This window comes from Paenibacillus sp. FSL R10-2796, from assembly GCF_037965315.1.
GTDB lineage: Bacteria > Bacillota > Bacilli > Paenibacillales > Paenibacillaceae > Paenibacillus_AQ > Paenibacillus_AQ odorifer.
In genome coordinates this window covers 403701-461371 of the sequence record NZ_CP150178.1, presented here as the reverse complement: position 1 = coordinate 461371, position 57671 = coordinate 403701, and the positions used below count along the sequence as shown (strand labels likewise).

The 57671-nt window shown below is 45.4% G+C and carries 52 protein-coding genes (2 of these 52 cut by a window edge); 12 read left to right on the top strand and 40 right to left on the bottom strand.

The window, feature by feature from the left end; all coding sequences use genetic code 11:
* Positions 1–1454: the 5' portion of a methyl-accepting chemotaxis protein gene (locus NST58_RS02235; protein WP_339246011.1), read on the bottom strand. Its footprint begins 61 nt before the window's first position; the window shows 1454 of its 1515 coding nt (coding positions 1–1454); its start codon is at positions 1452–1454; the stop codon falls past the left edge of the window.
* Positions 1455–1688: 234 nt separating this feature from the next.
* Here NST58_RS02235 and NST58_RS02230 point away from each other — a divergent pair, with 234 nt between their 5' ends.
* Entirely contained in the window at positions 1689–2783 is a 1095-nt protein-coding gene (locus NST58_RS02230; RefSeq protein ID WP_339246009.1) for a GGDEF domain-containing protein, read from the top strand.
* A 117-nt stretch (positions 2784–2900) separates the two neighbouring features.
* On the opposite strand, the gene NST58_RS02225 is transcribed toward NST58_RS02230, so the two are convergent.
* Complete coding sequence (locus NST58_RS02225) at positions 2901–6023, bottom strand: EAL domain-containing protein (protein WP_076219205.1); 3123 nt, start codon at positions 6021–6023, stop codon at positions 2901–2903.
* A 305-nt stretch (positions 6024–6328) separates the two neighbouring features.
* Here NST58_RS02225 and NST58_RS02220 point away from each other — a divergent pair, with 305 nt between their 5' ends.
* Positions 6329–6472, top strand: a complete 144-nt coding sequence (locus tag NST58_RS02220) for a hypothetical protein (protein ID WP_167348483.1) — start codon at positions 6329–6331, stop codon at positions 6470–6472.
* A gap of 175 nt (positions 6473–6647) precedes the next feature.
* Positions 6648–8930: a TPM domain-containing protein gene (locus NST58_RS02215; RefSeq protein ID WP_339246006.1), complete on the top strand. Its 2283-nt coding sequence runs from the start codon at positions 6648–6650 to the stop codon at positions 8928–8930.
* A 93-nt stretch (positions 8931–9023) separates the two neighbouring features.
* Here NST58_RS02215 and NST58_RS02210 read toward each other — a convergent pair whose 3' ends face one another.
* The 20 genes from NST58_RS02210 to NST58_RS02115 form a co-directional block, all read right to left on the bottom strand.
* Positions 9024–10640: an ATP-binding protein gene (locus NST58_RS02210; protein WP_339246004.1), complete on the bottom strand. Its 1617-nt coding sequence runs from the start codon at positions 10638–10640 to the stop codon at positions 9024–9026.
* 191 nt (positions 10641–10831) lie between these two features.
* Positions 10832–11620, bottom strand: a complete 789-nt coding sequence (locus NST58_RS02205; protein WP_339246001.1) for a formate/nitrite transporter family protein — start codon at positions 11618–11620, stop codon at positions 10832–10834.
* Positions 11621–12078: 458 nt separating this feature from the next.
* A complete protein-coding gene (locus tag NST58_RS02200; protein ID WP_036687432.1) occupies positions 12079–13179 on the bottom strand; it encodes a toxic anion resistance protein in 1101 nt (366 codons plus the stop codon).
* Positions 13180–13190: 11 nt separating this feature from the next.
* Positions 13191–13898: a hypothetical protein gene (locus tag NST58_RS02195; RefSeq protein WP_076276054.1), complete on the bottom strand. Its 708-nt coding sequence runs from the start codon at positions 13896–13898 to the stop codon at positions 13191–13193.
* 34 nt (positions 13899–13932) lie between these two features.
* On the bottom strand, positions 13933–14988 hold the full coding sequence (locus tag NST58_RS02190; RefSeq protein WP_076185601.1) for an ATP-grasp domain-containing protein: 1056 nt from the start codon (positions 14986–14988) through the stop codon (positions 13933–13935).
* Entirely contained in the window at positions 14985–15818 is an 834-nt protein-coding gene (locus NST58_RS02185; protein ID WP_036687429.1) for an HAD family hydrolase, read from the bottom strand. The genes NST58_RS02190 and NST58_RS02185 overlap by 4 nt, the downstream gene beginning before the upstream one ends.
* The gene (locus NST58_RS02180; RefSeq protein WP_076304760.1) at positions 15815–16966 is read right to left on the bottom strand and encodes a cysteine protease StiP family protein; all 1152 of its coding nucleotides are present in this window, start codon (positions 16964–16966) and stop codon (positions 15815–15817) included. The genes NST58_RS02185 and NST58_RS02180 overlap by 4 nt, the downstream gene beginning before the upstream one ends.
* Positions 16947–18257, bottom strand: a complete 1311-nt coding sequence (locus tag NST58_RS02175; protein ID WP_076219211.1) for a phosphoribosyltransferase family protein — start codon at positions 18255–18257, stop codon at positions 16947–16949. Before NST58_RS02175 ends, NST58_RS02180 begins: the two co-directional genes overlap by 20 nt.
* 76 nt (positions 18258–18333) lie before the next feature.
* A complete protein-coding gene (locus NST58_RS02170) occupies positions 18334–19542 on the bottom strand; it encodes an HpcH/HpaI aldolase/citrate lyase family protein (protein ID WP_232061116.1) in 1209 nt (402 codons plus the stop codon).
* 225 nt (positions 19543–19767) lie between these two features.
* Positions 19768–20508, bottom strand: coding sequence for a TerC family protein (locus tag NST58_RS02165; RefSeq protein ID WP_036687425.1), 741 nt, complete (start codon positions 20506–20508; stop codon positions 19768–19770).
* 27 nt (positions 20509–20535) lie between these two features.
* A complete protein-coding gene (locus NST58_RS02160) occupies positions 20536–21816 on the bottom strand; it encodes a TerD family protein (RefSeq protein WP_076124694.1) in 1281 nt (426 codons plus the stop codon).
* A gap of 133 nt (positions 21817–21949) precedes the next feature.
* Positions 21950–22531: a TerD family protein gene (locus NST58_RS02155; RefSeq protein ID WP_036687422.1), complete on the bottom strand. Its 582-nt coding sequence runs from the start codon at positions 22529–22531 to the stop codon at positions 21950–21952.
* A gap of 57 nt (positions 22532–22588) precedes the next feature.
* Positions 22589–23164 (bottom strand): TerD family protein, encoded by a 576-nt coding sequence (locus tag NST58_RS02150; protein ID WP_036687420.1) that lies wholly within the window; start codon positions 23162–23164, stop codon positions 22589–22591.
* A gap of 29 nt (positions 23165–23193) precedes the next feature.
* Positions 23194–23790 (bottom strand): TerD family protein, encoded by a 597-nt coding sequence (locus tag NST58_RS02145; protein ID WP_076124695.1) that lies wholly within the window; start codon positions 23788–23790, stop codon positions 23194–23196.
* A 124-nt stretch (positions 23791–23914) separates the two neighbouring features.
* A complete protein-coding gene (locus NST58_RS02140; RefSeq protein ID WP_076124697.1) occupies positions 23915–24361 on the bottom strand; it encodes a tellurite resistance TerB family protein in 447 nt (148 codons plus the stop codon).
* A 155-nt stretch (positions 24362–24516) separates the two neighbouring features.
* Positions 24517–25239 carry an amino acid ABC transporter ATP-binding protein gene (locus tag NST58_RS02135; protein ID WP_076276053.1) on the bottom strand — a complete coding sequence of 241 codons (723 nt, stop codon included), beginning with the start codon at positions 25237–25239 and terminating at the stop codon, positions 24517–24519.
* A 10-nt stretch (positions 25240–25249) separates the two neighbouring features.
* Positions 25250–25900 carry an amino acid ABC transporter permease gene (locus NST58_RS02130; RefSeq protein ID WP_076124698.1) on the bottom strand — a complete coding sequence of 217 codons (651 nt, stop codon included), beginning with the start codon at positions 25898–25900 and terminating at the stop codon, positions 25250–25252.
* Between the two features lie 93 nt (positions 25901–25993).
* Positions 25994–26809: a transporter substrate-binding domain-containing protein gene (locus NST58_RS02125; protein WP_339245993.1), complete on the bottom strand. Its 816-nt coding sequence runs from the start codon at positions 26807–26809 to the stop codon at positions 25994–25996.
* A 226-nt stretch (positions 26810–27035) separates the two neighbouring features.
* A complete protein-coding gene (gene aguB, locus NST58_RS02120) occupies positions 27036–27911 on the bottom strand; it encodes an N-carbamoylputrescine amidase (RefSeq protein ID WP_076124702.1) in 876 nt (291 codons plus the stop codon).
* Between the two features lie 53 nt (positions 27912–27964).
* Positions 27965–28993: an agmatine deiminase family protein gene (locus tag NST58_RS02115; protein ID WP_076185589.1), complete on the bottom strand. Its 1029-nt coding sequence runs from the start codon at positions 28991–28993 to the stop codon at positions 27965–27967.
* A 300-nt stretch (positions 28994–29293) separates the two neighbouring features.
* Between NST58_RS02115 and NST58_RS02110 the strand changes: the two genes are divergently transcribed.
* Both NST58_RS02110 and NST58_RS02105 read left to right on the top strand, forming a co-directional pair.
* Complete coding sequence (locus NST58_RS02110; protein ID WP_076124705.1) at positions 29294–29725, top strand: Lrp/AsnC family transcriptional regulator; 432 nt, start codon at positions 29294–29296, stop codon at positions 29723–29725.
* A 19-nt stretch (positions 29726–29744) separates the two neighbouring features.
* Positions 29745–30383: a LysE family translocator gene (locus tag NST58_RS02105; RefSeq protein WP_339245988.1), complete on the top strand. Its 639-nt coding sequence runs from the start codon at positions 29745–29747 to the stop codon at positions 30381–30383.
* Between the two features lie 13 nt (positions 30384–30396).
* Here NST58_RS02105 and yfcE read toward each other — a convergent pair whose 3' ends face one another.
* The 5 genes from yfcE to NST58_RS02080 form a co-directional block, all read right to left on the bottom strand.
* The gene (yfcE, locus tag NST58_RS02100; protein WP_248549141.1) at positions 30397–30945 is read right to left on the bottom strand and encodes a phosphodiesterase; all 549 of its coding nucleotides are present in this window, start codon (positions 30943–30945) and stop codon (positions 30397–30399) included.
* 125 nt (positions 30946–31070) lie between these two features.
* Positions 31071–32555, bottom strand: coding sequence for a glutamate synthase subunit beta (locus tag NST58_RS02095; RefSeq protein WP_076185581.1), 1485 nt, complete (start codon positions 32553–32555; stop codon positions 31071–31073).
* Positions 32556–32806: 251 nt separating this feature from the next.
* Positions 32807–34762, bottom strand: coding sequence for a type I pullulanase (gene pulA, locus NST58_RS02090; RefSeq protein WP_339245984.1), 1956 nt, complete (start codon positions 34760–34762; stop codon positions 32807–32809).
* Between the two features lie 107 nt (positions 34763–34869).
* Entirely contained in the window at positions 34870–35493 is a 624-nt protein-coding gene (locus NST58_RS02085) for a C39 family peptidase (protein ID WP_076185575.1), read from the bottom strand.
* A complete protein-coding gene (locus NST58_RS02080; RefSeq protein ID WP_076185572.1) occupies positions 35490–37994 on the bottom strand; it encodes a PAS domain-containing hybrid sensor histidine kinase/response regulator in 2505 nt (834 codons plus the stop codon). The genes NST58_RS02085 and NST58_RS02080 overlap by 4 nt, the downstream gene beginning before the upstream one ends.
* A 280-nt stretch (positions 37995–38274) precedes the next feature.
* Between NST58_RS02080 and NST58_RS02075 the strand changes: the two genes are divergently transcribed.
* Complete coding sequence (locus NST58_RS02075) at positions 38275–39090, top strand: hypothetical protein (RefSeq protein ID WP_076220534.1); 816 nt, start codon at positions 38275–38277, stop codon at positions 39088–39090.
* Here the strand turns inward: NST58_RS02075 and NST58_RS02070 are convergent.
* On the bottom strand, positions 39083–39859 hold the full coding sequence (locus NST58_RS02070) for a YheC/YheD family protein (protein ID WP_232061115.1): 777 nt from the start codon (positions 39857–39859) through the stop codon (positions 39083–39085). The two genes, NST58_RS02075 and NST58_RS02070, sit on opposite strands and share 8 nt — an antisense overlap.
* 181 nt (positions 39860–40040) lie before the next feature.
* On the opposite strand from NST58_RS02070, the gene NST58_RS02065 reads away from it, so the two are divergent.
* Positions 40041–41180 (top strand): glycosyltransferase family 4 protein, encoded by a 1140-nt coding sequence (locus tag NST58_RS02065; protein WP_076275954.1) that lies wholly within the window; start codon positions 40041–40043, stop codon positions 41178–41180.
* 439 nt (positions 41181–41619) lie between these two features.
* Here the strand turns inward: NST58_RS02065 and NST58_RS02060 are convergent, their stop codons facing one another.
* Positions 41620–42861: a DUF445 domain-containing protein gene (locus NST58_RS02060; RefSeq protein WP_076304753.1), complete on the bottom strand. Its 1242-nt coding sequence runs from the start codon at positions 42859–42861 to the stop codon at positions 41620–41622.
* Positions 42862–43166: 305 nt separating this feature from the next.
* On the opposite strand from NST58_RS02060, the gene NST58_RS02055 reads away from it, so the two are divergent.
* Positions 43167–44039: a Cof-type HAD-IIB family hydrolase gene (locus tag NST58_RS02055; RefSeq protein WP_339245978.1), complete on the top strand. Its 873-nt coding sequence runs from the start codon at positions 43167–43169 to the stop codon at positions 44037–44039.
* Between the two features lie 468 nt (positions 44040–44507).
* Here the strand turns inward: NST58_RS02055 and NST58_RS02050 are convergent, their stop codons facing one another.
* The 4 genes from NST58_RS02050 to NST58_RS02035 all read right to left on the bottom strand — a co-directional run bounded on the left by NST58_RS02050 (position 44508) and on the right by NST58_RS02035 (position 47550).
* Positions 44508–45887 carry a sugar phosphate nucleotidyltransferase gene (locus NST58_RS02050; RefSeq protein WP_339189193.1) on the bottom strand — a complete coding sequence of 460 codons (1380 nt, stop codon included), beginning with the start codon at positions 45885–45887 and terminating at the stop codon, positions 44508–44510.
* Between the two features lie 2 nt (positions 45888–45889).
* Positions 45890–46726 (bottom strand): DUF6492 family protein, encoded by an 837-nt coding sequence (locus NST58_RS02045; RefSeq protein ID WP_076124729.1) that lies wholly within the window; start codon positions 46724–46726, stop codon positions 45890–45892.
* A gap of 131 nt (positions 46727–46857) precedes the next feature.
* The gene (locus tag NST58_RS02040; RefSeq protein ID WP_339245974.1) at positions 46858–47085 is read right to left on the bottom strand and encodes a hypothetical protein; all 228 of its coding nucleotides are present in this window, start codon (positions 47083–47085) and stop codon (positions 46858–46860) included.
* A gap of 42 nt (positions 47086–47127) precedes the next feature.
* Positions 47128–47550: a hypothetical protein gene (locus NST58_RS02035; protein ID WP_339245971.1), complete on the bottom strand. Its 423-nt coding sequence runs from the start codon at positions 47548–47550 to the stop codon at positions 47128–47130.
* Between the two features lie 175 nt (positions 47551–47725).
* On the opposite strand from NST58_RS02035, the gene NST58_RS02030 reads away from it, so the two are divergent.
* The gene (locus tag NST58_RS02030) at positions 47726–50023 is read left to right on the top strand and encodes a UvrD-helicase domain-containing protein (RefSeq protein WP_339245969.1); all 2298 of its coding nucleotides are present in this window, start codon (positions 47726–47728) and stop codon (positions 50021–50023) included.
* 65 nt (positions 50024–50088) lie between these two features.
* Here the strand turns inward: NST58_RS02030 and NST58_RS02025 are convergent, their stop codons facing one another.
* From NST58_RS02025 to NST58_RS02015, 3 genes are all read right to left on the bottom strand, one after another.
* Complete coding sequence (locus NST58_RS02025; RefSeq protein WP_339245968.1) at positions 50089–50673, bottom strand: 50S ribosomal protein L25; 585 nt, start codon at positions 50671–50673, stop codon at positions 50089–50091.
* A gap of 87 nt (positions 50674–50760) precedes the next feature.
* The gene (locus NST58_RS02020; RefSeq protein WP_139330081.1) at positions 50761–51708 is read right to left on the bottom strand and encodes a DUF1861 family protein; all 948 of its coding nucleotides are present in this window, start codon (positions 51706–51708) and stop codon (positions 50761–50763) included.
* A complete protein-coding gene (locus tag NST58_RS02015; RefSeq protein ID WP_076127054.1) occupies positions 51671–51967 on the bottom strand; it encodes a helix-turn-helix transcriptional regulator in 297 nt (98 codons plus the stop codon). Before NST58_RS02015 ends, NST58_RS02020 begins: the two co-directional genes overlap by 38 nt.
* A 216-nt stretch (positions 51968–52183) precedes the next feature.
* Between NST58_RS02015 and NST58_RS02010 the strand changes: the two genes are divergently transcribed.
* The 3 genes from NST58_RS02010 to NST58_RS02000 are packed head-to-tail and all read left to right on the top strand — an operon-like array spanning position 52184 to position 55543.
* Positions 52184–53365, top strand: coding sequence for a glycosyltransferase family 4 protein (locus NST58_RS02010; RefSeq protein WP_076275948.1), 1182 nt, complete (start codon positions 52184–52186; stop codon positions 53363–53365).
* Positions 53365–54471, top strand: coding sequence for a glycosyltransferase (locus NST58_RS02005; protein ID WP_339245966.1), 1107 nt, complete (start codon positions 53365–53367; stop codon positions 54469–54471). Before NST58_RS02010 ends, NST58_RS02005 begins: the two co-directional genes overlap by 1 nt.
* The gene (locus tag NST58_RS02000; RefSeq protein WP_076127047.1) at positions 54464–55543 is read left to right on the top strand and encodes a mannose-1-phosphate guanylyltransferase; all 1080 of its coding nucleotides are present in this window, start codon (positions 54464–54466) and stop codon (positions 55541–55543) included. Before NST58_RS02005 ends, NST58_RS02000 begins: the two co-directional genes overlap by 8 nt.
* A gap of 104 nt (positions 55544–55647) precedes the next feature.
* On the opposite strand, the gene NST58_RS01995 is transcribed toward NST58_RS02000, so the two are convergent.
* The 4 genes from NST58_RS01995 to NST58_RS01980 all read right to left on the bottom strand — a co-directional run.
* Positions 55648–55884: a hypothetical protein gene (locus NST58_RS01995; protein WP_036687339.1), complete on the bottom strand. Its 237-nt coding sequence runs from the start codon at positions 55882–55884 to the stop codon at positions 55648–55650.
* 110 nt (positions 55885–55994) lie between these two features.
* Entirely contained in the window at positions 55995–56312 is a 318-nt protein-coding gene (locus NST58_RS01990; RefSeq protein WP_036687337.1) for a hypothetical protein, read from the bottom strand.
* 92 nt (positions 56313–56404) lie between these two features.
* The gene (locus tag NST58_RS01985) at positions 56405–57280 is read right to left on the bottom strand and encodes an alkaline phosphatase family protein (protein WP_081387133.1); all 876 of its coding nucleotides are present in this window, start codon (positions 57278–57280) and stop codon (positions 56405–56407) included.
* Between the two features lie 4 nt (positions 57281–57284).
* Positions 57285–57671, bottom strand: the 3' portion of a protein-coding gene (locus NST58_RS01980) for an ABC transporter ATP-binding protein (RefSeq protein ID WP_076307967.1). The gene runs 657 nt beyond the window's last position; 387 of the gene's 1044 nt are visible here — the last part of the coding sequence; its start codon lies off the right edge, out of view; its stop codon occupies positions 57285–57287.

The window sequence follows — 57671 nt, the reverse complement described above, 5'->3', positions numbered from 1 at the left end:
CTAGATAATGTAATACAAGAACGTTTCGTAATCGCGGATACATAAGGTTTAGAGACATATTCACCCTCATTCACGGCCCCATTCCACCAATCACGCCGCTTAGCATTCAACAGGCCAGCCGCTGGCTCGGAGTAGATAAAGGTTCCATCCGTCCGATTGGACCAAATGGCTTGTACATCTGGAATTTTCTTAATGTAAGCTTTCAAAACACCTTGATGAACTTCAGTATCTGGAGCGTAAAGTTCTTCCTTGGCGGAAATCGTCTCCAAGAGACTCTGCATTTCCTGAAGCCGGGCTGCATATTGGCTCATCTCAATTTCCGCTCTGCCCGCAATGCTAGTAACCGATTGCTGCAAGGATTGCGACTCCGCTAACAGATTGGCGCTGACTTCGTTCAGCTGCCCAATTTGGTCCCGCTGCCGTGTCACCTGCTCAAGCGTAAGGTCTACATTGGCAATCGTCTCATTCACGATAGCCACCGCACCGCTCAGCTCCGTTGTCACTTCTACAATCAGCTTGCCCTGCTTCGCGGCAGCATCGATTGTTTCCGTCACGGCGCTGCCTACTTCATCTACTCTCGACGCGATATCATCGAGTCGAAGCTTAACCGTGCCGACCTCGTTCACCCCACGCTCCACTGAGACTTGCTCTTTCGTAACGGATTCCAGCACCTGCTGTACTCCATTATTAATGTCAAGCAAGATGCCTGAGGAGCGGTCTACCGAGCTCTTGCTTTGATCAGCCAGCTGCCGAATCCGGCTGGCCACTACTGCAAATCCGCGGCCCTGTTCACCGGCCCGGGCCGCTTCAATAGAAGCATTCAGCGCGAGCAACGAGGTCTCATTCACTATGGAGTTAATCAATGTATTGATCTCCTCTACCATCGCAATATGATTACTCAGGGTAGTAAACTTAGCTAACATGTCCCCACTCTGTGTTTGCAGATCCTTCATCACCACATCTGCAATGCTCAGGGAATCTACCATTGCTGTCATTCCTTGCCGAGCATATTGCATATTCGAGCCTAGTTTTTCCGTCAATTCTTCGATATGTGCTGTAACTGAGGCTACACCGCCCATCGTCTGATAGGCCCCTTCAATATTGGCTTTAGCTTCGTTGCTGCGAATCCTTAAATCCGTTTCATACGCGTGTGAATAATCTGCTGTCTGCTGCAGCTGCTCTGTATGGCGGCTGATTTCTTCAAGCGCACCATGCAGCCGATCCGAGGTAACTACAATCTCATTGCCAAGAAGCTCCACTTTGTTCTGTGACTCCTTCAGCAGCGCTTCTTTGCGATAACCGTAGCGGGATGTATTCAGCGAGAACCATCCTAGAGAACCCATAAGCAGAATAATCACCAGCTTATGAATCCAGAGCATGTCAATCAATAAGCTGTACACACTGACAAGAAGCAACAGGACGACTACGAAAATCTGGTTTCGACGGATCTGCATCTTTACTTCCACTCCACTCGATTGATGTTATGTATTCTAACATTATATCAGCAGAGTTAATTAAAGGAAATACTTTCTATAGTATTCCTTTTCGATCAATCATTCCCCGGGCCAGGCAATCTCCCCTCATAAAGATGCTTGTTTAACTCCCGCTTCCAAGAAAGCCATCAAGAGGAAACCTGAGCTTATTGTCGAATATATAAGCATATTGCCACTGGAAAAGAGGATCACATTATGCGCGCCACACCTCAAACTCCTCGTCAGACCTATTGGAATCGTGTGCTTCTCAATTCATTCTGGATCATCCTGATTGTGTATTTAAGTATTCAGTTCATTGTTTCTCTATCCTTATGGAGCCAGCGTCCGGAAACCCCAACCAGGAACGATTATATTGAGCACTCGTTGATTTCTGATTCCATCATAGTGAGTTTGATCATTATTCTAGAAGTAATCTATAGATGGAGGCCTCTGTGGGCCCAACTCGCCATTACGGTTGCAAGCCATCTATTTGCGGTTTTGATTATCGTCAATCTCAGCGATGAGTTGCATGTTAAATCATTAATTATGCTGTTCCCGCTACTAGTCTCGATGATCTATCTGAAGAGCAGTTATATGATAGCCACTTCTGCTATTTCTCTACTGTACACGATCATTTTATTCACCAAGACATCCATTCACGAGTACTTCCCGATCACCCAAACAATCATTATCGCTCTTATTTTTGCAGGCACTGCTTTGGCAGGTTTTGCAGTAATCGTTCGTGGACGTGATTTGATGCAATCCCTGCAGAACTCCGTCAAGTCAGAACAGGAATTACGCATTCAGAATATAATCATGGATCGTCTATCTAAGATAGATCCCCTGACTGATCTGTATAATCACAAGACTTTTCACGAATATTTGGGTTGGCTAATCGAGCATCAGCAGAGTAATCCATTCTCCATGCAGCTTGCCGTTATGGATATCGATAATTTCAAAAAAGTAAATGATTGCTATGGACACTCCGTTGGAGATATCGTATTACAAAAAGTCGCAGCGATCCTGCTCGAGTATATCGGTCCTGATGATTTCGCCGCGCGGTACGGGGGCGAGGAATTCATTGTCATTCTGACAACCAAAACCTTTGAACAATCCTATGAAATCATGCAACAAATTCTAGCCAAAGTCGCCGATACCCCTTTTGCCGAAATGGAAGGGAAAAGCATAACCGTCAGTATCGGGATGCATGATTACACAGGTGCAGACTCCAAAAATTCTACTTTTCAGCAGGCTGATAATGCACTTTACGAAGCTAAAAACACCGGGAAGAACAAAATTGTCATCAGCTAATGGCAAGCTCCACAGATGCTGTTTATCTGTCGGAGCTTGTTTTTTTGCAAAGCCTTAATTTCAGAAGCATTTCATACCAAAAACCCCCACCTTGAGATGAGGGCTGTGTATCCACTGCTATATTCCGTAACGCTTCTGCGGTTCCAAAAGCTCCACCACTTCCTGCTTCGGAACAGGTCTGCTAACCAGATATCCCTGTACCTTATCGCAGCCCGATTTTCTGAGGAAATCCAGCTGGCTGATCTCTTCCACTCCCTCCGCAACGACCTCCAGCCCCATATTGTGGCCCAGCTGTATAATGGTCTGCACAAAAGACTGGCTGTAAGCTTTTTCCGAAAGCGAATCGATAAAGGTTTTATCCATTTTAAGCGTAGAAATCGGCAATTGCTGCAAATAACTAAGAGATGAGTATCCCGTTCCGAAATCATCCAGCGCAATACGAATGCCTTGGGATTTGAGGAATTGAAGCTTATTCACGATACTCTCAAACGATTCCATAAAAATAGACTCGGTGATTTCCAGTTCAAGACAACTAGGCTTTAGCCCACTTTCAGCCAGACTTTCCTGCACCATCTCGACGAAATCATCCTGCAATAGTTGAATAATGGAAATGTTAACTGATATCTTGTAAGGAATGCCCATACGATCTTGAATGCCCTTCATAAAGATGCACGATTCCCTAAGCACCCATTCTCCAATATAAATAATCAGCCTGGAATCCTCGGCGATTTTGATAAAGGAAAGTGGAGATACAAAGCCCAGCGTTGGACTATTCCAGCGAATTAAAGCCTCAAAACCAGAGATTAATCCAGACTGGATATCCACCTGCGGTTGATAATATAACTCAAACTCATTATTATTCATGGCACTGCGCAAATGTTTCTCTATATTCATCCGTTCATTAAACGCAGTATGCATAGATTTGTCATATACCACATAAGTCCCCTTACCATCCTCTTTTGCCCGGTACATAGCGACATCCGCATTTTTTAAGATTTGCTCGGTGGTCTCCCCATCTTCCGGATAAAAGGAAATTCCGATGCTTACGGAAACGTACAAATAACTCTCTCCGATTAAAAAGGACTGCCTGAACGCTCTCATGATACGCTCCGCCAGGTCTAGCACATCCTCGTGGTTTTCTATATCCTTAATAAAAATCACGAATTCATCCCCGCCGAGCCGAGAGAGCATATCTCCTTCCCGCACCACCGACTGCAGCCTTTTGCTAGCCTTCTGAATAAGAACATCACCGGATTTATGCCCTAAGGTATCATTGATGTATTTAAAATTATCGGTATCTACGAACAACAGCGCCGCCTTGCCTCCTGAACATTGCAGATATTTCTCCATAGATTCCAGTAGACATACACGGTTGGGTAGATTACTAAGCTCATCCACATAAGCTAGACGATGCATGTGTTTTTGATTCTCCACCAGCATATCGTATTGCTCTACAAGCTCCTGCTGTGTGGCTGTAAGCTGTTCATAGGTTGCCTCAAGCTCCTGATAACTGTTGCTCAGCTTTAGCTCTACCTGCTTCCGCTTACTAATATCAATCAGCGAACCGATAAATAACACAACTTCATTCTTTGGATCAACGATAGCTTTACCACTTACCTCAAACCAGACGAACTGATTATCTTTGGTCCGCATGCGGTATTCCGTCTCGTAGATAGGTGTTAAACCTGCCAGATGATCATGTCTTGCCTTTTGGGATGATGGCTGGTCATCGGGATGAATAATACTAAGCACCCCATTTTCGAAAGAATTGATTTCATCCTCCGTATAGCCCATGAGCTTGTACCAGCGATCCGATAGATTATACAGTCCTGTCTCCCAATCAAGCTCCCACATGTATGCACCAGAACCCTCTGTCGCGAGACTGAACCGTCGTTCACCTACTTGCAGCTTAGCAAATTGCTCCTGTAGCTCGACCTCTGTCGCTGACAGCTCTTCGTAAGTAGCTTCCAGTTCCTCATAACTTTGCTGAAGCCTTAGCTCATTTTGTTTGCGCTCATCGATATCCACTCCTACAAGCACAAAAATATCAGCTGCCTGCTTATCCAATCCTTTCAACAAGGTGGTCCGAAATGAAAAATACCGCGCTGCTGGCGAATTGTCTGGAAGTTTATGCTCGATATTATCAACATAGTCAAGCTGTACGGCCCTTTCCAACAGATTCCGAATAGCCGCCGTACTGCCTGTCAGCCCCTCTATATCCTCAATGTTTTTGCCCACTACTTCATTCTCGCATAGGCCCGTCATTCGCTCAGCGTAATTGTTAAACCGAACTACCTTTTTATCCGCCTGCACAGCCCAAACCACCATACCGCTATGCTCTATTACATCTTCAAAAAATTGCTGTTCCGAATAAACCGCCCGCCGTAAGTGATTAATATACATTTTTAGCAAAACCGCACTAATGATCAGAAGGCCGAGCAGAATAATGGCTCCCACAATAAATCTATTGCGCATCATAACTTTATAATAATCTGAATGAACGAAGAAATAGTGCTGATACAGCTCTTCAAAAGCACCTGAACGATGCAGGCGATCCAATCTCTCGTTAACATAAGTCACTAGCTCCGGAGAGGATTTACTTATTGCAAAAGCGACATCCCTAGGGTAGAGATTGCTCATTTTTTTGATAATACTCCCCTTCAATTTCTGTTCAGCAATCAGATAATCAATCACTTCCTGATTCTCAAATAGAAGGTCGATTTCCCCCTTTTCTAAAGCCTTCAAAGCTTCAGGAGTCGTTGCATATTCTATGTAATTTGTAATCCCCACCTTGCTGTTCAGCACGGTTGCAGAATACTGTCCATTCCCTAACCCAATCTTATAACTTCCCAACGTCTTTAAATCGATCTCATCCTCAAGCTCTCGCCTTGCATAGATGGAAATATAATTCTTAATAACTGGATCTGAAAATAACACCTCTTGGTTACGCGACTCCGTAATTGCCATAAGACCTGCTATTTCAATATCTCCTTGAATCAGCCGACTGTATACTTCATCCCATTGCCCAGTACTGTAGTGAATAAGGTAATCCTGCTTCTCAAAAATCATCGTGCTCAAATTAATATCAAACCCGGTCAAATACCCGTTTTCTACATATTTATAAGGTGGATATTCCAGTTCTACTTGGTACCTTATATCCTCTCTTTCGGCGTGAGCGGCTGTAGGAGGTACGAGCAAAAGCAGAAAAATAATCAGAAGCAACATTGTGCACCGCTTCATTGCCCAATTCCCCTTTTTGCTAAAATTTAGAATTTAAAGCATTATTCTAAAAAGTATTCGACAAAATATGGTAAGATTCCTGCTAATTCTTTCCTAAAACCACACATTATACGCAAATCCCCATCTTTCGATGGACTCTTTTATTTGTAAATGATAAAAGTTACGAAGTCTTGATTTTTATATTGCTTTTTACAGAGAAAATGTGGATAATAGCAATAACGATAAACGTTGATAATGATTATCATTATTATAAGCGTTAATAATTTCAATTTACTATATTTAAGTTAAAAGGAGACTGATCACCCATGAACGTTACCTCTACCCGAACAACATTACAGGTTGACGATTATCTGGATCTGCTCAATCTTGCCGTTAAAGTTGGAGATTTGAAATGGCAAAAAGAAATTAAATCCAGATTGCAATACATTCTCTGTCTGCCGACAAGATAATGCTTCCGATTATACGCCATGTTCCCTTATTTAGGGGCATGGCTTTTTTTGTTGGTATGCAGACATAACTATATAATAATTGGAGTATCTCCAGGTCACCTGATGGTTAATGATATAGTATAATTATCAGCATAATATATTGAATAAAAAGTCCTTCAGATCGGAGCGTGTCAGCTTGAAAAAGTATATAGCTTTATTCTTAATGCTCAGCCTGTTATGGGTACCTGGTGCATACGCCGCTGGAATTCCTGCACAGCAGGGATTTGTTACCGATAACGCTGAAATGTTCAGTTCCGCAGAAGCCGCGTCTATTTCTGCTACCGCCACTGGAGAACTCATGACCATCCATGTACTCACTGTAGATTCCACAGACGGTACTCCAGCTGATAAGTATGCAGACAAGGTTTACGACTCGTGGAAACTGTCCACGCGGGATCTTCTACTGCTGATCTCCGCTGGTGACCAGTCCATTGAGCTAAATTTCTTAAATCCAGGCTTTCAAAGCTCGTTAAATACTTGGTCTAAGAATCAGGGAGGGTCCTCGGGAAGTTCAGCCATCCAAAAACTGCTCGACACCTATTTCATTCCTTATGCCCAAAAAGGGGACTTCGCTGGCGGGACAAAGGCTTTGATTAATGCCATCCATTCCATCGGAGATCGTGCCAGCAATACTGGAGGAACCGCAGGAAGCGGGAGCGCAGCCGGGGTCGGGAATGATGTAAACCGCTCCAGCAGCTCCATGTTTATGATTGCAGCGATTCTTATCGGAGCCCTTCTAATCCTCCTTCTACTCTTTGTAATGGTTACAGGTCTGCGTCGACGCAAGCAGCTTAGCGAGCAACAGAAACAGTTATCTAATTTAATGGTCCAGGCAAATCGGGCACTGGAATCGCTAAACCCTTTTCAAGGGATCGTTCAAGGGAAGACGGGAGAGCTAGTCGAAGGTATTTCCAAGCGGCTGTCCGCCAAGCTCGTTGAAATCTCCGCACTACAAAGCGAAGGTCAAGGCGTTCAGCCAGCATTTTATCGTTTGGCTGCCCTCAAGACAGCCGTGAAACAATTGCAGCAGACCGAAGCTGCCTTCCGCACAGCGCTTGAAGAGGAAGAGAAACACATTGCTGTCATTAGCGAAGCTGACCGCAATGTCAAACAGCGTATTACAGAGCTGAAAGAGGATACGCCAGAGCTTGAAGAACAGCTGCAAGGTGCAGTTAAAGAAACCGGATATGAGCTTCAAGAAATTGTAGAGGAACTTAAGGAGCTTGCGGAGGAAACTGCTAAGGCAGACCAATTGGAGCTTTTTGATCCCATTGCTGCACAAGAGGTTACCGAGGATGCACAAGAACGTCAGGAAAAAATCGAACAGGATCTGAAGGATGTTGATCTCTATGATGATAAGCTAAACAAATTTCCTACGGTATTAGCTGCGGCACGTGCCAAAATCACCGGGATCATTGAACAGAATTTACTGCACAATATGAAGGTTAAGCCATATGACCACCTAGAGCAGGCCCGCGTAGAATCGTTGACTCTTGAAGCGCCGCTGCGTATAGGAGATATGGATGAGGTGCGCAGAATCGGCGCCAGACTAGATCTGCTTCTGGATGAAGCTATTGCTATGACAGAGCAGCAAGCACTGCTGCGGCAGAATAACCGCAGAGATCTAGAGACATTCCGCACCACATGGAGCCACTTGAAGCAGCGGCGAGACGAGCTGCAGGCCCGAATTACAGAAGCACGTGTACATTTCGAAGAACAGCATATAGTTAGCGTAGAGAACATTCTGACAGAGTGGAGCACACGTCTTCGGGAAGGCGCAGGTGAAGTGGCGCAAATTGAGAACTGGACCAGTGATGAACGGGGCGAATATGACAAGGCCCACGATGCGCTGGAGCGCTTGCTGTCCTTGCAGGATGAAGCTGGCCGGCAATATGACGGCGTCTCTGAAAGTCTAAATGTATTAAATGAAAGACTGGATAAAGTACAACGTCTCTTCTCCGAAGGACAAAGTCGGGTAGAGACGACCCAGCGAATGCTGCACAGCAGAGGCTTGTCTTCCAGAATCCGCTTTGAGTTATCCTTACTGCCGGAATATAGCCAGTTGGAGCAACGGTTGTCCTCCCGGCCTTACAACCTGGAGGAACTGGAATCGATTGGCCACGCTTATGACGCTCAGATCACTTCCTTTGTGAATGAAGCGAACCGAATCGTTCGCCAAAAGGAAGAGGAAGAACGGCTTGCCCAGCTAGCCATGATGAGAGAGCAACAGCGGCGTGCGCAAGCCCGTAAACGGATGTCCTCCGGTCCTCCTTCTTCAGGCGGATTCGGTGGGGGACGTTCCTCCGGCGGCTCTTCCTGGGGTGGTGGCGGCAGTGGCGGCAAATCCTCCGGCGGCTCTTCTTGGGGCGGTGGCGGCGGCAAATCCGGTGGAAATTCATCGGGTGGCTCTAAGTGGTAATTCCTCACCATTAGATGCAAATGGATATACAAAAAGACTCTTTCGCTTATATGGGCGGAAGAGTCTTTTTAATTATGAATTATTATTGCTGTTTCATTTGTGGTATGAATGTGCCATCGGAAGATAAATTGTAACGGCCGTGCCTACTCCCTCTTCACTAGCTATTGCCACATATCCTCTGTGGGCAGTCACGATTTTTTTGACAATCATGAAGCCAAGTCCATTTCCATCGCCTCTGGTCGTGTGAAAAGGCTCTCCTAATTTCTCCAGAACTTCCTTATTCATACCCTCTCCATTATCGGTGAAGGTAATCACCTGGAATTCATCCTTCACATCAAGAGTCACTGTAATGCTCCCGCCAAAAGGCAAAGCTTCCATTGAATTTCTTAGGATATTGAGGAAAATCTGCTTAATCTGATTGCGGTCACATTCGATCTCAGCATCATAATGGATCTTTGTATTTAACACTATATTATTCATTTCCACCTGAATCGCGAAGATATTCAATACTTCCAGCAGGATCGTGCTACATTGTTCAGTCATATAATGCGCAGCCTGCGGTTTACCCAGAATAAGAAACTCGCTCACAATGAGATTCATTCTTTCCACTTCAGACATAATGAGATCATAATGCAGCAGTCGTGAATCTTTATTAGCCAGTTGAAGCATCCCTTTCACCGTAGTCAGGGGATTGCGGATCTCATGTGCAATGCTCATAGCCAGTTGTCCTGCGACCACTAGCTTTTCTGTATTGCGCAGCACTTCTTCCGTTCTTTTCATCTCCGTGATGTTGCGCAAACTTCCAATCACACGCGCTAAGTAACCATTCGCATCGTAAACGGGTAGTACATCTAACATATAATGCTCGAACAACCCGTTTTTCTCCTGAATCACTTCTAACCCGGCACATGCGACATGATGTATGATGACATGTTGAAAGTATGCGCCCACATTCCTAATTTCAAAGACACTAGTTCCAACAACAGACTCTTGATGCTCACCACCCAAATGAAGCATAGCTAAACCGTTCTCATTTATATTCACGACTGTTCCGAATTGATCTGTTATGATTACCCCTAAGTAATTGGTCTCTAGCAAAATCCGATTTAATAATTGCAGCTGAGAATTCCCTCTCCGCAACAAAATCTCACGTTCAATCGAGTCAGCCATCGTACAGAGCAGAGGCAGCAAATGGGGATGGGCTACATCTATATCTGCCATAAATGAAATTGTACCTAAAATTTCTTGCCCATTTTCTTTATAAAATGGAGCTGTACAGCATACTAAATGATGCAAAATATGATGGAAATGGTCTCGTCCTGTCAGCTGGAATGGCCTCTGATATTCAAGGGCTAAAGCGATTGAATTGGTACCCACTTCTTTGTTCATCTGCACGCCTTCTTTGATGCCTACCTGTCCTACGAGATCAATAATCGTCGCATCTCCTTGGAACGCCAATAGATAACCTGCATCATCCGAAATCGTAACTAGGATCGGGTTCCCTTTGACTGAGGAAAGAAATTTTTTGACAAAAAATTCGATAACCTCAATCACTTCACTATATGCGCTAAGCTGTGCCCCCAATTCATCAGTAGAATATCCCTTTGCAAAGACAGGCGGTTGCTCAGGATCAATTCCTTGGTCAATACAATGCTGATTGGAAGCCTTAATAATGGTCTCATCCGTCAGTATCCCTGTTGTCTCATCCAAAGCCCTTACCCCATTCTGTATGAATCTTCAATTTTGCATTGCATAATTATGTATTCTACCTCTCTCCCTCTAATCCTTTTCAATCCTTAAAAATCAAATAATCCCAATGTTAAAAAATAACTTTCTGCACAAAAAAACTCCACCCTATAAAAGAGCGAAGTTTTGGAGGATTATTATTTTCTATTTTTCTGTTAATGCTTAGTGCCATCCAAAAAAGGTTTATTCACATAATAATACATTACCCCCATCAGTACGCCACCGCCAATTAAATTGCCGATCGTAACGGGGACAAGGTTATGCACCACGCCATACCACGATACCGTTCCGGGATGATCAAGTACAAGCGCAATCGCAAAGGTACACATATTGGCAATACTATGTTCATAACCGGAGATGAAAAAACAGAATACGAATAAGACCATGGCGAACATTTTGGCCCCATCGCCTTTCATATTCATCGGTATAAAAAAAGCCATACAAACGAGCCAGTTACAAAGAATAGCCCGAAAGAAAAGCTGACCTGCCGGGGCTTCCATCTTATGCTCCACTACATATAGCAAAAAACCGTTTACATCTGAGCTATAGAACAGTCCTGTCAAAAAAATCAGCAAGGCAAAAACGGCAGCCCCAAGAATATTACCGATATAACTCATGATCCACATGCGGACAACCTCAGACCATTTCATTTTCCGTCTTAGTGCCGTGTATGTGTAATAAAAAGTATCTCCGGTGAATAAATCCCCACCACCAAAAGAAATTAGAATAATAGCCGCTCCGAAAGTAATCGCAGCCATTGGATATGCAAAGGGGGATTGCTCCATAAAGAAATAGTTGCCTGTCTTAAATGCTACAATTACACCGAATCCGATAAACATACTGGCCAGCATGGCTCTGGCAATATAGCGCATTACGCTTTGCCGGAATATCTTCTGTTTCTTAAGTGCTAATTGTTCAACCTGAAGCAGTGCCTCGTTCTCCATGTGACCTCCTTAGGGATTTTGGTATTTCCAGCTGATTATGGGCTAATCGACAGCCTTGCGTTATTATACCCAATAACCCGCTGGAAATTACTTGAACCAACTCGCGGCAAAAAATCCCTGAATACTTACGGGGAAGCGAAGCTACCTCTTGCTAATTGTCTTCATTCATTTTAGCAATGGCTTCTGCTTTTTCACTGCTGGCGACGATGATAAGCACGAGTATCAAACAGCCTAAAACCATAGCCTATCCCCACTTCCTCCACATGTAGTCTTGTGACAACTTATGTATTTGAATAGGGCTTTATGTTTGGCTACAGTAAACTTCATTTGATTAGATCACGTTTACGCCTATGTAGTTGAAGCAAGCTACTTCATATCCAAAAAAAAGCAGAGCAGCGAACCCCCAGAAATGAAGGCTCACTGCTCTGCTATATTTTTACGGACTTTTTTTAAAACAATTAGTTCAAGAAGCTGCTCAGTTGGCTCTCTGCTTCACCTTGTTTCAGCGCCTCAGGCTTGTCCGCTTCATTGAGTCCTAGACGATTGCCCAGTTGGGTATTGATCGTCGTCATTTTGGATGTATAATCCTGGCAGCTTTCGATAATACGACGGTTTGACTGTTCCGAAGTATCCAATGCGCTAAGCAGATCGCCGATCGCTTGATTCACGGCTTCCATAGACATGGAAGGTTTGGATAGAAGCTCGGTCGTTTTTTCTGTAGTCGTACGCAGCAAGCGTGCATTTTCTTTAAACTGATCTTCAATCGTCTTATTTGTTGCTTCTACAGCGTTGATAACATTCTCCTGATCGGCCAGCGACATCGCAATCATTGCCGACACTGTAATCAGATTAGAAGTTTTATCAATCGCATTATTTACGGAATCGATCAGTTTATCATTATTGTCATTGATGATATCTGTAGCAGCAATCGCTTGATTGTAGAGCAGAATCATCTCTGTCATGGACTGAATACGAACCATCACTTTACGCAGACCACGCTCCAGATAAGCTTTACGGAACTCATTCTCAGGCTTCGCAATCTCCACCTCGAACAGCTCTTTTAGCTTATTGCCGAAGGCAATTTTGGTTTGAAGGTTATAGATCTCCTCCATAGAGGTACGTTTCAGCTGGCGCATATTTACAATACTCTCTTCGAGGGTATCTCTGCCGTCGCGTAGACCAGTAACAATCGCATCAATATTTGTGCGGACAGACTGATATTTGTACACATAGTTCTTCATCGGACTCTTCCGCAGCATTTTGCCGAAAAAGCTAACATTCTTACTCTGTTGCAGATTTTCACACTCATTCCGCAGCTTCATAATCATGTTAGGCACTTCAACACGTTTGCCGGACATCAGGTCATTTACCGGACGATCCAACAGCTTGAGGGTTTGGCCTGCTTTTTCCTGCGTCTTCACCCCAAGCTTCCCGATATCATCCATTAAAGAATCCAACGTGACTGTATCTGTCTGGGATACCTTCTCGATCAATTGTGCGGCTTCTTCGACTACCTTTTGTTCATCTTCTTTTTTTAATTGGATCAACTGCGTGGACATGGGTTTCCCTCCTATAATTCGGAACTGCTATACCGCTGATGAATCAGTTCCGCCTTCGTCTGAAGTTCCATCAGGTCTTTATGTTCGATCGTCGAAGCAATATCCGATATCTTGGAATCAACATCTCTTAGACCGTTCAGCAGCGTTCTCCGATTCTTCGTCTTCGCTTCACCACTTAGGCGCAAAAATGGGTTAATCACACCATTCAAATCCTTCAGAATCAATCTGCGGACCGTATGATTAATATCGCCATTATTGAGCTCCTGCAGCAGCGGAATTACACGTTGAAGTCTCGCAAAAAGCGCCAGTGATTTCTCGACAATTTCATTGTCCAGTGTATCCTTCTGCCCCTCGGAGATAATCATATCTTCCAGAATGCTAAGGTACTCAACTACTGGAGCAAATTCCGGTCCAATCTTCGTTGGTTCGGCCTCAGTTCTACCACTATTGCCCGGATTACCTGGTGCAGCATTATTTGCCGCACTAGGTAATTGCGGAGCATTTGCAGAGGGAGCTGGAGCAACAGGCACCGTCTCTGGACCTGCTGGCAGCACCTCAGCCGGAAGGTTGGTTCTTGGACTTCTCGTTGCAAGAACCCCTACCGCTGCACCCGCTACAGGCAACAGCAAGGAGAGTAACTCAGGCAAAAAAGAACTCGTTAATACAGCGACAACATAGCCAATACCGGCATACAGCAATATTTTCGATTTAAATTTAATTTTTCTCACCTCTTGTGAGCGAGATTGCGAACGCTCAATTCACGGGATCCGGAATTACGGATTCGCCGTTTATTTTCATAATTAGCGGCTGCTCTACATGGCTGGCAAGCACATTATCGCCGAACTCCGCAGGCTGGACCTCTCCGCCGAGTGCACTTTTGACAGCCAGGTATGGAAAGTTAATTCCAGACAGACAAGAAATATGAAGACCTCCAGACATCCGGGGGTTAATCTCCAGCAGTTTAGGAATTCCACCACTATACTTCATTTGAATATTGAAATTGAAAGGTATTTTATATACCTCTGCTACCCGGGAAGCGATCTCCTCCAGCTCCGGAATATGCTCCATCAGCCGCAGACGACCGCCAGCTTTACGACGGGGTACAGCCGCTAACAGCCTGCCATTCTCATCTGACAAGCAATCTATACTGTATTCATAACCTTCCAGCAATTCCATCACCATAAGTTCAGGGAATGTAGGTTCACTTCCCAGAATACGATAGGCCTCATCGAAGGATATCAGCGGAGTTACATGACCAAACAGCTCCTGTAAAGGACTACGTGTGTTATCAATGATACGGAAGCCAAGGCCTCCCTCTGTCTCCGTGGGTTTAAAGCATACGTGGTGTCCTTTGGCTACAAGATCATGATAAGCCTCTTTGAACTGCTCTGCTGTACTCACCACATGATAATCAGGAATTGTCATAATCCCTGTTTCCTTAACACTTTCGTAGAACTTCCCCTTATCCATGATGGTCTCCAATAAGTCCAAATCTCTACAGACTAGAACCTTGGTGCCAATCGCATCAAACATAGCAGCATGCAAAGCTATATCCAGCATATGTAACCGTGGAATGAAGATATCGATCTCATTGCGGCGACAGAAATCCACGCAGAATTGAACATATTCTATTCCAGTCAGTGCTGGTTCAGTCCCAGCAACATCAGCCCCTTGAAGGGACATATGGTGAATATCAGGATGCGTGGCGAAGATTTGTACAGGAACGCCATCCTCATTATTGCGGATGAGATTCATATAATGGTAAGCGACGGAAAACCAGCGATTGAAATAAATGTTTACCTTTTTCATAGTGGCCCAACTCCCAATACGGTTAAGTTATTATAGATCATGTTTACATACTGTAGAATTTCATCACCAGCAAAAACACCCGCTTGCTTCGTAAAGGGATACCTTGATTTTACAAGACCACTCTGCTGCTCTGCAAATATTTCTCCATGACAAGGAGCAATCGCATAGTCCGCACTTTCTAGTAAACTCTTATCCAACAAGGAATCTCCCGATGCTACCATCGGTTCTGAACGAACCGTCCGGCGCACATGAACAATCGCATCACTTTTATTCACAGCGGCAGGAACGACATATAGCTTGCGCCCTTGTAAGGATACCCGCCAGCCCAAATCATATAATCGCTCTGCCAGATTCGTGATCTCATCCATAGGTAATAAATCACGAACTACTACAAAAGTATAAAATAAATCATCACAATACCGCTCACTAATGATCCATTCCTCGTGCACTACAGACCTAACGTGCATTCTAACTTCTTCTGCCGCAGCCGATTCATTTTGAACAAGCCTGCCCACAGAAGCTCTCCAGCTTTTATCTACTTCGCCACCAATCAGAATATTCCCGCCATTACTAGTAATCGCGTAGTCTGGAATAATCGTGTCTTGAAACAGATTAATACGCTTATACTGCGCTATTGTACGTGTTGTAACGGGCATAAAGATAATACGGGAAGTAAGCTCCATCAGATCAGCCAATGCTTTTTGCGAAATGTATGAAACCGTCTTACCATCCACAACCTCCGCAGGAACCAGGCCCGGAGTATTCTCAGGGACACCGATTGCATTTAAGGAATAGATTAACGTTCGGTCCAAATCACTGGCATAGATCATTCCGTCTCACCTCTCAGCGGCTTAATAATCCCGCAACAGGAGTAGGTGAGTCCAGGGAATACTTCTACTGGAACCCCTCTATCCTCTGCTAAGAGAATAATATGACGAAGATTTGGATTATCCATAGTATCGACAAGAATCTTCCACGGTACTCTGCGCAGCAGCACTCGGGTAGTTTCTCCGACTCCGGGCTTGACCAAATTGATGTTATCTATGCCGAACACTTCTTGAATACTCTGAATATCACGCAGGCCCTGCCATGTAATTTCTGGCGGCGATTGCTGCATCTGTTCAGCAATCGCTTGTGCTTTTTCCGCAACGGAGGAGAAATACGGGCAGATCGCCGCAATGAATACATTAGATACATCCGTATCGAGCCATTCCTTGTAGAATTTAGCTCCATGGAATTCTTCCGGACCGATTAAATCATCGCGCAGCACTGTCCTGCTCATCAGTCCTGACACCGTAGAATTGAGGCATGCACTAGGAATAAGATAATCCTCTCTAGTCCCGAACGTGCCTGAACAGTTCCCGGGATCAGCCAATACGGCCAGGTCATCATTTAGCCGAATGCCATATTTCTCATACAGGCTGTTGCACGCTTCAATCAATACCTGGCGAATAGCCCCTTTCCCCGTCCATCCGTCGACAAACTGCAAATCAGCGTCAAGCCCGTGCTTTTGCAGAATATAAAGGATTGCGTTCTCATCAATCCCCTTGCCCCGAATGATAGAGATACTATAATGCGGCAGATCAGCACCATATCGCTCTTGGATATAACGCTTAATCAGTACACCAATTGGTGTTCCCGCTCTTGCCAAAGAGACTAACACCGTATCAAGTCCCCTTTGAGCGACAATCATCTCAGAGACTACCGCTACTGCTAGAGCGACCTTCTCCGCAGATTGCTCCAGCGTCTCGTGAAATAACTCAATATACTGCTCAGTAGGCTGATATTCCACGGGCAGCATCTCAGAGTAGTGTACACCTGATTGAATGGCGGCCTCTCTTTCGTCAGTCGCCCGCTCCAGTGAAACATCGCTCAGATCCTTAAGCAAAAATATAACATCTGACGGAGAATAGCTGCCTAGCGGAACCGGTTCGGCTATACTTCTGTTTAGAATTTTTTCAGTTACTGTTCCCTTCATAGGTAGGGCCTCCACTTCTTCTTTCCGAGGTCAGTACAATAAGATGCACTTTATGGCGGGCCAGTTTCTTCAGTATATCAAGCATAGGTTTCATACGCTCATGCGGTACATCACGCTCAATCAGCACAAATATATCATCGTATTGACCAGGAGCTATATTATAAATAAAGTTTGTGATTTCCGGATCACCAGCTGAAGGATACGCAGCAGCACTATGTACCCCATAATCCGGCCGACGCTCAGGGTGGATTGGACTTCTAGTGGAAGACTGGTAAGCAATCCCTTCCCCCATTTCCGCCGCCACTCTCATCGGAAGATACATAAATTCTCCTACACCCATTACCAAGGCTTTCGGTCCTCTACGCAATTGCCGCAGCTGCTCAGCTATTCGTTTCACACCCTGATCAAGCTCCAGATTATCCTGTGACTCCATTCCGAACCGTCCACTATATTTCATATACGGCGCTGTGTTGATCTCACCATAGGAATCGATAGAGGATACCTCCAGTCGTTCCATTCCATCTTGAGCATAAGTAGTTACAACCTCACACTCAAAAATGGCCTCTCTATCCAGCTGCTCAGTATCCTTATTAAACACCGGTGAACCTATCACTTCAATATTCCCTTGCAGCAGACATAACGACTTAATGCGAATCCCCAGCTCCTGCTCAAGCTCACTATAGTGTTGAAGATTGCTGCCGCTTCTCCAATCCAGAAGAGAGACTACCACATATTCCTCCCGCGGGAATTTTGACTGAATATCTCGAATTGTATTGATCGCGGTTTTCCCGGTCGTAATCTCGTCATCTACCAATATAATGGGCTCTGTCCCAGATAAGAGTTCGGTATCCAAGGCATAACATAGATGATCAACTGCATGGGAATGCTCTTCTACAAAACTTACAACAGACTCCAAATCAGGAATATGCTCACGCGTAGTATGAATATAGGATGCCTGCTCAGCAAAGATGTTGTACACACTGTGACCCAGTGCAGTTGCCGTTTCTGCGAATCCAATAAAAACCACAGGCTTGGGCAAAACCAGCCGGGCCGCTAGTAAATGTTGATAGGCTTCCTTAGCAAATTCAGGATGAATCAGCCCATGAACCGCCATATCCAATAACTTTGTCATACGATCACTATCCACGGAATCGCCGTTCATCTCCTGATATAACAGCAGCGCCAACGCTGCTCCGCTTAGAAGTGAAGTATACGGATCGACGGGGATATGCTTGCCAAGCACCTTACTGACAAACAGAAAAGTTCGTTTTTTATTAATTCGCGCCGCCATAGAAAATAAAGAATCCAGAGGCATATGAAAGGGGTTAAAGGTTTCGGTTACATTCACTTGCAGGTTCTCGACTATGTTATACGTGCGTAAATTCGTTTTCGGGTAATAATCCGACAAAATGCTGTTGTTCATGTAACACCCCGTATATTTGAGATCGTAGTAAAATTCGTCTTGCCCAATTCAGATGGGGCTTAATTTCGTTCATTTTATTAAAATATTGACTCTTAAACACGCCCAGACTGCCATCATTACTTTCTACAATGCTTAAAGCGTCGACGTATTCCTCATGCATCACTGTATACATCGCCTGAACAGGTCTGAGATGAGAAGGATGGATAATCGTCTTACCCACAATTCCATTCTCTTTATCCAAAATAACCTCACGAATTAGCCCATCCACACTGCTCGAGATATAGCTATTCCGCATATCACGGCCGTTTTTGCCGTAAGTATCCTCAAATGGCGTCTGCCGCAGCTGCGGCCGGAGAACTCGATGACCTTTATTCGCAAAATACTCCCAGACAGGTCCTGAGATCACATATCCCTCTTCAACCCGCCCAAACACATTGATAATGTCCGAGATACAGTCACGGATAGGAGTAAGATCATAAATACTAACATCAGGACTGCGACGCAGTCCGAACAGGCTGGAGAAATCCGTTGCCCCAATTCTGACGTTTAGGACAAGTTCACGGTAATTACGGAGTAAATCACGGATAGATAGCAGACTGTCCACTCGACTTTCCCGATAAATAATAGGTGCAGTTTCCAAAATTGGCATCCCGTAAAGCACAGGATCATTATAACCACGCGTATTGTTGTACTCAGCTAACGTTTCAAAATATTGAATTCCATTGTCCACAGAGAACTTAGGAAATACAAACCCTGTTAACATCGTTACCAAGGATCCCAAGCGGAAAATCATTTGCCGGAGTTGGTCCGGGTTACGTACTCGTATAAAAAGAAGCGGGAGGCTGTTCGATGAATCCAGCTCATTTTCTGCGTAAGCAGCTAGGTAAATAAGATGCTGGATAATAGACTCCTCTGCATTGTCAACCTGGTCATCTCCGATTGCGTCCTCCAGATCTATAATAACCGTCACTAGACCTGCATTCTTGAGCTTAATGATGTCTTCTGCAACACTTGCACGGGTAGCCGGCATATAGAGGGCAGCGCCGACAGCGTAAGCTAACAGTTCCTTGTTCGTGGTATGATCAAATGAGATAGGCGGAGTGTAAAACAAAGAGATTTCTTGTTCTTTCGTCAGGTAATCGAAGTATCTCAAATCGGTTCCCCCTTATAGTTTTGCGAAGCCAAGCAAAACAAGCGTAGACCTCTCCTCATAGAGAGTGTCAGAACCGGCAATACTCTCCCTTGGGGATGGCATCTTGGCTCTCTCAAATATAAGTGAAGGCCTACGCTATAACATATACGATTACCTGAAAGAAGCAGGCGTTTCTATTCTTGCATGATCGGCTCCGACTTCTCTATGGTGCAATTACTTTTTTAATCATGCACTTTTATGGGCATCTTTTTTCTTACGTCTAGCACTATAGAGGATCGTACCCACGAATACCGCTATAAGGATTGTAAAGAATACGACATGCGGCAATTCAAAACCAAAAGCACCCGCTAGCATCTTACCCGCAATAATGGCGATAAGCAGGAACGCTGCCTGTTCCAATTCAGGGAATTTATCAATAAGCTTCAAGAATACCTGCGCCACTCCGCGCATCATCAGAACCCCTAAGATACCACCCATAAAGAGAACCCAAACCTGATCGCTAAGTCCAAATGCTGCAATAACACTGTCAATACTGAAAGCAATATCCATTAATTCAACAAGGAGAACCGTCTTCCAAAAAGAAGTGCCTTTATTCTCCGTATGCTCTTCGCCACTACCTTTAAATAAACCTTTATATGCGATATAAAAGAGATACAGTGCACCAAGAACCTTAACCAAAGTAAACTTAATAAGAAATGTCCCTAGTCCAATGGCCAGGAATCTGAACAAATAAGCCCCTAAGATACCGTAGAAAAGCGCCTTTTTCTGCTGCTCCTTAGGTAGATGCTTAACCATAACGGCAAGCACAAGCGCATTATCTGCAGAGAGCAAACCTTCTAGTAGAATTAAGCTCCCGATAATCCCCCAGCTCACAGGATCAGAGAGTGTACCTACTACATCACTCCATGAGAAAAAATGCCCGTAATTCTCACTAATATTTCTAAAAAAATCTGCGAACCAATCCATTACACTTTGCGCCTCCGGTAAAATCGATTATTTGCTGCCCGCAACCCAGCGCAGCCCCCAGCCATAGGCTTCATCCATCTCACGATGACCACTGTAATATTGCACCAGCCGTTCAACACTAAATGTTTCATTGCTTACATTCCGGAATAACGCAATGGCACACATCCCTTTACGGTTGTTATGCTCGTCCAAATTTACAATGATATCAGGTCCTCCGCCTTGTTTGATGGTGACAACCCCATCGGCCTCCGACCAGTTGGTTACCCCTTTATAAATAAAGGAAAACACTAGAATGCGTTCAATCTCGGAAATTTTGATACCATTTATACGCAAATTCTCACCAGTAGTTACGGAGCCTGTCCGATCATCCCCATCAAGCATGACATAAGGAGGTTGATTCAATGAGCCAAAGGCATTGCCCAACGCTTGTACCACTCCTTTACTGCCATTCTTCAGTTCATACAGACAAGCAAGATCTAGATCTACGCCATTTTTACGACTAAAGAGTCCGCCCTGCTTCTGGTTCCAGTTGAGATTAATCAACACTTCCCCTAAATCACCACTGGCTGATTTTTTCAAATTGATGGAATCGCCTTTTTTCTTCAGCTCGATTTTCTTCAAGTTGAGATTCATTGGCGAAGGCGGGGGTGTGGCTGGAGAGCTCTCTTCACGTTTCACTGGCTGCGCAGGCGGCGTTGCGAAGATTTGTGGTGGAATCTGCGGCTTAACCTCCGGCTGTGGAGCAGCAGGAGCAGGCTCCTCATTCGCTTCAATACCGAAGTTGCTGCATATCTCTTTCAAACCTCCGGCAAACCCCGCTGCAATGGCACTGAACTTCCATTCACTGTTATATCTATATAATTCCCCTACCACAATGGCCGTTTCCACGGAGAAAAGATTGTCGAGATCACATCGGAGCAGTTCCGCACCTGTCACTTGATTGAGAATCCGAAAATAGGCCTGACTAACTTGCCCAAAACTTTGACCCCTTTTCTCCCCATCATAAATGGTAAGCGTAAAGGCAATCTTCATCACATCGGAAGGAATCTTATCCAATTGAACTTCGAATTGCTTGCGGTCATTGAATCCTGGCACATCCTTATACCTAATATAAGATGTGGCTGGATTATTATAAAATATTAAATCCTCGTCTTTACTTACTTTACCCTCTGATCCAAGCAGGAAAGCAGAGCTATCAATCTCCAGAGCAGCCGGAGCATGCCAGCCGATCTCTACGATTATAGAATGAAGTCCAGCATTGCCTTTGGTCAGATCAGCTTTTTGCCCTTTGACTACGTTAACACTCATTCTTACGCCACCTTTATAAATGGAGTAAACCAACTAATAATTTTGTAAAAAAGAACCCCACAAAGTGGAGTCTGTACTGCTCTAAATATTTATAAAAAGGGCAGGATCGGTAATGACCCCGCCCACTTGGATGTTATTGCGCGTCCAGTCCATAGTTTCTGCATAAAGCGCTTAGACCGCCGGCAAAGCCACTTCCAATCGCCTGGAACTTCCAATCCGCACCATTGCGGTAGAACTCACAGAATACAACAGCTGTTTCAGTTGAAAAGTCTTCACCTAAATCGAAGCGAAGCACTTCACGATCATTAGAAGCATCTACTACACGTACAAAAGCATTGGAAACCTGTCCAAAGTTTTGTGCCCGAGTTTCATAATCATAGATCGTTACCGTTATTCCGATGCGCTGAATATGAGCAGGGATTTTGCTGAAATCAACAACAATCTGCTCGTCATCTCCGTCACCCTCACCTGTACGGTTATCCCCCGTATGAGTCAAGGAACCTGCGCCACCCGAAGGATTGTTGTAGAATACAAAATCATCGGAGCCCTTGGCCTTACCATCTTCATGCAGTAAAAAGGCTGAGGCATCAAGGTCAAAATCTTGGCCGCCGCTATACTTATTAGTATCCCAGCCCAACCCTACTACTACCTTCGTCAAACCCGGATTAGTCTTGGTAAGATCAATCCGTTGTCCTTTAGAGAGACTGATCGTCACTGACAAAACCTTCTTTCATTTATGAATTCAATTCATCTTTAGCATGCAGAATGAAATTTATTGCAGGCCGTAGTCGCGAGTCAAACCGCTCAAGCCGTCTTTGTAGCCACTGCCGATAGCATTGAACTTCCATTCTGCACCGTTACGATACAATTCGCCTACAACAACACCAGTTTCAATAGAGAAATCCTCACCGAGGTCGAAACGAATCAATTCTTCATTGTTCAGATCGTTTACGATACGTACGTAGGAACGGGAGACTTGTCCAAAGTTTTGGCTTCTTGCTTCAGCATCATAAATTGTAATAGTAAAAGCTACTTTGTCTACATCAGCAGGGATGTTCTGAAGATCCACTTGAACCTGCTCATCATCACCATCGCCTTCACCTGTACGGTTATCTCCGGTATGAACAACAGAAGCATTCTCATTTTGCTTGTTATTGAAGAAAATGAAGTTGGTTTCTTTATCAACTTTACCACTAGCATTGGTCAAAAAGACGGATACGTCCAAATCGAAATCTTTTCCGCCGTCATATTTATTTGTGTCCCAACCAAGACCTACTGTGATTTTGGATAGACCTGGGTTTGTTTTCGTTAAATCGATTTTTTGACCTTTGGATAGATTAATTGCCATGATTACATACCTCTTTTCTTATATTTAGATTATACGTAGCGTTCTGCAAGTTGATTGATATGAGCGGCGTGGCTGCCTTCACCAATTGCAGCGAACTTCCATTCTCCACCTTGGCGGTAAAGCTCTCCACAAATAAGTGCCGTAAAACCTGTGTAGTTGTCTGACAAGTTGAATTTAATCAACTCACTATTCCCGGCAGCATTTATTACCCGAATATACGCTGATTTGATCATTCCAAAATCCTGTTTGCGATTCACCGCATCGTAAATGTTAACGACAACCAGAACCTTGTGAACATCGGCAGGAATGGCTTTCAAATTAACCATGATTTGCTCGTCATCTCCGTCGCCTTCACCCGTCAGATTATCTCCGGAATGAATGACCGAGTTGCAAGGACTTTGCTTGTTGTGGAAGCAGATCAGGTTACCCTTCTTAGTTAGCTTACCATCCTCATTTAATAGCAGTGCTGAGGCATCACAGTCGACATTCGCCTGTTTCTTGACTCCAAAGAATCCCCGCGAGGCTTCAATTGGATCCCAGCCTAAGCCCACAATTACATTGGACAAGCCCGCATTACCTTTAGTCAAATCAATCTTTTGACCTTTTACCAGATTAATTCCAGCCAAATCAACGTACCTCCGTTTCCGATAAAAATCATTATCTGTTAGTCTAGCTTTTAGGTGTTATATCAGTGATACGATAAAGAATAAATTACGTTTCAACGAACTTTTATCTATGACTTCACCTAATTTATAAACTGAATTCGCTAGGGTTTAATCCTAAGACGCCACAAATATTCCGCACAACTGCTTTTTCGTAATCATCAAAATCACCATCAGCTGATCCAATTGCCGAGCATACACCCACGATCAGACGGCCCGCTTCTGGTTTGCCGCTAAACTTAGCGATCGCTTTCAAAGCTTCTTGTTTTCCTATTTCTGGTGAAAATTCGAAGTTACTTACGTAATAGTTGAATTGAGCAATGACATCTCTCATGTCAAATACCTTCAATTCATTACTCATATTCATATAGCCGGCCATTTTGTTTTTCTCTGCTTCTTCTATTTTACCGTCCGCCGCAGCGACCAAAGCGCAGCCTGCAACTACCGCATTCATGAAATCTTTATTTTTGAATTTCTTCACTTGATCTGTAAGTCCGCTTTTGGCTGTATTCAACCAGTTTTTAAATGTGCTCATCGTATTCTCCCTCTATCACTGCTAGATTATGATAACAAAAGATATCCCAAGAGCCTCCTCTCCACGTTCCGACAGATTTTGCATATAAATCCCTGAAATAACCGTTACTCTTCTAATATACCTGATAAAATAACAAGATTCTACTTTCCACAAAATTACAGCACCTTTGATAGAAAGGATCGTGTCCGTTCTTGCTTAGGATTTCCGAACAGCTGCTCCGGACTTCCTTCTTCCACAATCTCACCTTGTTCCATGAACAGCACCCGATCCCCCACCTCACGCGCAAAGCCCATTTCATGTGTCACCACGACCATCGTCATCCCCTCACGGGCCAGTTCCTTCATCACCGCCAGCACTTCCCCCACCATCTCCGGGTCAAGCGCTGAGGTTGGTTCGTCAAAGAGCATAATTTGGGGCTCCATAGCCAGCGCCCTTGCAATTGCTACCCGCTGAGCCTGCCCCCCAGACAATGAGGCTGGATACATCTCTGCTTTTTCACTTAGACCTACTTTTTGCAGCAGCTCAAGCGCTTTTTGCCGCGCTTTATCCGGAGACCATTTACGCACCTGAACCGGCGCCAGCATAATGTTTTCTATAACCTTCATATGAGGAAATAGATTAAACTGCTGAAATACCATCCCAAGCTCTGTACGGATATCGTTAATCTTCGTACTCGCCGCCATCAAAGAAGTGCCTTCAATTACAATCTCGCCCCCCTGCGGCTGCTCCAGTAAATTAAGGCAACGCAAAAAGGTGGATTTACCCGATCCGGACGGCCCAATAACCACCACTACCTCCTGACTGAAAATATCGATACTTATGTCGGCCAGCACCGTGTTTGTTCCAAATGATTTATGTAAGTTCCGTACTGAAATCATAGGCTCCATCCTATTTCAGCCTCCGTTCAACGTAATTCAGCAGCTTGCTAAGAGAATAGGTAAGAATGAAATAAATAAGTGCCGCTGTCAAATAAGGCTCCCATATCCGCAAATATTGCCCTTTCATCGTGTTGGTCCAATACATTATTTCCGGTGCAGCCACCAAAGCCAGAAGAGAGGAGTCTTTCACAAGCACAATAAACTCGTTACCAAAAGCCGGAACCATCCGTTTGATCGCTTGCGGTAAAATAATAAATCTCATCGCTTGCCGACTAGTCATCCCCAGTGAAATAGCCGCTTCCCGTTGCCCACGATCAACCGACTGAATGCCTGCCCGAAAAATCTCAGCCGAATAAGCAGCCGAATTAAGCGACAGAGCAACAAACGCAGTAATTAGGGCATTGGTTTTGCCGTAAAGCGGGGGAATCACTCCAAAGTGAACAATCAGAATCTGCACATACAATGGTGTTCCTCGAAAAAAATTGATATATGAATGAAAAGGCCAGCGCAAATACCATTTTGGGGCCATTTTGCCAAATCCGATCCCCAGTCCCAAAATAGAGCCAAATAAAATAGAAACTACAGAAATACCGATAGTCAGCAGTGTCCCTTTTAAAAGGACGGGCAAATAATGAATGATAATGTCCATTCTAAAATCCATAGGACTCTCCCCTTCTCTTCTTTGTGTCATCTCTCTTTAAAAAAATAAGCATGCGCAATAGCTATCATTACGCATGCTTATTAGGTTTTTTCCTTATTTTGCGTTCAATAAGCTATCCAGGTTAGGTTCTTCGCCGAACCAAGTTTTGTAGATTTCCGCGTACTTTCCGTTTTCCAATACCTTCTTAATAGCTGGATCCAGTTTCGTTTTTAACTCACTGCCCTTAGGGTAAAGAATGCCGTAATATTCCGCTCCGAAATTCTCCGTGTCTACAATCCCCACCAGCTTCTGCTTAGGATTGTTTTTCATGTACTCACGTACAATGGCAATATCCGCTACGACCGCATCGGCTCCGCCGCCATTCAGTTCCATCAATGCCACCGCATTACTGTCAAAACGTTTCAAGTTAGGGTTGTCGACACCCATTATTCCGCTCATCAGGTCATCTGCAGTTGTGGCCCCTTGTATTGCAACTACTTTATCTTTAAGATCAAGTGCGTTTTTGATGTCGCTGCCTTCTTTAACCATAATCATATTGGTAGATTCGAAATAAGGGATGGAATAGTCATAGGTTTCTTTACGTTCATCCGTAATCGATACTGAAGATAGCCCTGCTTGATACTCCGTTCCCTGCTTCACACTTTGCAGCATCGTTTCCCAGCCTGTGTTCGTTATGTCATAGTCTATTCCCGCTTCTTCCATAACTGCCTTAATGAAATCGATGTCGAATCCTTTGATTTTATCCGTGTCCATATACTCCATAGGAGCGTAGCTGGCATCACTGGCAAACTTAATTTTCTCCGCTGAGGAATCGTTACCAGCTTTACTGTTATTTGCTCCACAACCTACCAATGCAACCACCACAAATGATATAAAAACTGACATTAAAACACGACTTTTTATTCTCATATCCCCATTCCCCCTATTTTCGGAAATAACTTAAAGAGATTTTAACAGATTAAAGGATTCATGACAATTAACTTTTCTAAATTATGTAAGGTTATATAACACAATATTATTATTTTATACGTTTTATGCGTACATCACTCTCAAAAAAATTCATCAAACACAAAAGGCACTGCCAGAGATTGTATTCTCTCTAGCAATGCCTTTAGCATATTTAACTTTAAACCTATTAAAGTGTGATATCTCCATCATAAGAACCGATCAATTTATACAGATCCGGCCGGCGGTCACGGAAGATTCCCCACTCGATCCGGCCAACTTCCAAAGCATCCAGATCGAATTCGCTTACCAGCACAGTTTGCTCCTCACGTCCAGCCTCAACGATTTTATTGCCCTGAGGACCTGCAATGAACGATGAGCCGTAGAAATTAATGCTCGAATCCTCATCAATTTCCTCACCAATACGGTTGGAAGCCACGACTGGAATAAGATTCGCAGCTGCATGTCCAAGCATACAGGTCTGCCAATGATCCTTGGAATCGATCGATCCATCCTGCGGTTCAGACCCAATAGCCGTTGGATAGAACAGAATTTCTGCTCCCATCAGGCTCATTACTCTAGCCGCTTCTGGATACCATTGATCCCAGCAGATGCCTACACCAATCTTGGCATAACGAGTGTTCCATACCTTAAAGCCAGTATCTCCCGGATTAAAGTAGAACTTCTCTTCATAACCTGGGCCATCTGGAATATGACTCTTGCGGTATTTGCCCAGCACCGTTCCATCAGCATCAATTACAGCAAGTGAGTTGTAACGCGCGTAATTCTTTTTCTCATAAAAACTAATCGGCAGTACCACTTGCAGCTCCTTGGCTACTGCTTTGAAATGATTAATCGCCTTGTTATGCTCAAGCTCTGTTGCGTATGCGTAATAATCAGCTTTCTCTTTTTGACAGAAATACGGAGTCTCAAACAGCTCCTGGAGCAAAATAATTTGCGCACCCTGTGCTGCCGCTTCTCTGACCAATGTCTCGGCTTTGCTGATATTCTCCTCAATATTGCTGGAACAACTCATTTGTGTCGCAGCTACTTTTACATTTCTCAAGTATCTGTCCTCCTTGTATATAAATGTCCCTTTGGACGTCTAGTTTCCTTCAATTATAGCTGTGCAGGCATTTGCTGCGTAGTGCAGTGGACATTTCCGCCTTCGGTGATAACGGCCATTCCGTTAACTGTACGAATCTTGCGATCCGGGAACAAACCAGCCAGCACTTTCTCAGCAAGTGTATCCGTTTCTGTCGCGGTGCCGCCAAACACAGGCAAGATAATTCCGCCGTTCACGAAATAAAAGTTCAAATAACTGAGCGTCAGACGACTGCCGTCATGATCGACCCGTGGTGGCTGCTGAATCTTGATAATCTCCAGCTTACGCCCTTTGGCATCTGTAGTGTTCTCCAGAATACGCAGATTCTCTTGCGTAATCTCATAGTTCTCATCCTGCGGGTCCTCACAGACCTGGATAATAACTTTGCCTGGTGCAGCAAAACAAGCAATATTATCGACATGACCATCGGTTTCATCGCCACTAAGGCCACGTCTCAGCCAGATAATAGCTTCTGTACCTGTATAGTTCCGCACGTACTCTTCGATCTCTTCGCGCTTCAGCTCCGGGTTGCGGTTTAGGTTAAGCAGACACTCTTCTGTAGTAAGCAAAGTGCCTTCTCCATCCGTATGAATCGAGCCACCCTCCATCACAAGCGGTGCATCAAAACGGGTGATCTGCGCATGCTCCAGAATCTGCGGAGCCACTTCGTCATCCAGATCCCAAGGTGAATATTTACCGCCCCAAGCATTAAACTTCCAGTTCACACCTGCCATTTGTCCTTCTTTATTAACAATAAAGGTAGGTCCGTTATCACGCAGCCAAGCATCGCTATGCGCAATAGGCAGCAGCGTTACATTCGGTCCGCCGACCAAATGTTCTACCCGCTCCACATCCTCCGGGTTCACAATAACCGTGATCGGTTCAAACTCGGCGATGGCTGTGATAATGTCAGCATAACCTTGGCACACTGACTCGTGGTTGTCCGGGAAACACATAGATTCCTGCACCGGCCAGGAGATAAAAGTACGTTCATGCTTGCCCCATTCCGGTGGCATTGTATAGTTCAAATCTTTAGGATTCATGTGTTAACTACCTTTACTAATATATTTGGAGCCAGTTCTACCCCTAAAACTCCTTCCTCATCATACAATAATATGTTCTAGTGCTCAATTCCCTGGGACATTAATAATGTTGGAAGGAATTTTTTTTGTGCGCAGCCCCCATTTTGCAGTTAAAAAATTTAAGTTCCATCCGTTACAACGAAGCTAAATTTAATTATTTTAATATAAATCAGGATATCATTTAATAATTTTACTTATTTTAGTGATTCTATTTTCATTTCTAATGGATTTTATATAATTAGCTTAAAGGAGTGAGTTGCAATGGATGACATCGATCTTCAAATCTTGGAATTACTGAAAAGCAACGGCCGCATGACCAGTTCCGAAATTAGTAAAATCGTTCATTTATCCGTGCCTTCCATCACTGAAAGAATTCGTAAACTGGAGAATAACGGAGTGATTGATCAATTCACGGTCAAGTTAAACCGTAAGGCAATAGGACAAACCCTATTGGTATATATTTTCGTGCAGCTGCACGGCTCAGTTGAAACCCAACACTTCCGCACAACCATTATTCAATCGCCGCTAGTACTGGAATGTCATCATATCTCGGGGGAATACGACTATCTCTTGAAGGTGGGTCTACCGGATTTATCCGAATTGGAGGGTTTTATAACGCATACACTCAAGGCCAATCATGACATTGTAAGATCAAATACCGTATTTATTTTGTCCACGTTAAAAGAAGAATAGATAAAAGGAGTGAAGCCTTATGCCTTGGGAGTGGATGGCAAAAGGAATGCTGCTGGGGCTTTCTATTGCGGCTCCTTTAGGTCCTATCAGCATCTTATGCATCAAGAAAACCTTAAGCTCAGGTTTCAAAACTGGCCTATGCTGCGGCTTGGGAGCGGCCACAGCTGACGCAGTTTATGGTAGTATCGCCGGATTCGGCTTATCCGCCCTCACCGCTTTTTTGGTTGATTATAAAACGGTACTGCAAGCCTTGGGCGGGTTGTTTATTTGTTATCTTGGCATGAAGTCGCTGTTAGAACCCCCAGACACAGACAGCACAGCACCCAATTCCCCAAAAAGCTCACTGAATTCATACATAGTAACGCTGTTGCTGACGCTGTCCAATCCCATGACGATTATTTTTTTCCTTGGCATATTCAGCGCATCTGGCGTCCTTCTGTCTCATAGCAGCTCCAATATGCCGTTTCTAGTTAGTGGCGTCTTTCTGGGTTCCGCATTATGGTGGATGGGTTTGACAGGGAGCACTGCTTTGTTCAGAACCTACATAATGTTAGGACGGTCGAAACAGCTCATGTTCAACAAACTATCCGGATTGGTAATGTTGTCCTTTGGCATTGTCTCCCTTATTCAATCTCTCAATCTTCAGGAGTTCCTTTAAACGATCCCTCTCACTATACGGTAATCTTTTTTACCACATTGCCTTCAAAATCCTTAACGATAAATTCCCCGCCCTCTAGAACAGCATAGGAATTCGGATTATTCTCTTTAGGCAGCGATATGGAGCCGGGATTCAGCACATACACTCCCTCTTTTACATCGGCAACTGGTATATGGGTATGTCCCTGAATAAAAATATCCTTCTCGGAAAGCGCCGGCAAATGCTCAATGCTAAAGCCATGACCATGTGTAGCGTAAATCCGTCTGCCTTCGTGCAAAAGCATTATATAATCGCCCATCATCGGGAATTCCAGCAGCATTTGGTCTACCTCGGCGTCACAGTTTCCACGTACTGCGGTTATAGGCTTGTTTTTGTTATATGCATTAAGCTTATTAGCAACCTCTTGTGGGTTATATTCCTTCGGCAGCGGATTTCTTGGACCATGATATAAAAAGTCTCCTAGAATAATAAGACTGTCCGGCTGCTCTTCTTCTGCCTTTTCCAAAGCCCGTTCCAGCCAAAATAAAGATCCGTGAATGTCGGAAATAAACATTAACTTCATCATGTATTCTCCTTTTCAACTTAACTTAAGTAAATATGCGCTTAGACAATAATCTTAACCTTGAACATACCACAACGCAAAGCGGACGTTCCCAAAGGAACGCCCTGCCCGCTATATCTTAACACTCACGGCAAATTCGAGGATCCCATCAAAAAGCGGTCTACTTCGCGCGCAGTCTGACGTCCTTCGTCAATAGCCCAGACTACAAGGCTTTGCCCGCGCCGCATATCGCCTGCTGTGAACACACCTTCTACATTGGTTGCTTGTGCTCCGAACTCTGCTTTGGCGTTCCCCCGCTCATCGCGTTCCACCCCAAGCTCGCCCAGTACAGCTTCTTCAGGCCCTGTGAATCCCAAAGCCAGTAATACCAGCTGCGCTTGCAGGGTCTCCTCACTGCCCGGCACTTCGACCGGTACCATTCGTCCCTGTTCATTATGAGTCCATTCAATGCGCACTGTACGCAGCTCCTGCACTTGCCCGCCCTCATCGCCGACAAACCGTTTCGTCGAAACCAGATAACGGCGCGGATCTTCTTGATACAGTGAAGCGGCCTCCTGCTGACCATAGTCCACTTTAAGCACCTTTGGCCATTCCGGCCAAGGATTGTTAGACTGACGTGTCAGCGGCGCCTGTGGCATAATCTCAAGCTGAGTCACACTGCGGCAGCCGTGACGGATCGAAGTGGCTACACAGTCTGTTCCAGTATCCCCACCGCCGATTACAACTACATCCTTACCTGCTGCTGATAAATATTCCCCATCGGCAAGCCCTGAATCCAGTAGGCTCTTTGTATTCAGCGTTAAAAACTCCATAGCTTGATGAATCCCACGCAAATCGCGTCCTTCTATCGGCAGATCACGTGCCTGAGTAGATCCACCACACAGTACTACAGCGTCATGCTCTGCCTTGAGCTGTGATGCTGGGAGATCTCGGCCGATCTCTGTTCGAGTTACGAAGGTAATGCCCTCAGCTGCAAGCAGATCCACCCGGCGCTGTACAGTCTTTTTATCCAGCTTCATGTTGGGAATACCATAGGTAAGCAGTCCGCCAATCCGGTCCGCCCGTTCATACACAGTCACCGTATGTCCTGCCTTATTAAGCTGTGCAGCGCAGGCAAGCCCCGCCGGACCTGAACCCACTACAGCTACCTTTTTACCCGTGCGATGAAGTGGCGGCTCAGGCACAATCCAGCCTTCTGCAAAACCTCTATCTACAATCGACTTCTCAATAGATTTAATGGTGACAGGTTTGCCATTCATCCCTACCGTACAAGAGCCTTCGCAAGGAGCGGGACAGACACGGCCTGTAAATTCAGGAAAGTTGTTAGTCTTATGCAGACGTTTCAGCGCTATCTCCCAATTTCCACGATAGACCATATCGTTCCATTCAGGAATCAAGTTGTGCAAAGGGCAGCCGGAAGCCATACCAGACAACAGACGTCCTACATGACAAAATGGCGTACCGCAATCCATACAACGCGCCCCTTGCTCGCGCAGCTTTTCTTCATCCATAGGTATCGAGAATTCATTCCAATTCTTAATTCGCTCCAATGCCTCACACTCGGAGGGTGTCTGTCGTTCAAACTCTAAAAATCCGGTTGCTTTCCCCATCTCTTTCATCCTCTCTACCAAAGAAAAGTACTCTCTGTCACTTTCTGCTGTTATGCCACTCTAAAGCGCCAAAGTAAATGCCTTAATATTAGCACCCCATATCTTTAACGAAAATGAGTAATGTCACCTTTTTATGTAAAATAAGAGCATCCATTCAAAAGAAAGTTCCACGCAAAAAAAGCACACAGCGCACTGTACTCATTGAGCACAATACTCCGCATGCTTTTGAAGAATTATCTGTAAAAAAACATCTAGTCCACCGTCAGCACTACCATTCCAATCCCGCTTACAGTTAGCTTATTACCCGTCAGATTCTGCGCAAGATCGGCTCCAAAAACTGTTTTCCATGCACCAAGCTGTGGCAGAACCAAAGTCGTCTGTTCTACATTAGCATTAAAAAGCACATAGATATGCTTCACCGCATCGCCTCCAGCATGGCCACGCAATGTATACGCTACCGAACTTACCGGTGCTTTTTCAAATACTAGATGATTCCGAATCTCATCTGCCGTTCGCATACGGAAAGCCGGATGTGCTTTACGCAAGGCAATTAGCTGCTTCAGATAAACCACATCATCTTGATGAGCAGCGCACAGTTCCCAATCCAATTGGTTGATCTTCACCGAGGATTTATAGCTGTTCTCTACCCCGTTTTTCGTGCGCATAAATTCCTGACCCGCATGGACAAAGGGGATTCCCTGACTCATGAACACTATCGCAGAAGCTAACCTATGCATAGATTGGCGCTGTTTGTCCGTCTGCCCTTGTGTGGACAGTAATATTTTATCCCATAACGTATGATTATCATGACATTCCACATAATTGACGGTTTGCTGAGGCTCCACGGCAAATTGTCCAATGCCTGGGGCATAAGCAATGCCTCCCGCGACCCCTGCCTTTATCGCAAGCTCCAATCCCATCATTCCGCTGATGAAGCCCGGTTGATCATGCAGAAAAATATTCCCTTTAATGGCATCCCGGAAATCATCATTAAAATGTCCGATTCCCGGCAGAAGCGCAGCATTCTTCTGATGAGCGAGCCGCTCCATCGGCAACTCTGTCCCCATCATCCAACCTTCACCAATCGTCATGATGGACGGGTCAATCCCATCCAGACGACGCCGGATTTCCTCCATCGTGTCGAGATCAATCAAGCCCATCAGGTCAAAACGAAAACCATCGATATGGTATTCTTTGGCCCAATAAACTACGGATTCCACGATGAAGCTGGACATCATCAAGCGTTCTGAAGCCACGTCATTCCCGCAGCCAGAGCCATCCGACAGGCTTCCGTCTTGCTTGTAACGCAAATAATAGCCGGGAACCAGCTTGGTGAAATTCACACGATAGCCATCGTACACATGGTTGTAAACCACATCCATAATGACGCGGAGACCGCGATCATGAAGTGCTTGAATCATTTTTTTTAGTTCCCGGATACGCAGTCCAGGCACATATGGATCTGTAGCATAGGAGCCTTCTGGCACATTATAATTCTTCGGATCATAACCCCAGTTATAATGCGGTTCATCCAGCCTCGTCTCATCTACACTCTCTGTAGAATAATCATAGACAGGCAATAGCTGCACATGGGTTACACCGAGGTTCGCGATATGATCGAGTCCAGTGAGAATACCCTCCGGTCCGCGGGTTCCTTCTTCCGCCAAAGCAAGATATTGTCCTTTATGGGTCATACCGCTTGCTGGATGAATGGATAAGTCTCGCAAATGAAGCTCATAAATGATGGCATCCACAGGATCATCCAAGGGTGGCTTATCTTCCGTCCACCGTTCCGGATCTGTTTTACGTAAATCTAAAATAGCTCCCCTATCACCGTTCACTCCTACAGCACGTGCATAAGGATCAACCGCCTCATTCCACTGTTCTCCAAGACGTACTCGGTAGGTATAGAACTTGCCATCTAAATCACCGTCAACTGTAATTCTCCACGTTCCCCGGACATCACGGATCATAGAATACTTACACTCTGCTGCTCCCTGCCATGAATTATAGAGTACCAGCTCCGCTTCTTGAGCGGTGGGCGCCCATAAACAAAAAGCTGAACTCCCCGGTGAGTACGTTAGGCCAAGATCGTCCCCATCATAGCTGAATAACTGATCAAACTCCTGAGCAAACACGGAAATCCCTCTAGTAGCCGCAGGATCCCCATAATAAATGGGTTCCTTCATTTCCCTTTGTACGGACAAAGCACCTATCCCCTTTTCCAGTTATTAACTGGATTATAGTATGATCGTCTAAGTAGTGCAAACGTTTGGACTCAAATTTTTCAAGCTATTTTGTCAGGACAATCCCTCTACCTCGATGCATCGTCAATATCTAGCCCAACCATCGTAATAATGTCTTTATTCGCAAAATACGGAATACGCCGTTCTTTCCCTAGAGTGACTCTACCGTCCTTGTACCGCACACCATTATCGTGAACAATCAGGTTAGCACGCTCTCCGTCCTCAAATCCCTCATATCCTATACCTAGTACCCAATGGTAGTCGTAAGTAAACTCACCTCTCCACCGCAGACGAAACCACTTATCAAATTTAACAGCCACAGGCCGGCCGGCATCAATTTCTGTTTTATATACTTCAAAATCATTAAACGTAGTAATAAGTAACTTTTGCTGATCCTTAGGTAAAATCACTGAATGGATATAGTTCTTCAGTCCTTTGGTAAAACGGCGCACACTCATCCCCCAAGGTCTTCCACCGTGATGGCTGTATATGTAATTAATATGAGCGGCTTTGGAAGGAAAATGACCTTTGCCCCGAATAAAGTCCGCTCCTAAATGGGTGTTCCAATACTCCGCTAACGCGGCCATCGTAGCTGGGCCACATGCAGAGGACGGGGATTCGACCCCAACCTCCCACTGTGTATATGGCTCCGCAGGCAGTTTCTTGCTAATCCGAGGCTGTCCATGCTTCATTCGGATAGATCCCCTCTTAAAGGGCTAGACTTAGGAGCACAATGTGGAGTTGCCTCCGGAAGTAGAATTACATTTGCACCGGCATCCAATTCTTCTTCTGCAGCTGCTGCCCCTTCCATTGTTGTCTCCCGTTCTTCTGTTTGCACTGTATCTTCCACATTTATCTCAGATTTACTACTATCAGGATTAATCTGCAGCGTGAAATAGAAATTAGAGCCCTCTCCTTCACTGCTCTCTACAGCGATAGCTCCGCCCATCAGCTCAACGAGCTTTTTACAAATTGCCAGCCCCAATCCGGTCCCGCCATATTTGCGATTAAACGAGGAATGCAGCTGATAAAAGGACTGAAACAGCCGATGCTGCTTCTCTAGAGGAATGCCGATCCCCGTATCCCTAACATTAAATTTCAAAGTTAATTTCTTTTGATCTGCGGACAGCTTCTGCTCTACGTAAATACTGATACTGCCCCGATCTGTAAACTTGATTGCATTGCTGACCAGATTGACCAATATCTGACGCAACCGCCCGGCATCGCCCATAATCAGTGGCGGGACTCCAGGTGCCATGCTGCATGATAACTGAATATTTTTCTCCAAAGCCTTAGCTGTAAATAGATCGATTACGCTGTCCAATACGGCTTGAAGCTGCACGGGCTCATTTACAATCATCATTTTTCCGGCTTCAATTTTGCTGTAATCCAGTATTTCATTCAAAATAGATAGGAGCGAGCTGCTGCTCTCCTTAATAATGTCAGTATATCCAAGCTGTTCTTCATCAAGCTCCGTCTCCGCCAGGAGATCCGTCATCCCTACAATTCCGTTCATCGGCGTACGGATTTCATGGCTCATAATAGCTAAGAACTCAGACTTAGCCTGGTCTGCTTTTTCTGCGGATTCCTTCGCCCGAATGATTTCCTTCTCATCCGTGATGTCCCGAAACACTACAACAACACCCTTCGGCTCCCCTTTATCAAACAGAGGGGTTACCTGGTATTCCGCAAGAAAGCTAGAACCGTCCTTACGCCACAAGACCGCATCTTTACTCTGATAAGATACACCTGACTTAATAGCCTTCATCAGTGGAGATTCCTGCGGCCGATAATGGCTCCCATCAAGCGCTATTTGCTGAATATGATCCAAATAAGGATGGCCCATAATTTCATCATGTTCATAGTCCAGCATTTGCAAACCTGCAGGGTTAATGAACGTCACCTTCTCCTCCATATCGAGTCCAAAGATGCCTTCTGAAACCGCATTTAAAATAAGGGTATACTCATTGCTAAGCTTCTCAATTTGTTCTGTATAACGGATGCGCTCTGTAATATCACGGGAAATCCCATACACACCCACTACTTGGTCATCTACAATGATCGGAATATTGGTAGTATTAATTTCTACAAAGTGTCCGTCTTTATGAATAAGCGTTAGATCATAGCTTTGAGGATAACCCTGGGCGGCTAAGTTAAAATGATACAACGTCTTCTCTATGTCCTTCTCATGCACAATGGGGCCAAAGTACATTCCGATCAGTTCCTCCAGCGAATACCCGGTCAACTTCTCCAAATTCGCATTGGCAGTCAAATAGTCTCCATGCAAATTCATAGAGTACACAGCAGATGGATTGTATTCAAACAATGATTTATACCGTTGCTCGCTCTCCTTAAGCTTGAACTCGAACTGCTTGCGCTCCGTAATTTCCCGCCCAATCGCTATAATCTCCATGACATTTCCCTCATCATCATAGGTATAACGACTGCTCGACTCGAACCAGACATAGGTGCCATTCTTATGGCGGTAGCGGTAAGCTACAGCCGGAATAACGCCAGAGCTGCGGCTCTGCTCCATTAAACCTTGCATCATAACTAGATCATCGGGGTGAAGATAATTATAGGCGCTTGTCCCAACCATCTCTTCAGGTTCATAACCAAGCAAGGTACGGCTAGCTGAAGAACAATATAAGAAAACACTGTCTTTGACCGCATGACGCGAGATTAAATCCAGCGAATTCTCAGACATCAATCTATAATTGCGTTCACTTTGGCGAATTTGTTCTTCCATTTGCTGCTGCTGATCCCGATGATCCACCGTTTCCTGAGCTGCGATCTTTAGTTCCGTAATATCCTCTGCGTATACTATAATATACAAAGGGGCTTGTCCTTCTTCTGCTCCTAATCCAGAGAACATGAGAGACAGGCACACGGGTTGACCTTCTTTGTTTAAAAAACAATGTTCCTTCTTCCAGCTGCCCGCTGGCGATTTCTGAAGCTCGTCCATTACTAATCTATAGGAGAGCTCTTTTGAATGTGCCTCTCTATTTTCCGATTCTGTAAAAAGAGCCCCGGCAAGAAACTCGGCCTCCGTAAAGCCAAGTAGATTGCAAAAAGCCGGATTGACTTTTATCCAGTTGAAATCGCCGTTATTTGAAAACAGTACGGCCATTCCTTCTGGAGACCTCATAAATGCATGATCCAGAATTGCGTTAAATTCTACCGAGCTGCCCATTTAAGCCAGACCTCCTTTGTTGCTAGTGCTAAAGCTCCCATACCTTCTTATGTCAGTATACGATAAGAGAACTGGGGAAAGAAATGTCTAGCGCATTATTTTAAATTGGAAATATTTAAATTTAAATTATTGACGCTAGCAAATAAACAACTTATATTTAAGAATAAATATATCGTTCGTGACCTATTACGATGGAAGCACCCGTAATAAAGGCTTTTGCCTTTGCTACGGGTGCTTTTTTGTTGTCTTCAGGGATACGGACAAAAGGAGGAGCGAATTAATGAACGCACTAAAGTCATTCCCCTTACTACTACTGGTGATCCTGCTATCGTTAAGCACATCAACGGAAGCTTTTGCTGCAGCAACGACTGAATTAACACCCTCTATTCAAGCGGCTTTTGATCTAACAGCTGCGACTGCCGACGGTCCTACAAGGATAAAGATGACTAATCTGTACAATGATTTATCTACTTTAAAGATGCAATACAATAATCGTGAGGAGCAGATCCGAACCCTTCACTATAATAATGAGCAAACACTGATTGCAGTACGTAAGCAAATTAAAGAGATTGATTTAGAAACCGTAGCTCAACTGGAGGCTACCGTTAAGAGCTGCAAACAGCACTATCAGCCCTTATTCGACCAGTACAATGCGCTTAATAAGCGTATCAAGATCGCCAAGGGTCTTAAAAACAAGACGTTGAATACCGTATTACAAGCCCAAGGTGATGCTATGAAGATCCTGGTTCAGTTGGCACGCAAAGAAATTAGCGACAGACAGAATCAGTTGAATGCAGCGAAACAGACACGTACCCGAAAGATAACCTATGCCCGCAAAACCTTGTCTGGCATTGATAGTCCACAGGTCTCAATTAAATCAAACAAAAGCGTAGTCACCTCATTGAATAAACGGATTTCCGCAGATTGGAGTGACTTCAAAGCAGCGATTCGCAAGCAAAACCTTACATTAACCACTCAGTCTCTGTCCTCACTCGTCTCCGGTTACCGCCAAATCGCAACACACAAGCAAAAAATCATAGAATTAGAACAAAAGATTTCTGCTGTCATTGCAAATACGAGGAAACAGATCATTTAACGGACTTTTTCTTCTCATTCGCTCTGCGGTAAGCCATTACTTTGCGGTACATGCTTTTATCAGAAAGATGTTTAAAAATATACGGGTCCGGACTAGTATTCACTTCAATAATCCAAGGCGTCATGGATCTATCCAATCCTACATCGACACCAATCTGTCTAAACCCAGGATATTTCTTATGGTAGAAACGTCCGGTATCTTCTCCTAGCTTTCTCAGGATCTTAAGCATTTGCGCTTGCTGAGCTTCGTTCAGATAAGGAGACAGCAGCTTTTCCATAGCAGTTAGTTTGCCGCCGCTATGATAGTTGGTAACAATCTTACCTTTCTCAGCTACCCGACCGATCAGACCGGTAGTTTCCCATTTGCCCTGCGGGCTGAGCTGGACCATCACACGGATATCAAAGCGGTGTTTCCCGTGCTTTAGCAAAACTATTCCTCTCTGGATCAGGTAACTACGTCCACGCGTTGCTTTCTTTAAAGATAAATGGAAGGCGTCGAAGGTTCTAAAGGTTTTGAGTCTTGTTCCACTTTGGTACTTATATTCTGTTCCATGAGCCTCTCTACTCTGCTCAACCTTCATCACACCATTGCCATAGGTACCGTATTCCGGTTTAACATAAACCATTCCATATTTCAGCAGCATAGCTTTCAGATTGACTTTACTGAATTTTATCGTTTCGGGAATCAACGGTGAAATTTCAGCGCTTCGCATGAGCACCTTGGTTTTAATCCATTTGCTGGTCAATGCAGACTTTAACTTCTTTCCCAACTGTCCTCTCCCCTGTCCCTCAAAAAATAATCACGGCCTTAGTAAGCCTTAGTATTTTATGCTGCAACTGTACAAATGGCATGAGTGAAACGCCCTCTCCGCTTTCGGATGTATCTACTGTTTACTGTGTTGCATATGGTGGAAGAGGATATCCATTAGCGGATAAAAGGAGGCGTGAACCATGCACATTTGTATCATTGCACCGGAGCAGTTCCCAGTTCCGGGAGACGGTTCTGTAGAAATCTGCATTTGGGCCATTGCCAGAAGACTGGCGGAGAGACATAAGGTAACCATTGTTAGTCGGAAGGTACCTGGACTACCTGCTGCCATTATATTGGAGCAGGTCAGAATTATCCGATTGCCTGCAAGCACCCCAGCCCATTATCTTACTTCGGTATTAGAATACATTCAGAAAGAATCCTTTGACATCATTCAGGTTGATAATCGCCCCCATCTTATGTCTGCTGTAAAGAAGCAGCTTCCTCATATCCCGGTATTTCTGTTCCTGCACTCGCTTACCTTCACACCGGGTACAGATAAAGTGGCCAATGCCTTAGCAAAAGCAGATCTGATCATTGCCAACAGCCACTCCTTACAGCGAAGATTGGATCGCCGCTTCCCGCAACTGACCACAGGGATTCATATTGTCTTATTGGGAGCTGATCTTGACCGGTTTACGCCTGTGCAGATATCTGAAAAACAACAGCTTCGTAGTTTCTACAAACTCCCACAGACCTTCACAGTTTTGTTCGTGGGTCGGGTTATCCCCCGCAAAGGGGTGCCTATATTAATACGTGCTATGTCGCATTTAAACAAACACCTCCCCGCTCATCTGGTCATCGCCGGCAAAGGCAAACCGTCGTACATACGGCAGTTGAAGCTCCTTGCACGGCGGCTGAGAGTGTCTGTTACTTTTCTAGGAAATGTGGCTCATGAGAATATACACACCCTTTATCAGGCGGCAGACTGCTTTGTATGCCCTTCCCAGAATCATGAATCCTTCGGCCTTGTTAATGTAGAAGCTATGGCCTCCGGTCTACCTGTTATCGCTTCTAATAATGGGGGCATCCGAGAGATTGTCGCCTCTGGCCATAACGGTTATCTGGTAGAACGATATCGCGAGGCTTTACCCTTTGCCCGGCATTTGCTGCGGATAGCCCGCCATCCACAATTGGCAGTTACCATCGGATCACAAGGGAGAGCAGATGCGCTTGAAGCCTTCAATTGGCAGCGAACCGCAAACCATTTAGAACAGCTGTATCAAGCTTCTGCAACACCACAGCAAGGGTACAGAACTCTTGCAGATGGAATGCAATTGTAGACTCACCAAAAGTAGGGGTCTCCACAAGCCATCAACTGGCTGCTGGGTCCCTTTCTTTTTGGAGCTTGCTTGAGCTAAGCACCAATCTCCGAATGAATTAGGTAACATATGCGCATACAAGGTAGCTATCGGACACAGCTGACCCCAAACGCAGCTTTATCCCTCATTTGCAATGCTAAAGAACCCTATAACCCCTATTGGCATGAAAAATGTCCCATATGAACGTCATCCATAGGAATAACGCCAGTGGAGTCCGCAAACATGTTCCAAGGGTCAAAAACTAACAAATAACGTCATATGGGTCCTTAAGCCTCAGAGGAGGATTATTACTCCACGATGCAGACAGGCCATGAGCAACAACAAAAAGCAGCGATCCTCCAACACGGGAGAATCGCTGCTCTGCTTTTTTGTGAATTTACATTACATAGGTAAGTTTCATTCAAATCAATTGAATAACTGTAAGCACAAGCCCTACGACAAACCCGCATAAAGCTCCGTTCACACGAATCCATTGCAGATCTTTACCCACTTTATCTTCCAGCATATTCACTAGACTAGCGTCATCCATGCTGTCCAGATTCTCTTTTACCAAAAGACCTATTCTGTAGTGGTTAGCCTCTACAAAGGCAATTAGCGAAGCGCGAATCCGCTCTTCCCAGCTGCTGATCCATTCTTGTTCCTTGCCAATACGACGTACAAGCAGGGTATAGAGCGTGAACAGCTTGCGTCCGCCAGCCGCCCGATCTTCCTCCAACAGGGAAATTGCTTTGCTGCGAATGTTCTCCAATTGCGTATGCAGAAATGCGGTTGCTGCTTCGCCTTCAAGCTCATTCAGTGCCCATTCTTTTAATGAAGCCAGTCTAGCCTCGTCATTAACAATCTGGAACAGGGCCACTCGAATCTCGCGGATAATCTCTTCACGGTATGGGCTATCCTCTTCCCGAAAATCGCGGATACCGGACTGCAACATACCTTGCAGCATTTCACCAAGCATATCTGCATCCATAAACCCGACAAAAGCCTGAAAAGCCATACCTTTAAGTCCGCCAAGCTTCACTTCAGCCAATTTCTCGCTGGCAATCTTGCCCAGCATAGCCTTCGTTTCAGGACGTCCGCTCCAAGTAGACACCCCTTCCAGCGCATAGTCCAGAGCAGCTACATCTTTACCGTCATTCATTAACTTAGTAACTATTTTATCAGCCGCAACGCCAAGCTCAGCTTCACGAACATATTCGGAGGCTGCCTTTTGCAGAAACGGTACTGCCTTCTCTACCGGAAGACGAGACACGAATTCGCCAAGCTGCTCCAATATTTGTACTCTTGCCTTCTTTTTACTAAAGAACTTTGTCAGCAGCTTGGAGCCCATTGATATAAAGCCAAACTTACGCAGCTTGTTCTCAATGCTTTCCTTGTTAAGAAGCTCAGTCTCCATCGCGGTGATTAGTGATTGGATGATCTTATCGCGATTCTTGAGCAGTAGTGAGGTGTGTGGAATACGTAGCCCCATCGGATGGCGGAACAGCGCCGTTACCGCGAACCAGTCGGCAATCCCCCCCACCAAACCGGCCTCGAAACCACCTCTCAGTAGAATCACGGCTAGATTTTCAGGTAGAAACAGTGTAATCAGAAACCCACATGCCATAAAGGCGAGTGACATGGTGGCTAAGTTTTTGGATCTCATAAATAGTCCCCTTTACATAAGCAGCTGCCGATGTCCTTACGCAGGAAAAATACCGTCGGTCACGTTCCTCGAACATAAGCTGACGATAGATTCGGCTAGTCGGTTAGTTTGACAACTATTGTACCACGACTGAACTATTTTCTAAAAATATACTGTAAAAACCTTTTATCTCTTGTTGAACGTTCATTATTGTACAGTTGCATGAAAATGGTTTTTGGTTTTCAGAATATTAATGATAAGATACAAGTAACGTTTCAATCCCCCTTAAAAAGTACCACTTTACCTGGAAAAGGAGCTCATACAATATGCTGATTGCTTTAGATATGGATGGAACATTACTGAACGAAGAAGGAAACATCAGTCCAAAAAACCGCGAAGCTATTATAAAAGCTCAGAAACTAGGTCACATTGTTATCATTGCCACAGGCCGCTCTTTTATGGATGCAGAACGTCAGCTTCGGCTAGCGGATCTGGAATGTCCTGTAGTCAGTCTAAATGGCGCAGTCGTCACATTATCTGATCGCACCCTCGCGGCAAGCACGCCGCTGAATAAAGCAGACATCATTCCCGCTCTGCGCTGGATGAACGAAATTCCGGACTTGTATTACGAGGTCTACACTGAGGATAACGTTTATGTAGAGCTGAACAAACGTGTACGGTTAGAGAAATTATCTGCACTAAGCGATGAAGAAGTTCCTGAAGAAGTCAGCTGGCTGCTGAAAGCAATGATCGATCAACAGTTTCAACAAGCAGCGGTTACCTATGTGGAGAGTATGGAAGAGGTGTGGAGCAAGGAGGAAAATGTTATTTATAAAACATTGGCTTTTTCTCTAAACCGAGAGCTGCTCAAGGAAGCTTCCACCCGCTTCGCAGCTATTCCGGGCTTAATTATTACCGCCTCTCATGTAAATAATATCGAGATTAACCATGAAGAGGCCAACAAAGGCTCCGGTGTAACCATGCTTGCTGACCATTATGGTATCCCGCTAGCGGATGTAGCTGTCATGGGCGACAGTTATAACGATCAGCCGATGTTCGAGAAGGCCGGCTACCGGATTGCTATGGCTAACGCAGCGCCAATTCTTAAGGAAATGGCGGAATTCATCACCACCAGTAATGAGGAAGACGGAGTCGCGGCAGGAATTGAGCATCTTTTGAATAGAAATTCTAAAGAATAATTTCTGTATAAAACAGTGAATGCACAAATAGCACCGTGGGCAGTTCTGCTCACGGTGCTATTTGTGGGTTTATTTTTGCTAGGTAGGGGGCTTCCATCACACTTTAGGTTTAGATTTAGCTTGTGGTTTAGCTTGTGGCTTACCTATAGCTTACTTATCGCTTTCCTGTAGCTTACTGTGGCTTGCCTATTGCATCCCCCGTCCCTCTCAAGAATTAGTTGTACTTCGTACAGTTAAATGCCCTCTTTTAGGCGATAATTCGGATTTAATTGCACTCTGTACACTTATATTCAGCAAATCTATTCAAAACGCAAAAATTCGCGATTTTTAACTGTACAAACTACATCTAAATCGCAAGGGATTCGCTACTCCACGAAATAGTTGCACTGAATACATCTATTTCACTTCAGCCGGTCAATCTCCCCATGTCTACAACTGCCTCCGGGTTAAAGCGAACTACCTTTCCATTCATCCCAAATCATCAAGGAAGCTGTCCTCCCCCTCCCATTCGGCAGACACTCGTACGTAGTCATCCACCTCAGGAAATTCCAACAGTTCAATAATAATCAATTCGAGCGCTGTAATGGCCCGCAGTCCATGCTTCGTACCAGCAGGAATCGTGACCGTGTCCCCGGCGGCAACCGCATGAAGATGGCCATTCATCCGGTATTCTCCATTTCCAGAAAGAAAAGACCAAACTTCTTTAGTATGCCGATGAAAATGGTAGCTGGTGTGCTCGCCTGCCAAAATGGTTATTTTAGAGGTCGTAACCTCAATACCTGCCGCCGTGCGAGAGAAGTCCAAAATGCGTGAGGTACCCCAGCGTTTTTCTTCAATCATCGGCTTCGCCGCATGGCCCTCCAGCTTCTGCTTAATTCGTTTTGCCTGCTCTATCCCAGCAACCAAAATGCCATCTGGCCCCGACGCCACGATTAAACCAGGAGCGCCGATGATATGCACAGGACAAGAGAGTTCGTTGATCAAATGGGTACCTTTTGAATCCTCAGAAATACTCCCACTGCCAATTACTCTTCCTTGCAAATGGGGAACAAGTGCATCCCAGCTGCCAATATCCGCCCACACCCCAATATAGGGGATGACTACCGCTCGCCGCGTGTGTTCTAGCACCTCATAGTCAAAGCTTCGTTCTGGCAATTGATCATAATGCTCCATAAACTCCAAGTAATCTACTGGAAGATCCCGTTCGACCATACTTGAGAGCAAGTACCCTAATGAGCAGGAAAACACGCCGCAATTCCACAGTCCTCCCTGAGAAATGAACTCGGCGGCTGTCGATTCGTTCGGTTTCTCCGCAAACTGCTTAACATTTAAAAAAGACGTCCCCCCTACCCCAGACCCTTCACCCGGCAGAATATAACCGAACTGTGTAGAAGGAAATTCAGGTAAAACACCAATCAAAGCAATGTCCGCTTGTGATTCGGCAAGCACACTTGGAAATTGATGAAGCTGTTTAAAAAAAGAAGTCTCCACATACGAATCCACCGGAATGACCACTACGATCTCTTTTGAGTCCATACCCTTCACAGAATGCAGATAACTTGCCGCCAGAGCTACTGCAGTAAAAGTCCCCCGTTTCTGCGGCTCCGCTAATAAAGGGACTTGAGCACCAACGGATTTGCGAGTAATCTCCACCTGACTGCGATGAGTCACTATGCAGCTTGAATCCAACAAACCTACCTCTTCCAGCCCTCTGCATACCCGCTCGATCATCGACTCCATACCGCCAGCTTCTGTTGGAAGCAGCCTTAAAAAAGCTTTTGACCTGATCTCATTTGATAGCGGCCACAACCGCTTCCCCGATCCCCCTGAAAGGAGTACGATCTGCAACCCTATCGCCCCCCTGCGCTGGATTTAGCCCCCGGTGTTCTCACATACCCCTTTCGTTTATGAAAAGACAATGATCTATACTTCTCAGCCAGCTGATTCACTTTCTGCTTGGATAGCTGTCCTGCATTCATATGGAGACCTTTATTACGCGCTTTTTGAATTTTCATTCCCTCGCGATTCTTCGAATACAGGTAATTGGCATAGGTTTCGAATTCGGAAAAGGCAAATTGCTTGGAGCGGTTCATACTGTGTAAAATAGCTCGATACCAGGGCATTTGGTGTTTTGCTTCTATCTCTCTTTTCATTTGGGCCAATTGACTGCGTTCAAACAGCATATAATGGGTCACAAATGATGATTTTGCGGTCACCTTGCGGCCCATGAGTTTCTTATAGGTTACAAAATACTGTGGTTGGCTCCAGTTCCGGCTGTAAAAGAGTGTCTTGCCATTCGCCCGAAAATGGTGGGGGGTGATCAGAACGGTATCGGCATCAATGACCAAAAAATAATCCGCTGTGCAGAGCTTGTCACCATTCAGCTTCAGCAGCTGTTGGAATAGCCAGCCGGAACGTTCCCAGGTGCGTGAGCGGTAATGAATGTCTTTTTTCGTAATCGGCAGCACCGTATTCTCGTCAATAAAGGTACAGCCTTTTGTGCGGCAGAACTCAATCATCCGTTTCTTTTTGGGAGCAACAATTAATATCCGGCCGATGGGATGCTTAACCTGCTTTCTAACAGCGTCAATCACATGGGGAAGGGTCTGTAAATCTTTTTCAATCGCGGGAATCAGTACATCTATAGTAACGGCATGTCTGATGCGGGCCTTACTGGGCGAGGGCATAGGGTCATCTCCATATCATGTTTTTGCTTTAGGATATGAGCATGATAGGAAAAGGGAATGGGCATCACAGAATTGTTCAGGAGAGTGGCAAATGTGCGCTGGACAAGCCTGCGATGCGCGGGCAGAAATTTTTATATTATAAAAATAGAAATAGACCTGCACCCGGCGCCCTTTACTGGGGCATATATGCCTCTCTTTTCGCTTACGGAGGCGGATTTTCCCTTATTTAGGGCATTTTTGCCTCTCTTCCACGTCGCAGCTCCTCTTCTGCTCATTTCTAGGGCATATATGCTTCTCTTTTCGCTTATGGGGGTGGATTTGCCCTTATTTAGGGCATTTTTGCCTCTCATTCCGCCCACGCAGCCACATTCCACCCAATCTACGGGATTTATACCGTACATTCAGTCCACGCAGCCACTTTCCATCCAATCTACGGGATTTATACCGTACATTCCGCCCACGCAGCCACTTTCCATCCAATCTACGGGATTTATACCGTACATTCCCTCCACGCAGCCACTTTCCATCCAATCTACGGGATTTATACCGTACATTCCGCCCACGCAGCCACAATCCACCCAATCTACGGGATTTATACCGTACATTCCGTCCACGTAGCCACTTTCCATCCAATCTACGGGATTTATACCGTACATTCCGCCCACGCAGCCACATTCCACCCAATCTACGGGATTTATACCGTACATTCCGCCCACGCAGTCACATTCCAGCCTATCTACGGGATTTATACCGTACATTCCGCCCACGCAGCCACATTCCATCCTATCTACGGGATTTATACCACCGTTATGTCCCACTCCCACACCAATCCCCATATTTTTACTGGCTCAATATCCAACACTTTTCCTGTGCAGTAAAAAGCCTGGGATGGTATATTGTAGATTGGCTAAATTTTCGGCACATTTTAAGATGAACTCAAACATCATAGAACTAGATTTGTTGAGACCACTCTATACAGAAATAATGAAGGTGAATCTATTGAATAAGCTTTTATTTCATAATATCCCACTGGGAGCTACTGGTGAGCGGATCCCGCAAGCGGCAGTGGCCTCAGCGCAGACAAGCCAAGAGCTGGTGAAGCGGGAGGATGAGGACTCCGCTTTTTTTCGCAGGCTGGAAGAAGGCGGCATCCTGCTCAACCGTCCGCAGATTTCCGCGGTACGGCATCATAAAGGGCCGCTTCTAACACTGGCCGGCGCAGGCTCCGGCAAAACCTCGGTTCTGATCTGCCGAACCGGTTATTTGTTGTCCGTGCGCGGTGTCTCGCCAAGTCAGCTGCTATTGCTGACTTTTTCGAGTAAAGCTGCGGCGGAAATGCGCGAACGGATCGCGCTATTACCGGGAGTAGGCCCAGCGGATGTCGCGCGGCTGCAGGCCCGCACGTTTCATTCCTTTTTCTTATTTTTCTTGCGCAGACAAGGATTGCAGCAAGAGATTTTCAGTGAGACGCGGCGCCAGCACATCCTGTTGAAACAAATCATGCGTGAGCTAGGGCTACCTAAAGATGCCTATCCACCGGAAACGCTACTCTCCCTGCTCTCTTCCTGCAAGATGAACATGGGTACCGTAGAAGGCTTGCCTGAAGGAACCACCGCTGAAAAAGAAATGAAATCCATTCTGGAAATCTACGAACAATGGAAACTAGACAATTTCAAAATCGACTTCGACGATGTCCTCTTAATCGCCTATCGGATGCTAAAGGAGCGTCATACGCTTTTACAGGAATTGCAGATGAGATATCTATACGTGATGGTGGATGAGTTTCAGGATACCAATGCCCTGCAATACGAATTAGTCAAAATGATTGCTCACCCACAGCATAATCTGATGGTGGTTGGCGACGATGACCAGACGATTTATTCCTTCAACGGGGCACGCAGTGAATTCATTCTGGAATTCGAGAAGCTGTACCCGGGAGCAAGGGTTATTACACTTGATATTAATTACCGTTCTGGTCCAGCTATAGTCGGACTCGGCAACGGTATTATCCGGCACAATACGCGCCGGCGTTCCAAAACCCTGCAAGCTGCCAAAGGCAGCGGGAGTCAGCCCCGGTATATGCGTCCCCAGACAGCAGACGAGGAAGCCGAGCAGATGGTTGAGCATATTTTAAACGAGGTTTCGAGCGGCAAAAGAGAATATAGCGACTTCGCCATGTTATATAGAGCGTCCAGCAGCAACCGGGCCGTTCTGGAATTACTTCTTTTACGCGATATTCCCTATATTGATTATGGAGAAGGGCAATTACTGTACGAACACTGGCTAATTTCCCCGGTCGTGGATCATATGCGTCTCTCCGTGAATCGGCGGAATTTTGCGGCTATGGAGAACATCCTGCCTACTCTTTATATGAACCGTGAAAAAGGTATGAATCACATCCGGCAGATGGAAGCTAGACAACCAAAGCAAGGCCCACTAATCCATCTGTTGTCCATGCCCGGCATGGAGGATTTCAAGGGCACTAAGCTTAGAGAGCGGCTGGATCTAATTCGCAATATGCGCGAGTTAACCCCAGTCCAAGCGATTCGCCAGGTCCGCACGCAATTCTATGATTATTTCATCGAAGCGAATGAGCGGCATCAAGCAACCTTGCATCGCGAAACGTTAAAAGAAATGCTAGATGAACTAGAATCGTCTGCAGAGCGATTTGATAGTATTCCTGCCTTTTTGGATTTCATAGATAATGTTACGGAACGTAATGAACATAATCGTCAGCCGGGCACCAAAGAACAAGGGAATCGGATCGCGCTTATGACCATTCACAAATCCAAGGGATTAGAGTTTCCTGTGGTCTTTTTGATTGGAGCCTCTGAAGGAATTCTCCCGCATAGCTCCGCCCTGGAGGGCGACCGGCTCAAGGACCGCAAGCTGGCCGCTGCAAATAGTGGAAGTTCAAGCTTGGCTGCCCTGGAAGAGGAGCGAAGACTGGCTTACGTAGCTGTTACTAGAGCCCGGGAAGAGCTATTTATCAGTTCACCTGCGAGGCATCGGGGCAAAAAAGCAGAGGTCTCCCGCTTCATGTTATCAGCCTTCCGCTCTGCCGTTTCTTCCACAGCAACGACTACGGTGAGCAGAACAGTGACAACAAGATCCTTACCTACCAGCCGGACAACTGCGACAAGAACCCATGTCGTTCCAGTATGGAATTGTACCAGCAATACCTGTCCTGGCTGGACGCGCATGAAAGCGGGCGGAGCTGAGGATCATTTAACCTCAAAGCCCTGCCCGTTATGTAGTTCCCCTATGGCAAAGGACCAACGAGAAGTTCCTGTATGATTCAACGCAAAAAAAAGCAAGTTTCCTCTTCCCTGGAAACTTGCCTTTTTTATAAAAATATAGGTTTAAGCTGGAGTTACTACCGCTTCTTCTTCCTCTTCTTCATGCACAGTCTTGATCTGGATCATTACGGTTGACGGTTCGGTCAACACTTCAATACCGTCCTTGAAGATCAGATCAGAGACGAGCAACTGGTCGCCAATATTCAGTCCGCTGATATCCACTTCCATGGAGGTAGGAAGATCTTCAGGCATACAGCGAACTTCCACTTCATAAATTTCAACCTGAAGCGTACCGCCTGCTTTAATCCCTACGGCTTCACCTGCAAAATGAATAGTCACCTTGCTGTCCATGCTCTTTTTCATATTTACATGTTGGAAATCAATATGCAGAATTTTGCCGGACAGGGTATCCTTCTGAATGTTCTGAACCACGACCGGAACCTCCAGCTCTTCCGATACCTTACCTTGCAGAATTGCGCGCGGATTCTTTTTGAGAATGTCCAGAAGTTCTTTTTCATTCACTTCCAACGTCAGAGTCTCTTTACCAATACCATATAATACAGCCGGAATACGTCCTTGCTTACGCGCCTGATTGATGTTGGACTTGGTGTCAGTCTTACGTGTGTTGAATTGAATAAACTTATTCATTGGGTTTCCCGCTCTCTTTGACCATAAATTCTTGTCACACTAAGTGTAACATGACCATATAATCTAGTCAAACCAACTGGAAGAATGCTAGGATTCGTATTCGTCAAAAGGGTCCGCGATCTCAATCTCATATGCTTCAGCATCACTCACCCCTACAGATAATACCGCCCGGCCTCCTCCAAGACGTTTCAAGCCACCGCTAAAGATGACATCCTCCAGTTCTTTGCGCTTGCCCGGGCCCGCCGGAAAATCACTGCGGACTGCAATTATTTTGACCGGAGTTGCTTTATAAGTCTCAGGATTCAGCGAAAAAGCCATGGCATAATAGTGTTTGTTTCCGGCACTATCGAAGCAGGCAATGTGGCCCAATACGCCCACCATTCCACCCCGCAGCAGATGAGCTTCATTGGCTCCCCCCCACTCTTCGGGCACGAATTGATCCTGAAGCACCTCGGCATCAATAAAGGTCTGCTCATTCAGTTCGTCCAGCGAAGGAATCACTGTGAACCCAATCTGTCCTCGCCCACCCCGTTCGCCCTGTGGCCGGGTAAATACGCCTACACTGCCATTATCAAGCTCGATAAGCCGGATATCCTTCATCGTGCCGGGACCTGAAGAAAAGTGGGTTAAAGAATCGATGTGATACCCCCTGTAGAATTGGGTCACCCAGGAGGTAATCCGGTGCGGATCATCCGCTGCCGTAATCACTTCCACCCCGCCCACAATAAGTTCCCCCCTGATCCGGGTCCAGCACGGGTCCTGTAAATTGTACGTATGCGTATGCGCACGAGGCCTCCAGACTCCATCATGGCATGTAAAAAAGAAGACTTGAGAGAACTCACTGTCCCGTTCCTCAACTCTTCCCATTAGTACTTCCTCCCCGTTATACATAAACGGGGCGGTTATATTATAGACATCCCGGTGCCCGACACCGGTGAACGTCAGTTTGTTTACTATGGTTGTACCGCGTCCGGCATGATATGTATCCAGAAGCTGCTTACAGGTGGCTGTCCGTGCCGGGTTCCTTGTCATCATCGTCCTCCTCATAATCATTTGAACGATCGATTACCCAATCGTTGTCTTCCGCATCCATGGCGATCAGCTCGCCGGGCTGGACATTAAAGTATACACATAATTTTAGCAGCAGATCCCTTGGATACTGCACCATCTCATTCTTGTACATTCGGCGTACTGAATCAAAGTGGTAATTGATCTCTTTGGCAAGCTTACGGATCGATAATTTCGGATCATGCCTCAGCATGACCTCGCTCAGTTTACTGCGTATGACTGGCATTCATCCACCTCCTCCCATAATATATCCGCACTCACCCAAGGAGTCAATTAAATTGACAAGATTAAATGGTCATGTTACAGTGGGATTAGGAAATAATTTGCAACATTTCTAATTTCAGAAAAAACAAATACCTTTCCCTATTCAGAAAATAAAGTCTTCTTTATTTTCTTTTTTTGTATCCAGACCAATCGCAAGACCATTAGGGAGGCTCTTTGAATGAAAAATACAGTCCGTAATCACAACATCGTGTTCCTGGGAACCAGTCTGCCGCGAGAGTGCGGTATCGCCACGTTCACACAGGATCTGCTAGATGAACTTATCCACCTTCCCGGCTTCAACCCGCCCCGGATTATTGCCATAAACAACAATGAAACCTACGCTTACGATCAGCAGGTAATACGGCAGATCGACCAGCATAATTACGCAGATTATATAGATACGGCCGATTTCCTCAACAATTCTGATACCGATTTGTTGGTCATCCAACATGAATTTGGCATCTACGGCGGAGAAAGCGGTGAATACCTGCTGCCCTTTGTCGAACGTTTGAACATTCCGTATGTTGTTGTTTTTCACACAGTGTTGACCAAGCCCTCCCCTAAGCAGCATCAGATCATCCGATGTCTGGCCGAGCGTAGCGTGCAGGTCGTGACGATGGCGGAATCAACCCTTACTGATTTATCTACTATTTATGAGATCCCAGTTTCCAAAATCACATTCATCCATCACGGTGTCCCTCAAGTGAGCACAGCTTCACGCTCCAGCCTCAAAGCACAATACGGTTATCCAGACCGCAAAATCCTCTCCACCTTCGGCTTCCTCAGTCCCGGCAAAGGGATTGAATACAGCATCGAAGCTATGCGCGGCGTGGTCAAGCGACATCCCGAAGCACTTTACATTGTCTGGGGCAAGACCCATCCGGTCGTCAAGCTGGAATCCGGCGAAGTTTACCGCCAGAAACTGACGGACCTCGTAGAAATGTTTGACCTGCAGGACAATGTCCAATTCGTCGATAAGTTGCTGACCCAAGAAGAAGTAATAGAGTCCTTGGTCATGTCAGATATTTATGTGACTCCTTATCTGGGTAAGGATCAGGCCGTCAGCGGCACCCTGGCCTACGGAGTCGGTTATGGCCGGGTCATCGTGTCGACCCCTTACCGCTACGCCCAGGAAATGTTGGCAGAAGGCCGCGGTCTACTGGCTGATTTTCATGATTCTGCTTCCTTGGAAGCCTGCATTTTGCGCTTGCTGAATAGCCCCGCCCTGGTGCAAACGATGGAAGACCGTACGTTGAAGCTCGGGCTCACTATGCGCTGGAACGAAATCGCCAAAATCTATGCCGCCTTGTTCCACAGCCATATCCAGAGCTCGGCGTCAGCTGATCGGAGCGTGATTTAATGGAAACCTCCACCACAGTACAGGCTAAACCAGGCTATCTGCGCAGAATCACGGACGATACAGGAATCTTTCAGCATACCAAGTTTGGGGTTCCGGACCGTTCCAAGGGCTACACTACCGATGATAACGCCCGCGCCCTGATTGCTGCGGTCTTAATGTACGAGAATTCCCGGGATGCCGTGGCACTCGATCTCATTCATACGTATATCTCTTTTATCTATCATTCCCAGACAGCGGACGGCAATTTTCGCAATTTCATGGATTATAACCGCTCCTTTATAGAGGATAAAGGTTCTGAAGATTGCCAGGGACGTACCTTGTGGGCACTCGGGTTCGCCCTATCGCATGCTGCTTCCCTGCCCGATAACCTGATGAATACCTGCCGGTATTTGATCAATCAGGCACTGCCGCATCTGGAAGCCTTGGGCTCACCTCGGGCTGGAGCCTATGCCATCATCGGCCTAAGTTATCTTACCGAAGCACCGGGCTCATTAGGTTATGCTTTTCCATACCCGCATACTGAAAACACGACCGAAGAAGCCGCCTTTCTGCCAAGGGCAACCATTGAGAGTCTGATCGAAAATATTGCGGTTCGGCTGCATAATCAATATACCCGCTATAAGGGGTACGGCTGGAATTGGTTCGAGGACAGCATCACTTATGGCAATTCCATGCTGCCCTGGGCTCTGCTTCGGGCCTTCCTGATCTCCGGGAATAAAGACCTGCGGGAGACCGCCAAGGAAAGCCTGGATTTCCTAGCTTCCACCACCTTCTCCAGCAAAGGTTACTATAAACCGATCGGCAGCCATGGCTGGCTGCTGCGTGATGGGCTGGCTGCACCCTATGATGAACAGCCCATTGAAGCCTGCGAGATGCTGCTGGCCTGCCGGGAAGCAGCTGTTGTTCTTGAGGACCCCGCCTATCTTACGCAAGCAGAATTATGCTACAACTGGTATCTAGGGCATAATTCCTTGGGAATCCCTCTGATCGATCCGCAGACTGGTGCTTGTTATGACGGCATCCATGCCGCGGGGCTCAACCTGAACCAAGGCTCGGAGAGCATTATATCCTTCACAATTGCCCGGTTGGTGATGCATCATGAATAAATATGCTACGATCCTAGCCGGCGGGGGCGGAACACGGTTTTGGCCCCTGTCCAGACAAGAAATCCCAAAGCAGCTGCTGAATATTAGTGGCAACGACATTATGCTAAACGATACGATTGAACGCTTCAAAGGGATTATTCCTCAGGAGAATACAGTTATCGTTACTAATCGTACCCAAGCAGTATTGTTGGAGAGTATTATGCACAGCAGCGTTCTCAAAGCTAATATTCTAATTGAACCTGTGGCGCGAAATACAGCCGCTAGCATTCTTTTTGCAGCATTATCTATAGAGAAATCTCATGGCAATTCCTTAATGGTCGTCCTGCCTTCCGATCACTATATAACGGATGAGGAACAATTCCGTCTTACACTAGACGAAGCCTGTACTGTTGCCATGGAGTCAGACAAAATAGTAACCATCGGAATCAAGCCTACTTTCCCATCTACTGGCTACGGCTATATTGCCTTTGATAAGACGCCGATTGCGACAAGCCCAGTGGCTGTATATGATGTAGATGAATTTGTAGAGAAACCAAACTTTCAGAATGCACAGAGTTATCTGGCATCCGGTAATTATCTATGGAATAGTGGGATTTTTATTTGGCAGACCTCTGTCATTATTGATAATTTCAAACGTTATCTACCTCGACTCTACAAAACCATGCTGCCCATCAGTGATTATTTGGGTACAGATCAGGAAGAGGAAGTTATTAATGCCATCTATCCAACGCTTCAGAATATTTCGATTGATTACGGCATTTTAGAGCGCTCTGATGAAGTTGTCGTGCTTTCCGGGCAATTTGGCTGGAATGATATCGGCAGCTGGGATGCACTGGGTTCAATCTTCCCTCCGGATGATGCAGGCAACATTATAAAAGCAAATCATGTGGGGATAGATACCCATAATTCAATCATCTATGGAAATGGCAGACTGATCACGACCATTGGTGTAGACGGGTTCATCATTGCGGATACTGGGGATGCACTATTAATCTGTCCCAAGGATAAAGCGCAGTCAGTCAAAGATATCGTGGAGCTTCTAAAGGAACAGGGAATGACAGAATATATCTAACTAAAAAGAATGCAAAAAGACGGGCCATTGCAGTACATGCATGGTCCGTTTTTCATCTCATTATATAAGTTGAACAGTTTATAAATGTTTTTTAAACGCCAAACCTAGGTCCAAGCCCACAAGAACCCGTCTCGATCCCAAGCAATTCTCCCGCCATGGAGTTTCCGGAAAGCTTTCTTCACTTCTTTGGAGAGTGAGGCATTGCCGTTCTCATTCACAAATACAAATTGTTCTCCAAAATTCTCTTTCACATATTCAATCGCCGCCGTCTGATGCAAGGTACCCGTAAAACGAATCTCCTTCACCATCCATTCTGCTACTTCTTGTGCGGTTATTTCCATATGGATGCGCCTCCTCTCTGTGCTTACTGCTAAAATGTGCCCTCATTATAACATGAATACAGCCCAACCGGACAAACGTCCGAATTGGGCTGTATTGAAGTCATTTTACATCATTGTGGATAGATATGGTTCGACGGATAACGGGACTTCTGTCCTCCACTCACCATCAACAGAATCCCAGTAATTAAGTGCAAGAACCAGCCCACAAAAGGAATCCATGCCAATAAAGAAGTTATAATTCCTAGCACTGAACCGTAGATAGACTCACGGTCTCTTGAAGATAAAATCAATGTAATCACATGTAGAATAAACATCAACCCCAGAACGGAATACCCCGTGCCAATAACAATAGCAGCACCCAGAATTGGAATTGCCAAAATAATTTCACAGGAACCCGTAATCCATTTCATAGCTTTAGAAGCGCTCAATAGACAACCTCCTAATTGGGTTAAATATACAAATCATTATACAAAAACCCAGCTTTCACGTATATGATTTTTCTAGTGCTAATTATTTTATTTCATACCAACGGCAAAGGTTCTTCCACTTTGTCATGAGATTGCTTCTGCACAAGTGGAGGCAAGCCCTCCTTACTCATTGCTGCCGAAGGGGCCAGCCCCAAACAGTGGCACATTAAAGGAGCCATTCGCAGCTGTGGCAGCATTTCTTCCTCTTTTTCTGAAGATAATACATCTACCCCAAACGTATATAATGGCACATTTCGCTCGGAAGGGGTTATCCCGCCGTGGTACCCATTTGCGTTCATTCCGTGATCTGCCGTAATCATAATCTTATAGCCCTGTTCCATCCAAATAGGCAAAACAGTGGCCAGCAGACCGTCGGCATTACGCACTGAAAGCTCATATTCTTTACTCTCGCCGCCATAACGATGCCCGGCGTCATCTATATTCATGGAGTGAATGTATAGGAAATGCGGATCATAGGCACTCCGTAAATACACCGCGTCGGCAAACACATGACTGTCGGGATAGTGATCCTCGAAATAAAAGCTGCCATGCTGAATGGGCTTCATCACATTGTGCTGATGGCGATCAGCCAGCGGATCAAAAGGGGCCGAATTATAAAGCTCACTGACCCAATGATAGGCGACAGCAGCTGTGCGCAAATTAGCGGCCACTGCCAGATGGAATACGCTCTCTTCATGGCTTGGTCTCACAATATGGTTAGCCGTAATTCCATTTTTGGTCACAGGTGTCCCCGTCAAGAGTACTTCATAAAGCGGGCGTGACAGACTAGGCAATTCCGACTTCACTCGGTGACATGATATTTTCCCCTGCTCCACCAAATGCTCCATATACCCCATATATTCACGTGCGGCCTCATATCTAAGTCCGTCCAACACTACCACAATAAGTTTATTGTTCATTTCAGTCATCTTATTACGCTCCCTCTCGTTCCAGATGCAGCAGCTCAGAAGGGTTCAGAGCCAAGGTGACGTTAGCCCCTTCCACCAGCCTCAGCCAGCGTCCGTCATTTAAAAGATCAACCGTTAAGCAAATGTCTTCTACCTCTACCGTACACCTAATAATATTGCCCAACACGGAGACAGATTTAATGATGCCATCCACCAGTTGCACTCCGGCAGCAACCTCGTGAAGTCCCGCGCCCTCATGCAGCAGCGTAACCGCCTCAGGCCGAATAGCAAAGCGGTCCTGCGTGCTATCTATCCCCCGGAACAACGTCATCACTTCTGATCGGGTCAATACATTGTAACTGCCCATAAACCGGGCAACGAACTCTGTTCGTGGTGCGGAGTACAACCCCTC

What these genes read in the sequence shown, in the direction of transcription:
- NST58_RS02230 (WP_339246009.1), top strand. Translation starts at nt 1,689, where the DNA reads ATGCGCGCCACACCTCAAACTCCTCGTCAGACCTATTGGAATCGTGTG.
- NST58_RS02225 (WP_076219205.1), bottom strand. Translation starts at nt 6,023, where the DNA reads ATGAAGCGGTGCACAATGTTGCTTCTGATTATTTTTCTGCTTTTGCTC.
- NST58_RS02220 (WP_167348483.1), top strand. Translation starts at nt 6,329, where the DNA reads ATGAACGTTACCTCTACCCGAACAACATTACAGGTTGACGATTATCTG.
- NST58_RS02205 (WP_339246001.1), bottom strand. Translation starts at nt 11,620, where the DNA reads ATGGAGAACGAGGCACTGCTTCAGGTTGAACAATTAGCACTTAAGAAA.
- NST58_RS02200 (WP_036687432.1), bottom strand. Translation starts at nt 13,179, where the DNA reads ATGTCCACGCAGTTGATCCAATTAAAAAAAGAAGATGAACAAAAGGTA.
- NST58_RS02190 (WP_076185601.1), bottom strand. Translation starts at nt 14,988, where the DNA reads ATGAAAAAGGTAAACATTTATTTCAATCGCTGGTTTTCCGTCGCTTAC.
- NST58_RS02185 (WP_036687429.1), bottom strand. Translation starts at nt 15,818, where the DNA reads ATGATCTATGCCAGTGATTTGGACCGAACGTTAATCTATTCCTTAAAT.
- NST58_RS02180 (WP_076304760.1), bottom strand. Translation starts at nt 16,966, where the DNA reads ATGAAGGGAACAGTAACTGAAAAAATTCTAAACAGAAGTATAGCCGAA.
- NST58_RS02175 (WP_076219211.1), bottom strand. Translation starts at nt 18,257, where the DNA reads ATGGCGGCGCGAATTAATAAAAAACGAACTTTTCTGTTTGTCAGTAAG.
- NST58_RS02165 (WP_036687425.1), bottom strand. Translation starts at nt 20,508, where the DNA reads ATGGATTGGTTCGCAGATTTTTTTAGAAATATTAGTGAGAATTACGGG.
- NST58_RS02160 (WP_076124694.1), bottom strand. Translation starts at nt 21,816, where the DNA reads ATGAGTGTTAACGTAGTCAAAGGGCAAAAAGCTGATCTGACCAAAGGC.
- NST58_RS02150 (WP_036687420.1), bottom strand. Translation starts at nt 23,164, where the DNA reads ATGGCAATTAATCTATCCAAAGGTCAAAAAATCGATTTAACGAAAACA.
- NST58_RS02140 (WP_076124697.1), bottom strand. Translation starts at nt 24,361, where the DNA reads ATGAGCACATTTAAAAACTGGTTGAATACAGCCAAAAGCGGACTTACA.
- NST58_RS02135 (WP_076276053.1), bottom strand. Translation starts at nt 25,239, where the DNA reads ATGATTTCAGTACGGAACTTACATAAATCATTTGGAACAAACACGGTG.
- NST58_RS02130 (WP_076124698.1), bottom strand. Translation starts at nt 25,900, where the DNA reads ATGGATTTTAGAATGGACATTATCATTCATTATTTGCCCGTCCTTTTA.
- NST58_RS02125 (WP_339245993.1), bottom strand. Translation starts at nt 26,809, where the DNA reads ATGAGAATAAAAAGTCGTGTTTTAATGTCAGTTTTTATATCATTTGTG.
- NST58_RS02115 (WP_076185589.1), bottom strand. Translation starts at nt 28,993, where the DNA reads ATGAATCCTAAAGATTTGAACTATACAATGCCACCGGAATGGGGCAAG.
- NST58_RS02110 (WP_076124705.1), top strand. Translation starts at nt 29,294, where the DNA reads ATGGATGACATCGATCTTCAAATCTTGGAATTACTGAAAAGCAACGGC.
- NST58_RS02105 (WP_339245988.1), top strand. Translation starts at nt 29,745, where the DNA reads ATGCCTTGGGAGTGGATGGCAAAAGGAATGCTGCTGGGGCTTTCTATT.
- yfcE (WP_248549141.1), bottom strand. Translation starts at nt 30,945, where the DNA reads ATGAAGTTAATGTTTATTTCCGACATTCACGGATCTTTATTTTGGCTG.
- NST58_RS02095 (WP_076185581.1), bottom strand. Translation starts at nt 32,555, where the DNA reads ATGGGGAAAGCAACCGGATTTTTAGAGTTTGAACGACAGACACCCTCC.
- NST58_RS02085 (WP_076185575.1), bottom strand. Translation starts at nt 35,493, where the DNA reads ATGAAGCATGGACAGCCTCGGATTAGCAAGAAACTGCCTGCGGAGCCA.
- NST58_RS02080 (WP_076185572.1), bottom strand. Translation starts at nt 37,994, where the DNA reads ATGGGCAGCTCGGTAGAATTTAACGCAATTCTGGATCATGCATTTATG.
- NST58_RS02075 (WP_076220534.1), top strand. Translation starts at nt 38,275, where the DNA reads ATGAACGCACTAAAGTCATTCCCCTTACTACTACTGGTGATCCTGCTA.
- NST58_RS02065 (WP_076275954.1), top strand. Translation starts at nt 40,041, where the DNA reads ATGCACATTTGTATCATTGCACCGGAGCAGTTCCCAGTTCCGGGAGAC.
- NST58_RS02060 (WP_076304753.1), bottom strand. Translation starts at nt 42,861, where the DNA reads ATGAGATCCAAAAACTTAGCCACCATGTCACTCGCCTTTATGGCATGT.
- NST58_RS02055 (WP_339245978.1), top strand. Translation starts at nt 43,167, where the DNA reads ATGCTGATTGCTTTAGATATGGATGGAACATTACTGAACGAAGAAGGA.
- NST58_RS02045 (WP_076124729.1), bottom strand. Translation starts at nt 46,726, where the DNA reads ATGCCCTCGCCCAGTAAGGCCCGCATCAGACATGCCGTTACTATAGAT.
- NST58_RS02025 (WP_339245968.1), bottom strand. Translation starts at nt 50,673, where the DNA reads ATGAATAAGTTTATTCAATTCAACACACGTAAGACTGACACCAAGTCC.
- NST58_RS02020 (WP_139330081.1), bottom strand. Translation starts at nt 51,708, where the DNA reads ATGATGACAAGGAACCCGGCACGGACAGCCACCTGTAAGCAGCTTCTG.
- NST58_RS02015 (WP_076127054.1), bottom strand. Translation starts at nt 51,967, where the DNA reads ATGCCAGTCATACGCAGTAAACTGAGCGAGGTCATGCTGAGGCATGAT.
- NST58_RS02010 (WP_076275948.1), top strand. Translation starts at nt 52,184, where the DNA reads ATGAAAAATACAGTCCGTAATCACAACATCGTGTTCCTGGGAACCAGT.
- NST58_RS02005 (WP_339245966.1), top strand. Translation starts at nt 53,365, where the DNA reads ATGGAAACCTCCACCACAGTACAGGCTAAACCAGGCTATCTGCGCAGA.
- NST58_RS02000 (WP_076127047.1), top strand. Translation starts at nt 54,464, where the DNA reads ATGAATAAATATGCTACGATCCTAGCCGGCGGGGGCGGAACACGGTTT.
- NST58_RS01995 (WP_036687339.1), bottom strand. Translation starts at nt 55,884, where the DNA reads ATGGAAATAACCGCACAAGAAGTAGCAGAATGGATGGTGAAGGAGATT.
- NST58_RS01985 (WP_081387133.1), bottom strand. Translation starts at nt 57,280, where the DNA reads ATGACTGAAATGAACAATAAACTTATTGTGGTAGTGTTGGACGGACTT.